The sequence below is a fragment of the Acinetobacter sp. AOR18_HL genome (assembly GCF_027855145.1).
Taxonomy (GTDB): domain Bacteria; phylum Pseudomonadota; class Gammaproteobacteria; order Pseudomonadales; family Moraxellaceae; genus Acinetobacter; species Acinetobacter pittii.
In genome coordinates this window covers 1-46,032 of record NZ_JAKTIG010000078.1, presented here as the reverse complement: position 1 = coordinate 46,032, position 46,032 = coordinate 1, and the positions used below count along the sequence as shown (strand labels likewise).

Annotated in this window: 37 protein-coding genes, 2 tRNA genes, 3 rRNA genes and 1 pseudogene; 20 read left to right on the top strand and 23 right to left on the bottom strand. The window is 41.4% G+C overall.

Going from position 1 to position 46,032, the window contains the following annotated elements:
- Positions 1-34 precede the first annotated feature (34 nt).
- Positions 35-1,243, bottom strand: coding sequence for an IS256-like element ISAba26 family transposase (locus MKL51_RS18315; RefSeq protein ID WP_000343018.1), 1,209 nt, complete (start codon positions 1,241-1,243; stop codon positions 35-37).
- Between the two features lie 69 nt (positions 1,244-1,312).
- Between MKL51_RS18315 and MKL51_RS18310 the strand changes: the two are divergent.
- Positions 1,313-1,987 (top strand): annotated as a pseudogene (locus MKL51_RS18310) (formate/nitrite transporter family protein); the annotation flags it as partial.
- A 13-nt stretch (positions 1,988-2,000) separates the two neighbouring features.
- Here the strand turns inward: MKL51_RS18310 and MKL51_RS18305 are convergent.
- The 3 genes from MKL51_RS18305 to MKL51_RS18295 all read right to left on the bottom strand — a co-directional run bounded on the left by MKL51_RS18305 (position 2,001) and on the right by MKL51_RS18295 (position 5,112).
- The gene (locus MKL51_RS18305) at positions 2,001-3,266 is read right to left on the bottom strand and encodes a replication-associated recombination protein A (RefSeq protein WP_017481876.1); all 1,266 of its coding nucleotides are present in this window, start codon (positions 3,264-3,266) and stop codon (positions 2,001-2,003) included.
- 105 nt (positions 3,267-3,371) lie between these two features.
- Complete coding sequence (locus tag MKL51_RS18300; protein WP_032007441.1) at positions 3,372-4,544, bottom strand: PQQ-dependent sugar dehydrogenase; 1,173 nt, start codon at positions 4,542-4,544, stop codon at positions 3,372-3,374.
- Between the two features lie 109 nt (positions 4,545-4,653).
- Entirely contained in the window at positions 4,654-5,112 is a 459-nt protein-coding gene (locus MKL51_RS18295; RefSeq protein WP_032007442.1) for a YcgN family cysteine cluster protein, read from the bottom strand.
- A gap of 193 nt (positions 5,113-5,305) precedes the next feature.
- Between MKL51_RS18295 and MKL51_RS18290 the strand changes: the two genes are divergently transcribed.
- From MKL51_RS18290 to ahr, 8 genes are all read left to right on the top strand, one after another.
- Positions 5,306-5,464, top strand: a complete 159-nt coding sequence (locus MKL51_RS18290) for a DUF1328 domain-containing protein (protein ID WP_002053759.1) — start codon at positions 5,306-5,308, stop codon at positions 5,462-5,464.
- Between the two features lie 171 nt (positions 5,465-5,635).
- Positions 5,636-6,373 (top strand): dienelactone hydrolase family protein, encoded by a 738-nt coding sequence (locus MKL51_RS18285; protein WP_017481879.1) that lies wholly within the window; start codon positions 5,636-5,638, stop codon positions 6,371-6,373.
- A 184-nt stretch (positions 6,374-6,557) separates the two neighbouring features.
- A complete protein-coding gene (locus MKL51_RS18280; RefSeq protein ID WP_014207996.1) occupies positions 6,558-6,920 on the top strand; it encodes an HIT family protein in 363 nt (120 codons plus the stop codon).
- Between the two features lie 140 nt (positions 6,921-7,060).
- Positions 7,061-8,095, top strand: a complete 1,035-nt coding sequence (gene mutY, locus MKL51_RS18275; protein ID WP_032007443.1) for an A/G-specific adenine glycosylase — start codon at positions 7,061-7,063, stop codon at positions 8,093-8,095.
- 47 nt (positions 8,096-8,142) lie between these two features.
- Positions 8,143-8,679 (top strand): M23 family metallopeptidase, encoded by a 537-nt coding sequence (locus MKL51_RS18270; protein WP_002119177.1) that lies wholly within the window; start codon positions 8,143-8,145, stop codon positions 8,677-8,679.
- Positions 8,680-8,688: 9 nt separating this feature from the next.
- On the top strand, positions 8,689-8,934 hold the full coding sequence (locus MKL51_RS18265; protein ID WP_001287364.1) for a hypothetical protein: 246 nt from the start codon (positions 8,689-8,691) through the stop codon (positions 8,932-8,934).
- Positions 8,935-8,964: 30 nt separating this feature from the next.
- Positions 8,965-9,525: a DNA-3-methyladenine glycosylase I gene (locus MKL51_RS18260; protein WP_032007444.1), complete on the top strand. Its 561-nt coding sequence runs from the start codon at positions 8,965-8,967 to the stop codon at positions 9,523-9,525.
- A gap of 38 nt (positions 9,526-9,563) precedes the next feature.
- Positions 9,564-10,592: an NADPH-dependent aldehyde reductase Ahr gene (gene ahr, locus MKL51_RS18255; RefSeq protein WP_032007445.1), complete on the top strand. Its 1,029-nt coding sequence runs from the start codon at positions 9,564-9,566 to the stop codon at positions 10,590-10,592.
- A 2-nt stretch (positions 10,593-10,594) separates the two neighbouring features.
- Here ahr and MKL51_RS18250 read toward each other — a convergent pair whose 3' ends face one another.
- Entirely contained in the window at positions 10,595-12,019 is a 1,425-nt protein-coding gene (locus MKL51_RS18250) for an aminotransferase-like domain-containing protein (RefSeq protein WP_032007446.1), read from the bottom strand.
- 90 nt (positions 12,020-12,109) lie between these two features.
- Between MKL51_RS18250 and MKL51_RS18240 the strand changes: the two genes are divergently transcribed.
- Positions 12,110-12,484 (top strand): hypothetical protein, encoded by a 375-nt coding sequence (locus MKL51_RS18240; RefSeq protein WP_032007447.1) that lies wholly within the window; start codon positions 12,110-12,112, stop codon positions 12,482-12,484.
- Here the strand turns inward: MKL51_RS18240 and MKL51_RS18235 are convergent.
- Positions 12,468-13,370 carry a LysR family transcriptional regulator gene (locus MKL51_RS18235; RefSeq protein WP_032007448.1) on the bottom strand — a complete coding sequence of 301 codons (903 nt, stop codon included), beginning with the start codon at positions 13,368-13,370 and terminating at the stop codon, positions 12,468-12,470. The two genes, MKL51_RS18240 and MKL51_RS18235, sit on opposite strands and share 17 nt — an antisense overlap.
- A 120-nt stretch (positions 13,371-13,490) precedes the next feature.
- On the opposite strand from MKL51_RS18235, the gene dkgB reads away from it, so the two are divergent.
- Positions 13,491-14,294 (top strand): 2,5-didehydrogluconate reductase DkgB, encoded by an 804-nt coding sequence (gene dkgB, locus MKL51_RS18230; RefSeq protein WP_002119273.1) that lies wholly within the window; start codon positions 13,491-13,493, stop codon positions 14,292-14,294.
- A 4-nt stretch (positions 14,295-14,298) separates the two neighbouring features.
- On the top strand, positions 14,299-15,489 hold the full coding sequence (locus MKL51_RS18225) for an MFS transporter (protein ID WP_005066574.1): 1,191 nt from the start codon (positions 14,299-14,301) through the stop codon (positions 15,487-15,489).
- Between the two features lie 40 nt (positions 15,490-15,529).
- Here the strand turns inward: MKL51_RS18225 and MKL51_RS18220 are convergent, their stop codons facing one another.
- Both MKL51_RS18220 and dapB read right to left on the bottom strand, forming a co-directional pair.
- A complete protein-coding gene (locus tag MKL51_RS18220) occupies positions 15,530-16,183 on the bottom strand; it encodes an START domain-containing protein (RefSeq protein WP_005066572.1) in 654 nt (217 codons plus the stop codon).
- A gap of 50 nt (positions 16,184-16,233) precedes the next feature.
- A complete protein-coding gene (dapB, locus tag MKL51_RS18215; protein ID WP_032007450.1) occupies positions 16,234-17,055 on the bottom strand; it encodes a 4-hydroxy-tetrahydrodipicolinate reductase in 822 nt (273 codons plus the stop codon).
- A gap of 183 nt (positions 17,056-17,238) precedes the next feature.
- On the opposite strand from dapB, the gene MKL51_RS18210 reads away from it, so the two are divergent.
- Positions 17,239-17,601 (top strand): hypothetical protein, encoded by a 363-nt coding sequence (locus tag MKL51_RS18210; protein ID WP_057090029.1) that lies wholly within the window; start codon positions 17,239-17,241, stop codon positions 17,599-17,601.
- Between the two features lie 114 nt (positions 17,602-17,715).
- Here MKL51_RS18210 and dnaJ read toward each other — a convergent pair whose 3' ends face one another.
- The 4 genes from dnaJ to MKL51_RS18190 all read right to left on the bottom strand — a co-directional run bounded on the left by dnaJ (position 17,716) and on the right by MKL51_RS18190 (position 23,677).
- Positions 17,716-18,828 carry a molecular chaperone DnaJ gene (gene dnaJ / locus MKL51_RS18205; RefSeq protein ID WP_002119101.1) on the bottom strand — a complete coding sequence of 371 codons (1,113 nt, stop codon included), beginning with the start codon at positions 18,826-18,828 and terminating at the stop codon, positions 17,716-17,718.
- 103 nt (positions 18,829-18,931) lie between these two features.
- Positions 18,932-19,309, bottom strand: a complete 378-nt coding sequence (locus MKL51_RS18200) for a membrane protein (protein WP_002119294.1) — start codon at positions 19,307-19,309, stop codon at positions 18,932-18,934.
- A gap of 139 nt (positions 19,310-19,448) precedes the next feature.
- Positions 19,449-22,574, bottom strand: coding sequence for an efflux RND transporter permease subunit (locus MKL51_RS18195; RefSeq protein WP_005078784.1), 3,126 nt, complete (start codon positions 22,572-22,574; stop codon positions 19,449-19,451).
- Positions 22,571-23,677, bottom strand: coding sequence for an efflux RND transporter periplasmic adaptor subunit (locus MKL51_RS18190; protein WP_017481890.1), 1,107 nt, complete (start codon positions 23,675-23,677; stop codon positions 22,571-22,573). The genes MKL51_RS18195 and MKL51_RS18190 overlap by 4 nt, the downstream gene beginning before the upstream one ends.
- Before the next feature lie 148 nt (positions 23,678-23,825).
- Here MKL51_RS18190 and MKL51_RS18185 point away from each other — a divergent pair, with 148 nt between their 5' ends.
- The 4 genes from MKL51_RS18185 to MKL51_RS18170 all read left to right on the top strand — a co-directional run bounded on the left by MKL51_RS18185 (position 23,826) and on the right by MKL51_RS18170 (position 29,868).
- A complete protein-coding gene (locus MKL51_RS18185) occupies positions 23,826-24,449 on the top strand; it encodes a TetR/AcrR family transcriptional regulator (protein WP_057090027.1) in 624 nt (207 codons plus the stop codon).
- Positions 24,450-24,619: 170 nt separating this feature from the next.
- The gene (gene ppc / locus MKL51_RS18180) at positions 24,620-27,304 is read left to right on the top strand and encodes a phosphoenolpyruvate carboxylase (RefSeq protein WP_270904382.1); all 2,685 of its coding nucleotides are present in this window, start codon (positions 24,620-24,622) and stop codon (positions 27,302-27,304) included.
- Positions 27,305-27,601: 297 nt separating this feature from the next.
- Positions 27,602-28,897: a solute carrier family 23 protein gene (locus MKL51_RS18175; RefSeq protein WP_002119102.1), complete on the top strand. Its 1,296-nt coding sequence runs from the start codon at positions 27,602-27,604 to the stop codon at positions 28,895-28,897.
- 80 nt (positions 28,898-28,977) lie between these two features.
- Positions 28,978-29,868, top strand: coding sequence for a LysR family transcriptional regulator (locus tag MKL51_RS18170; RefSeq protein ID WP_017386205.1), 891 nt, complete (start codon positions 28,978-28,980; stop codon positions 29,866-29,868).
- An 8-nt stretch (positions 29,869-29,876) separates the two neighbouring features.
- Here MKL51_RS18170 and MKL51_RS18165 read toward each other — a convergent pair whose 3' ends face one another.
- The 3 genes from MKL51_RS18165 to ilvD form a co-directional block, all read right to left on the bottom strand.
- Positions 29,877-30,608 carry a sulfite exporter TauE/SafE family protein gene (locus tag MKL51_RS18165; protein ID WP_032007454.1) on the bottom strand — a complete coding sequence of 244 codons (732 nt, stop codon included), beginning with the start codon at positions 30,606-30,608 and terminating at the stop codon, positions 29,877-29,879.
- 77 nt (positions 30,609-30,685) lie between these two features.
- Complete coding sequence (locus MKL51_RS18160; RefSeq protein WP_057090026.1) at positions 30,686-31,975, bottom strand: hypothetical protein; 1,290 nt, start codon at positions 31,973-31,975, stop codon at positions 30,686-30,688.
- A 313-nt stretch (positions 31,976-32,288) separates the two neighbouring features.
- Positions 32,289-34,118, bottom strand: a complete 1,830-nt coding sequence (ilvD, locus tag MKL51_RS18155; protein ID WP_032007456.1) for a dihydroxy-acid dehydratase — start codon at positions 34,116-34,118, stop codon at positions 32,289-32,291.
- Between the two features lie 347 nt (positions 34,119-34,465).
- Here ilvD and fmt point away from each other — a divergent pair, with 347 nt between their 5' ends.
- Positions 34,466-35,428, top strand: a complete 963-nt coding sequence (gene fmt, locus MKL51_RS18150) for a methionyl-tRNA formyltransferase (RefSeq protein WP_032007457.1) — start codon at positions 34,466-34,468, stop codon at positions 35,426-35,428.
- On the top strand, positions 35,425-36,729 hold the full coding sequence (gene rsmB / locus MKL51_RS18145; RefSeq protein ID WP_270904381.1) for a 16S rRNA (cytosine(967)-C(5))-methyltransferase RsmB: 1,305 nt from the start codon (positions 35,425-35,427) through the stop codon (positions 36,727-36,729). The genes fmt and rsmB overlap by 4 nt, the downstream gene beginning before the upstream one ends.
- Positions 36,730-36,769: 40 nt before the next feature.
- Here the strand turns inward: rsmB and MKL51_RS18140 are convergent, their stop codons facing one another.
- On the bottom strand, positions 36,770-36,913 hold the full coding sequence (locus MKL51_RS18140; RefSeq protein WP_002119126.1) for a methionine/alanine import family NSS transporter small subunit: 144 nt from the start codon (positions 36,911-36,913) through the stop codon (positions 36,770-36,772).
- 12 nt (positions 36,914-36,925) lie between these two features.
- A complete protein-coding gene (locus tag MKL51_RS18135) occupies positions 36,926-38,404 on the bottom strand; it encodes a sodium-dependent transporter (RefSeq protein ID WP_017481897.1) in 1,479 nt (492 codons plus the stop codon).
- Between the two features lie 639 nt (positions 38,405-39,043).
- Between MKL51_RS18135 and MKL51_RS18130 the strand changes: the two genes are divergently transcribed.
- A complete protein-coding gene (locus MKL51_RS18130; protein ID WP_079381041.1) occupies positions 39,044-39,748 on the top strand; it encodes a TIGR04219 family outer membrane beta-barrel protein in 705 nt (234 codons plus the stop codon).
- A 48-nt stretch (positions 39,749-39,796) separates the two neighbouring features.
- On the opposite strand, the gene MKL51_RS18125 is transcribed toward MKL51_RS18130, so the two are convergent.
- From MKL51_RS18125 to MKL51_RS18100, 6 genes are all read right to left on the bottom strand, one after another.
- Complete coding sequence (locus MKL51_RS18125; protein WP_032007460.1) at positions 39,797-40,393, bottom strand: glutathione S-transferase family protein; 597 nt, start codon at positions 40,391-40,393, stop codon at positions 39,797-39,799.
- Between the two features lie 160 nt (positions 40,394-40,553).
- A 5S ribosomal RNA gene (gene rrf / locus MKL51_RS18120) occupies positions 40,554-40,668 on the bottom strand.
- 186 nt (positions 40,669-40,854) lie between these two features.
- Positions 40,855-43,745: ribosomal RNA gene (locus tag MKL51_RS18115) — 23S ribosomal RNA — on the bottom strand.
- 352 nt (positions 43,746-44,097) lie between these two features.
- Positions 44,098-44,173, bottom strand: a tRNA-Ala gene (locus tag MKL51_RS18110).
- A gap of 55 nt (positions 44,174-44,228) precedes the next feature.
- Positions 44,229-44,305, bottom strand: a tRNA-Ile gene (locus MKL51_RS18105).
- A 59-nt stretch (positions 44,306-44,364) separates the two neighbouring features.
- Positions 44,365-45,902, bottom strand: a 16S ribosomal RNA gene (locus MKL51_RS18100).
- The 16S, 23S and 5S rRNA genes sit together here with 2 tRNA genes alongside, the layout of an rRNA operon.
- Positions 45,903-46,032: the final 130 nt, after the last annotated feature.

Below are 46,032 nucleotides of genomic sequence, written 5' to 3'. Positions count from 1 at the left end.
GAGCCTGTAAATTATTTTGTGTAAGTTCCATTTTTTATAAATGATCTTTTAATCGATCATCGAACTGAATCGTAAACCAATTCATTGCTAAACGCCAATTTTGAATTGGCATCGTCCATTTCTTCGCAGCATTTGATGTTGCTAAGTAAATGACCTTCTTTACTGAGTCATCAGATGAAAAGATTTTCCTTTTCTTCGTTGAATGGCGTATTACGCTATTCAACGACTCAATCGCATTTGTTGTATAAATTGCATGACGTATTTCGGCTGGATAGCTAAAGATCGTTCGGATATTTTCCCAATTGGCCCGCCAGGATTCTCCAATTTTGGGATACTGGTGATTCCATTGATCACAGAAGATGTCTAGGGATTTTAAAGCATTTTCCTCTGTACTTGCCTGATAAATCGCTTTCAGACCCGACGTAACAGCTTTGTAGTCTTTCCAGCTTACAAATCTCAGGCTATTGCGTACAACATGCACGATACACAGTTGAATATCAGTATGAGGGTAAACAGAGGCTATCGCGTCAGGGAAGCCTTTTAATCCATCTACACAGGCAACAAGAATGTCCTGTACTCCTCGATTTTTTAGCTCTGTCATGACTGACAGCCAGAATTTGGCACCTTCTGTCTGAGCAATCCACATACCCAGTAATTCTTTTTGCCCATCCATATTGATGCCTAAAGCAAGGTATACGGACTTGTTAATCACATTGGAGTGCTGACGGACTTTGACAACAATACAGTCAAGATAGACAACAGGATAAAGGCTATCTAAGGCTCTATTTTGCCACTCAGTCACTTGCTCAATCACAGCATCGGTAACTTTGCTGATGAGAGATGCTGACACATCGGCATCGTACATTTCTTTGAAGAAGGCTACAATTTCCCTATTAGTCATTCCTTTTGCATACAGTGAGAGGATTTGGTCATCCATACTGGTGATGCGTGTTTGGTGCTTTTTGATAATTTGTGGCTCAAATGAACCTTCTCGATCACGGGGAATATCTAAAGCCAGTTGTCCATCTTGAGTTGTAATGGTTTTAGAACTAAACCCATTACGGCTATTTGAGCCTTTCTTGGGCTGATGCTTTTCATAACCGAGATGGTCTGAAAGTTCAGTATTGAGTGCAGTTTCAATCATGAATTTTTTAAAGACTGCTGTCATTTGGTTTAAGTCTTCTGGTGTTTTTAGACCTTTAGCCAATTCGGCAGCCATACTTTTGATTGTTGCTTCATCCATGTGAAGTACCTTTTGTAATTATCCTCTGAAGGATAAATGAAAATTAAGTACTTACACAAAATTTAGAACAGTCCCATTGCCGCGGGTTTAGTCATCAGTTTTTCATTTGTATTTAAAGCGATTATTGCTGCTTATCTCCCAGCTGATGCAGTCTGGACCGATTTAATCACTAATGTTGGTTATACCATTGGGTTCTTGATCGCTATTTTGAGTCACATGCAACTCTTTACCGAGAATACTATCACCACAGTTGTGCCTTTATTTAATCCCTTTACTTTCGATAAATTACGAGCAGTGGGCCGCTTATGGGGCATTGTGATTCTATGCAACATCATTGGAACAGCTTTGGCGAGTTTATTTTTCCTAACTACTCACCTGTTTACGCCAGATATTGATAAAGCACTGGATGAACTCGCACATCATGTGGGCTCCTTTTCTGCCACTCAGAATCTGCTCAAAGGCATTATGTCAGGGCTGTTAATTGCTGCATTGGTCTGGATGTTGCCTTCAGTCAGTAATAAGTTTCTGCTCATCTTTTTCATGACGTATCTGATAGGACTGGGTGACTTTACCCATGTAGTGGTTGGTTCTACAGAAATGTCCTATCTGGTCTGGCAAGGAGAAGCTTCTATTAGCAAGTATCTGTTTACTTTCCTCATCCCTACCACTATCGGCAATATTATTGGCGGTACAGGCGTGTTTACTCTACTGATTTATGGTCAGGTCACTGAAGAGCTGGAATAGCATAAAGCAGGAACTATTGTTCCTGCTGCCATCTGCGTTGCTGTAAACGCTCACCTTCAACCTCACGCTTATTTCTTGCAGACTCATAGAGTTTGGTTCCCTTCAACTCAGGCGGCAAATAGTCTTGCAGCACAAAGTGCTCAGGGTAATCATGAGGATAGAGATAATTAATACCATAGCCTTGCTGTTTCATAAGCTTGGTTGGCGCATTTCTCAAATGCAAAGGCACAGGTAAATTTGCCGTTTTTTCAGCAAGTTCCAGAGCCTTATTAATCGCTAAATAAGTACTATTACTTTTTGCACTCGTTGCTAAGTAAACTGCTGTTTGACCTAGAATAATTCGAGCCTCAGGCATACCCACTGCTTGTACAGAGCGGAAACACTCACCTGCAAGCAATAGCGCATTTGGGTTGGAGTTTCCGATGTCTTCTGAGGCCGCAATCAGCATACGTCGTGCAATAAAAACCGGATCTTCTCCGCCTTTAAGCATACGAGCCATCCAATATAGAGTTGCATCTGGATCACTGCCACGAATTGATTTAATAAAGGCAGAAACAAGGTCGTAATGCTGCTCGCCCGATTTGTCATAACGCGCAATATTTTGCTGAGCGACTTTCACTACTACCGCATTGGTAATTGTGTTTTCAATTTCTGGTTCAAAGGTGCTTGCAATCAAGTCCAGTAAATTAAGCGCTTTTCGAGCATCACCTGCTGCAAACTGAATCAGCGCATCATATTCTTCAATATGGATATAACGTTCTTTTAAGAATTTATCGCTTTGAAGTGCATTGTTGAGTAGTGTTTGAATTGCCTCACTGTCTAAACTATTTAAGGTATAGACCTGACAACGTGATAAAAGCGCACTATTGACTTCAAAAGATGGGTTTTCAGTGGTCGCACCAATTAAAGTAATTTTGCCTTTTTCAACTGCACCCAATAAAGCATCTTGCTGTGATTTATTAAAACGATGGATTTCGTCAATAAAAACTACAGGTGTCAGTAAATCACCACTTTCTGCAATCACTTCACGTAATTCTTTTACGCCCGTATTCAGCGCAGATAAGCTCACAAATGGACGGTCTATTGCCTGAGCCAAAAGCAAAGCAATTGTTGTTTTACCAACGCCTGGTGGTCCCCAAAAAATAATAGAAGGCAAATGACCCTGATCAATCATTTGACGTAAGGGCGCATGTTCACCTAATAAATGGTCTTGCCCAATAATTTCAGACAAGTCTCTTGGGCGCAGGCGTTCGGGAAGTGGAATATGGGTGTCTGACATCTCAAATGGCTTTATCGTCTATTCACTATAGTCTATTGTGTCTCACAGAAATCTACAATTTGAATCTATGAGACACGTTCTTTATTTACAGGCTCTTGCTTAGCATTAAGAGGGTTTCTTACTCAGCTTGAGTAAACGCGCATTTGGGCCGTCTTCAATGACCCAAATCGAACCATCTTGTGCTTCATGCAACCCACGAATACGTTTTTTCATATCCAATCTTTGCACTTCTTTCACGGGCTTATGCTCTAAATCCACCACAATAATCGCTTCGGAAGATAAACCGCCAATTAAGGCTTTATTTTGCCATGCAGGAAATTGCTGACCACGATAAATGATCATACTCGATGGAGAGATAACAGGAGTCCAGTCAATTTCTGGTGCTTTAAATTCTGGGCGAGTGTGATGGTCTGGAATAGCTTGGCCCGAATAATGGTCTCCATTTGAAACGATTGGATAACCATAATTTTCACCTTTAGTAATAATATTAAGCTCATCACCACCTTTAGGCCCCATCTCAACCACCCACAGCTGTCCTTGGCGGTCAAAAGCCATACCTAAAGGGTTACGGTGTCCAAGTGACCATATTTCAGCAGTGACCCCGCCTTGCTTATAAAAAGGGTTACCTACAGCCGCGGTGCCATCCTCATTTAAACGCAAGATTTTACCCAAATTACTTTTCATGTTTTGGGCAGGATCAAACTTTTGTCGCTCACCTGAACTGACCCACAGCTTACCATCTGTACCAAAAAGCATGCGATGTCCATAATGGCCTTGTCCCGAGACTTTAGGTACTTGCTGCCAAATCTGCTTTATATCTTTAAGTTTTGGCTGATGAGGATGAGATAAATCTAGTTTCGCACGTGAAATCACTGCGCCAGATCCACCTTGCCCTTTTGTAGCATAGCTGAGATAAACCCAATGATTCTTGGCAAAGTCAGGGTGTAAAATGACATCTCCTAAACCACCTTGTCCTCCATAGTTCACCGCTGGAACACCTTGCACATCCAACATTTGCTTATTTTTAGGGTTAAAAATTTTTAATTTACCTTGCCGTTCAGTCACTAATAAACGCTGATCAGGCAGACTGGTCACAGCCCAAGGCTCATTAAAATGTGAGACTGCTTCAACCTGATAAGTTTGTTTGATGGCAACAGACTGATCTGCTTTTGCAGTCGTATTTTGTTCAGGATTTTTTGAATTGGTATTATTAGACCCACAGGCCATTAACAAAAAAAAGCTACTACATAATAAGGGGGCTGCTAATCGTCTCATCATTTTTATCTCCTTTGTTTTTATTGTTATATTACGGAGATGAGCAAAAAAATTACGATAAAAGTGTTACTTTATTATACGCTGTAATCAAACATTCTCTTTTAAGACTAAATTAGCGCACCCATCGCACAATATAATCTTCAAGATCATCTTCATGGACATCAACTTCAGAAAGGCAACGTCCTGCAACTGACTTTTTCGCCTTAACCACGCTTTGTCTCGAACCCGTATTTAAATAATGCCAAGAAGGTAAATTCTTGCCTTCATTCAAGCGCTTATAAGCACAGCTTGAAGGCAACCAGTGGATTGTTTTTAAAGACTCTACCGTTAATTGCAGGCAGTCAGGTACTTGCTGCTGACGATTCAGATAGTCCGTGCAACGCCCTGTACCACAATCAAGTAACTTACAAGCCACTTTGGTATAAGCCACCTCATGCGTATCTTCATCTTCTAGTTTGACCAGACAGCATAAACCACAGCCATCACATAAAGCTTCCCACTCAAGTTGAGTCAGTTGCTCTAAAGGATAGTTTTTCCAAAAGAGTGGTCGAAGTGAGGTCTCGGTAGACATAATCTTTTAACAGCTGATGAGATAAAACGATGTATCAGTATAGCATTGAAGTGGTCTGTACTAAAAAAGAAGCTGTATTTATGACATCACAAAATGATTGTTTAATATACATTTCAACCACATAAACGACACATTCCGAGTAAAAAACACGCTATATAGTTAAATGACAATGAAAAATAAGGAGGACAGCATTATGTTCCGTTGGGCGATAATTTTTGCAGTAATTGCACTCATTGCCAGTCTATTAGGGTTTGGTGGTGTTGCAGGGCTATCTAAAGACTTTGCCGTGATTTTATTAGTTGTAGCTGTAATTCTAGCTGTAATTGGGTTCATTTCTCGAGGCCGAACTTAATTTAATCATGATCACATAAAAAGAAGGAACTGGTTTCCTTCTTTTTTATTGCTTATAGCTTTGTATCTTTTTCTTTTGATGTAGATTTTTACATAGTTATTTATTTTAGTTCTTAATTTTTATGCTTTAATCAAGCGTATTTAAATCGATTTAAATTTCAGGATTAATGTCATGAGTACTGCAATTAAAACCCGTGAAATTCAATATACTGCACCAGATGGTAGCCATTTAATTGGTTACTTTGCGGCTCCAGATAGCGAAACACCTGTTGCGGGTGTGATTGTTGCTCCTGAGTGGTGGGGACGTAACGAATATACAGAGCAACGCGCACGTGAACTTGCTGAACACGGCTATGCTGCGCTTGCAATTGATATGTATGGTGATAAAAAAGTTACAACGACCGCAGCTCAAGCCTATGAATGGATGATGCAGACATTTGAAGAGTTAGACACGGTGGCTGATCGTGCCAATGCTGGGCTTCAAACTTTAGCTGCTCAGCCGGAAGTAAACAGTGAAAAAATTGCCGCTGTCGGTTACTGCTATGGTGGTAAAGTCGTATTAGATCTTGCGCGTTCAGGTGCTCCACTAAAAGCGACTGCAACTTTCCATGGCACATTAACGCCTAAAGCTCCTGCTCAAAAAGGCGACATTCAAGGTGAAGTTTTAGTTCTACATGGTGAATTAGACAGTATGGTCACCTTAGAAGATGTTGCTAATTTTGAAAAAGAGATGCAAGCTGCTGAGGTTAAACATGAAGTAGTGGTTTTAGAAGGTGCTAAACATGGCTTTAGTAACCCGCTTGCCGATGAAAGAGCTAAAGCGAACGGTGTGGACCTTGGCTACAATAGCGAAGCGGAAAAACAAGGCCTTGCTAAAATGTACGCTTTACTAGATCGTACTCTAAAATAAAAGAAGCAAATTTGGAGCAAATGATTTTTTTGCATTTGCTCCCTTAAATGTTTATGACTTTGCAATATTTTTACTGTATTTTTTAAACCATACTTCAATAACTATACTCCCGTTGAGCTAGAGCAAAGCCTAGTCTTATTTCCCGCACTCGGGGTTTAATGGAATAACATGAGAGGATACAACAATGACTGACAAGAAATGTCCGTATTGCGAATTTGATGAATATGACATCATTGATAAGAATGAATTTGCCGTAATTTTGCCTGATTCTAATCCGTTATCTAAAGGCCACTGTGTAGTAACACCACTGCGCCATGTTAGTTCTTTTTTTGACATTACGTCTAAAGAACATCAAGGCTTACTGACACTTCTTGAAATTGCCCGTCATGAGACACAGCTTCGCCATCAGCCAGATGGCTTTCATATTGGTTTTAATGATGGTGAAGTTTTTGGAAAAACTTCAGATCATTTCCACATTCATGTCATTCCTTACTATAAAAACCAACCGTTGAAACTTGATCAACGTTGGGGTGTACAAAAGGATTAATCCTTTTTACCCATAGAACAGGGACTACATTTTTGATGTAGTCCCTGTTTTTATATGTCCATTTTCTTCGTTTGCTTTAAACAAAATTTCATCTAAATTTCAGCTATAATTTAGCCCTTACTTCTCTTCTATAGCTGTTCATGCCTGAATTTTCTTTTTCTGATGCCCTCTTAAACTGGTTCGATCAACATGGTCGTCACGATTTGCCTTGGCAAGTTGCCAATGATCCATACAAAGTTTGGGTTTCTGAAATTATGTTGCAGCAAACTCAGGTGAAAACGGTTCTGCAATATTTTGACCGCTTTATGGAGCGCTTTCCAACGGTAGAAGCTTTAGGTCATGCAACTTGGGATGAAGTAGCACCTTTTTGGGCAGGTCTTGGCTATTACGCTCGTGCACGCAATTTGCATAAAGCGGCTGGTCTTGTCACGCAGCAAGGTAAATTTCCTGAAACGCTAGAAGAATGGATTGCGTTACCTGGCATTGGTCGCTCTACCGCAGGCGCGCTCATGTCTTTAGGTTTACGTCAGTACGGCGTCATTATGGATGGCAACGTGAAACGCGTCTTAGCTCGTTTCTTTGCCATTGAAGATGACTTAAGCAAACCACAGCACGAGCGTGAAATGTGGAAACTGGCTGAAGAGCTTTGCCCTACACATCGCAATCATGACTACACTCAAGCGATTATGGATCTCGGCGCAACCATTTGTACGCCTAAAAAACCGCTATGTTTATATTGTCCAATGCAAGCTCATTGTCAGGCTTATCAGCAAGGGTTAGAACAAGAATTACCTTTTAAAAAACCGAAAAAAACACCGCCTGTTAAAACAGCAGATGTTCTTATTATTCAGTGCGAAGGTGAATGGTTCTGGCAACAACGTCAAGCTCATGGTCTATGGGGCGGTTTATTCTGTTTACCTATTTTAGAAAATGAACATGAACGACTGAGCATAAGCCAGCAATATAAATTACAGCCTCAAGCACAAACTTTTCAGATCAGCCATAGCTTCACTCATTTCACATGGTTACTTAATGCTCATGTGTTCCACGTGGAACCTGATCAAAAAGAACATCTGGCTATTGAACTTGAAGGTCAATGGTTGAGTCCGGAACAAGCCATTGCCAAAGGTGTTCCAACCGCTATGAAAAAATTGATCTCAACAAGCCGTTCATGACATAGTGAGTAAAATAATTTTGATATGGCTGTGACAGGGAGTATTTTGTGCGACGTTTTGTTTCTCATTTCTCACTTGGTTTTCTGATTATTCTATTGGCGGCCTGTGCCAGTGCACCTAAAAAACCTGCCCCACTTCCACCTGCTCAAGTCATCAAACTCAAAAGTATGCAGCTTCCAAGTCGACTACCTGTACCTGTAAAAGGTATTGACCGTGATGAATTAAAAGACACATGGGGAGCTGCTCGGAGTCAGGGCCGTAGTCACGAAGGAATTGATATTTTGGCTCCACGTGGAACCAAAGTGTACAGTGCAACCGAAGGTCTCGTTGCAGATCTTCGCAATAACAACTTAGGTGGCAAAGTCATCTGGATTTTAGGTCCAGCCGGGACATGGCATTATTATGCTCATCTTGATGGTCACAAACGTGGCTTAAATGTGGGTGACTATGTCAAAAAGGGCGACCTCATTGGTTATGTCGGCAATACGGGCAATGCACGTTATACTTCACCTCATCTTCATTATGGTCTTTATCTAGATGGTAAAGGTCGTGGTGCTGTTAATCCTTATTCATATTTACGCTAGGAACATTTTATGTCGGAAGCGCTGATCAATCGCTTAGTAGAGTTTGCCGAGTCTGGTAACCAGCAAAAGATCATTTTAAATGGCAATAGCTATCAAGGCTGGATCATGGAAATCAGCGATGATGCCCTACTAATCAGTACTGGTTTTTCAGACAAAGTCGGCAAAGACTTTTGGCTGAAGTTTGAAGACTTAACACAAGCAGAACTGTATTATTGGGATACTCGCCCAAATGAATGGGTCTTATTTAAACTTTAAAATTCTAAGATAAATATAAGGAGCATTATCATGAAAACTCAACGTTGCGGATGGTGTTCCGACGATCCACTCTATATTGCCTACCATGATGAGGAATGGGGTAAACCCGAACACGACGAGGCACGATTATTTGAAATGCTTTGTCTCGAAGGTCAGCAAGCCGGCCTCTCATGGATTACCGTACTAAAAAAAAGAGAAAGCTACCGTCAACACTTTTTTAATCATCCGATTGCAGACATTGCTTCATTTACAGATGATTTTCTAGAACTAAAATTATCTGATGCAGGCTTAATTCGTCACTTGGGGAAACTCAAAGCTATTCGTGATAATGCTATTGCTTGGCAAGCGCTCAAAGCACAAGTCGGTGATGTTCCTACATGGCTTTGGCAGTTTGTAGATGCAGCGCCACAAAACAATGATGTTGTAGATTATCGTAAGGCCCCTGCTCAAACCGAACTGAGCATAAAACTTTCCAAAACTCTTAAAAAGAATGGTTTCAAATTTGTTGGCCCAACCACCTGCTATGCTTTTATGCAGGCAGTAGGCATGGTCGATGATCATGAAAACGATTGTCAATTTAAAGCTTCATAACCCACCAGAACGGTTCAAAGCCGCTTAAGGAGTTTCCGATGAGCAATAATACGATTCAAGCTTATGCTGCAATGCAGGCAGGTGAAAAACTAGTTCCCTATCAATTTGACGCAGGTGAATTACAACCGCATCAGGTTGAGGTAAAAGTTGAATATTGTGGTTTATGTCATTCTGATATTTCTGTTTTAAACAATGAATGGCGTTCAACCGTGTATCCTGTGGTTGCAGGTCATGAAATTATTGGACGAATTGTTGCTTTGGGCTCAGAAGCCAAAGGTCTACAAATTGGACAGCGTGTCGGTATTGGTTGGACAGCTGAAAGTTGCCAAGCCTGTGATGAATGTATTGGTGGTCAGCAAGTACTGTGTACAGGTGGAAATGTTGCAACAATCGTAGGACATGCGGGTGGCTTTGCCGATAAGGTTCGCGCAGGTTGGCAGTGGGCTATTCCCCTCCCTGACGATTTAGACGCTGAAAGTGCAGGCCCTTTACTTTGCGGCGGAATTACCGTTTTTGATCCGCTACTCAAACACAAAATTCAGGCAACGCATCATGTCGGTGTAATTGGCATTGGTGGTTTAGGCCATATAGCCATTAAGCTACTTAAAGCATGGGGCTGTGAAATCACTGCTTTTAGTTCTAACCCAGATAAAACGGAAGAACTCAAAGCAATGGGAGCCGACCATGTGGTAAATAGTCGCGATACAGCAGCAGTAAAAGCTCAAAAAGATAAATTCGATTTATTGCTGAGTACCGTGAATGTGACTCTAAATTGGTCTGCTTTTATTGCAACACTGGCACCAAACGGAACCTTACATTTCTTAGGCCTTACACTTGAGCCTGTTCCTGTATCTGTTGGCTCTCTTATTGGTGGTGCTAAGTCAGTGACTGGTTCACCTACGGGCTCACCTGCTGCACTACGTCAGCTTTTAAAGTTTGCTGCACGTAAAAAAATTGCGCCTCAAATTGAGCTATTTCCGATGTCACAGCTCAATGAAGCAATTGAGCGTCTACACTCAGGGCAGGCACGCTACCGCATTGTGCTTAAAGCAGACTTTGCAGAATAAAACTAACTCGCTGTTTTAATCTGTTGCCGTGACCAGTCCGCTAAGTCTTTAATTGCTTGGCGGACATCTGCTGTTAGCTCATGACCTGCATTTAAACGAATAAAATGCCGATAGCGTTCATCCTCACCAAAAACATGACCGGGAACTACAGTAATTCCGTGAGATTTTGCAGTGTAATAGAGCGCCAAACTATCTACAGTTTTAGGTAACTGCATCCATAAAGCATAACCACCTTCTGGTTGACTCAGTGCAATTGGAATACCTTCAAATGCATTTAAAATACAACTACGATACTCCTCGACTTGCCGCATCAAATTCGGTCTTAACTGCTCTAAATGCTCCCTATAACCACGACTATAAATAAAATCAGCTAGACCTAATTGTAGCGGTGTATTGACCCCAATATTACTGGCTAACAGCTCAAGCCTTAAATGTTCTAACTTTGTTGTTAAACAGAACCATCCTACGCGATACGCACTCGATAACGACTTAGAAACCGATCCACACCAAATCACATAGCCTTCACGGTCCCAATAGCGTATAGGTAATGGTCGCTCACCACTGTAGCCACACTCTCCATAAATATCATCTTCGATAATAAAGCACTGATACTTTGCTGCTAATTCGGCAATCTTTTGTTTTTCTGTATTACTTAAACAGTATCCCAATGGGTTCTGATAGTTGGCTGTCATTAAGCAAACTTTAGCCAAACCTTGCTTCATAAATGATTCTAAGCGCTCAAGATCGATACCACGATGATGCGCTGGAATTTCAATAATCTGCCGTTTTAAACTGGCTATAAGCTGTAGTTGTCCATTAAAAGTAGGCGTCGGGATTAAAATACTATCGCCTACTTCTGTTAGATGTTGAATCACCAAAGATAAAGCAGGCATGCAGCCATTGGTAATAAAAATATCTTCTACCGCGATAAAAATCCCATCTTCACGCCAATGATCAGATAACGCTTTTCTTAATTGCTCATGCCCTTGTTTATTACAATAAAGAAAGTCTTGAGGCTGACAATTTTTTAAAGCCCGTTGAATAGAACGACGTAAACCTTCCACAGGAATAAAATGAGGCGTTAACTGAATAGAGCCTAATGGTACAAGATGGCTTTGTAAGGCAGCTTCCTGAATTTGATTATGCAATTCCAGATTTGAAACTTGTCGAGGTAAAGACAAGAAATCTGGACTTTCAGGAATGGGGCCCGATTGTGCACGAGCAACTACAAAATAACCTGACTTCGGCTTTACATAAATAAGCCCCCTCGCCTCAAGTAACTCATAACAACTTTTTGCTGTACTTAAACTAATGCTGTGCTGACGAGCAAAATCTCGTAAAGAAATAAGTTTCTGGTGAGGTTTAAGCTCATCTTGATAAATACGATGTGCTAATTGATTGGCAAGAACCTGATATTGGAAAGTCATTCTGTGCTGCTTTTTTAAAAATTTCTGTATCTGTACTGGTTTATAGAACACCTTTAGGCTATAGAAATCAACTCAGAAAGTAGCAAACTCATGAAATTAAAAGCTATATTATTATTTACTATTGTTTTAGCTGGTTGTCAACAACAACCAAAAGATGAGCAGTACAGACATACTGTTTGCCAAAACCTCATAGAAGGTTATTTAAAAATGACAAATCAACAAGACTATAAAATGGAGCAACGCACTGATGACGAGACCAATGCGATTTCTCATTATCAATATAAACGGAATAGCTCAAATGAAGTTGTAATGGTGAACTCGGTTTATTCGACTTTATATTTTAGCTGCCGAGAACATCAAAAAAGCTATTTTCTGTCTCAACATTCATCAGAAGGACAAACGACTCCACTTTTAGAAGTTCATTTCCCAACTGACAGTTACACTACTTTTAGAGAGCGTTTTTAAAACCGTCTTTTAACTGTTCTGCCAAAAACTCAATAAATAAACGAATTCTTTTTGGTAGATGCTCTTGTTGATAATACACAGCATGGATGCTTTGATATTGATGTTCAATTTGGTCTTCAAATAAGGCTATCAATCGCCCTTCTTCAATATCTTTCCAAATTTCAAATTCAGATAGTCGTGCAATACCATGTCCTCTAATCGTCAGCTGACGCACCGTTTCCCCACTCGATGCTTTAATTTTTGATTGCGCAAAAAAATATTCATCACCAACTTTAATCGGCCAACTATTGATATATGTAGGTCTGGTAAAACCAATCAAATTATGTTGTTCAAGCTGTTCAGGTTGTGTCGGTGTACCCTTAATTGCTAAATACTCAGGGCTTGCAACAATAAATAAGCGACTTTTACACACCAGTTTGGCATGAAGACTTGAATCATTGAGCTCCCCAAACCGAAATGCGACATCAGTTTTATGTTGCAGCAGGTCAATCACCTGATCATTACTATTTAACTCAATTTCAATATTTGGATAGCACTCACGAAACTTATGCATTAATGGCGCAATTACGTGTAAGACAAACGGCGTTGCTGAATCAATGCGAATGAGCCCCGCAGTGCCCTGATCAGACTTTTGCAGTTCTTCTTCGGCAGCGTTCAGCTCATTTAAGATTTTACGGGCCTTTACAAGAAACTGCTGCCCTTCTTGTGTGAGTTTTAATTTACGTGTGGTGCGCTCCAATAAGGTCACATCTAACTTCGCTTCCAAGCGTGTTAACGATCGACTGACCCCCGAAGGCGTTTGTTTTAAATGTTCTGCCGCTGCAACAAAAGAACCCGTATCAACGATTGCAATAAAGGCAACTAGCTCTTCAATTGTTGATTTCATGTCTTATTCCATTATTGACTAATGATCAAAGATATTTTGCTTATTCATCTATTTTTTCGCAACAATAAAAACAGCAAAATGCACATCAAGTTAAATGATTATTCAAATTTAGGTAAACACATGAATATTCCACGTTTTGGTCTAGGAACTTTCCGTCTTAAAGAACAAGCAGTTATTGATTCTGTTAAAACTGCTTTAGACGTAGGTTACCGTGTCATTGATACTGCTCAAATTTATGATAATGAAGCTGCGATTGGTCAAGCAATTGCCGAAAGCGGTGTATCACGTCAGGACTTATTTTTAACCACAAAAATCTGGGTAGATAATTTTGCTCAAGATAAGTTTATTCCGAGCTTAAAAGAGAGCTTAGAAAAGCTTCGTACTGACCATGTTGACCTCACTTTAATTCATTGGCCAGCACCGGACTTAGGCGTTTCTATTCCTGAAGTTATGCAGCTTCTACTTGAGGCGAAACAACAAGGTCTTACCAAACAAATTGGTATTTCAAACTTCAATATTGCGCTTACCCAACAAGCAATTGACACAATTGGTGTAGAGCATATTGCAACCAACCAGATTGAGCTAAGTCCTTATCTTCAAAACCATAAGCTTGTGAATTTCTTACAAGAGAAGAATATTGATGTGACTTCATATATGACGCTTGCGTACGGCAAAGTGCTTCAAGACCCAGTTCTCGCTGAAATTGCAGCAGCGCATAAAGCAACAACAGCACAAATTGCACTAGCGTGGGCATTGCAACGTGGTTTTGCAGTCATTCCATCTTCGACTAAACGTGAAAACCTGATTAGCAACTTAAAAGCACAGGATATCGAGTTAACTTCAGCTGAAATGCAAATGATTGCCGAACTTGATCGTAACAGTCGTGAAGTTAGCCCAGAGCCATGGGCACCAGTTTGGGACTAAACTCATGAACACTCAATCAAATACGGCGTTCTCGTTATTGGCATTGGCAATAGGTGCCTTTGCCATTGGCACCACTGAATTCTCACCAATGGGATTGTTGCCGAATATCGCTAATGATTTAGGGATTTCAATTCCAACGGCAGGTATGTTAATTACGGGTTATGCACTTGGCGTCATGCTAGGTGCCCCATTCATGACCCTATGGTTTGGTGGTTTTGCACGACGTAATGCGCTTATTTTGCTGATGGCGATCTTTACGGTCGGTAACCTAATCGCAGCCTTTTCACCAAGCTATATGAGCTTATTAGGTGCTCGTCTCATCACAAGCTTAAACCATGGTGCTTTCTTCGGGATTGGCTCTGTTGTAGCGGCAAGCATTGTGCCCGCACATAAACAGGCCAGTGCTGTAGCAACCATGTTTATGGGTTTAACCATTGCCAATATCGGTGGTGTACCGTTAGCAACATGGGTTGGACAAAACATTGGCTGGCGTATGTCGTTCCTTGCGATTTCTTTGCTTGGTGTGATTACCATGCTCGCTTTATGGAAAGCGCTCCCTCAAGGGATGGTTGCCCAAAAACCAAATGTGAAAGCTGAGTTGAAAGTGTTAACGCGTACTCCTGTGGTCCTTGCGCTACTCACCACCGTACTCGGTGCAGGTGCAATGTTTACGCTCTACACCTATATTGCGCCAAGTTTGACTGAGTTTACCCATGCTTCACCTACCTTCATTACGTTCATGTTGGTGCTGATTGGTGTCGGTTTCTCAATTGGTAACCATTTAGGCGGACGTTTTGCAGATTTGTCCATTAACAAAACTTTGATTGGCTTCTTGGTTCTGTTGATTGTGATGATGGTGACTTTCCCAATTCTTGCGCAAAGCCAGATTGGAGCAGCAATTGCTTTAGTGATCTGGGGTGCAGCAACCTTTGCTTTAGTACCACCTTTGCAAATGCGTGTAATGTCAGTCGCTCATGAAGCACCAGGACTTGCCTCTTCAGTAAATATTGGTGCGTTTAACTTAGGTAACGCAGTAGGAGCAGCAGCAGGTGCATTAGTACTCGATTTAGGTTGGGGTTATAGCGCAGTATCATTTGCTGGAGCATTACTAGCTGGCTTAGGTTTGTTATTGGTTTTATTTCAAATCAAACGCGAAAGTAGCCCTGCACAAGCTTTACAGCAGTGTTCAGATTAATAAAAAAAGCGCCTGATCTCAGGCGCTTTTTTTAAGGTATTTATTTTAAAATATCTGGTAATTTAGGGTGTTCATAAATTGGACTGGTCACTTCCCGCTTCATTTTAAGCAGCATCTGGTAAGGTTGCTGTTGAACAAACATATTTACAAAGCTCAACGGAATTGCACCAGCAGGATCAGCATAACCACTGGTGGTTACTTTCACCTTATTATTTGCAACTTTCTGGAATGTCCAATCCCCTTCATAGCGTGTTAAGCGCACTACATCAGGTTGTATCGGATAATTTCCACTAATTGCAGTATTTTTAATTGTCACAACGCCATTTGCAGCCTTGCTCATTTTTCCTTTTACAACCACATCGCGATCTTTCAAAGGAAACGGAAAATCCAACACCATATACAGTGTGAACTCACCTTTTTTCTCATCTTGAGACAACATTTCAACTTTGCCCATATAAGGCACCCACTGGTCAGCTCGATTTACATCTAAAATCACAGCAACAGCGCGTTCAAGTGGTACATCAAATGTGGTTTCTGCTTTATATTGAAAGACTGGATTATCAGTTTTTTGATAGGTCCAGACTTTAATATTATTACGGTCTAAGCTGAGTTTAGCTTTTTCTGTAGAAGCAGCCCCTGTCCAGAGGCTGCTTAAGCAAAGAAGAGTGGTCAAGGCAATTTGTTTTTTATTCATGTTCTGCTCTATCTTGTTTTTCTCGCTACACATGGAATACGGACAGGGTTTTAAACCTGTACGTCGTTCAATCCTAAAACATCTTTCATGTCATATTTACGCGCTTCACGGCCCACAACCCATGCAGCAGCTCGTACTGCACCAGCAGCAAAGTTCATACGGTTAGTCGCTTTATGAGTCACTTCAACGCGCTCACCTTCACCAATAAACATGACTGTGTGTTCGCCAACGATGTCACCACCGCGAATAGTTTCAAAACCAATCGTTTGACGGTCACGTGGGCCTGTATGCCCTTCACGGCCATACACAGCAACTTCTTTTAAGTTACGGCCTAAAGTATCTGCAATTGCTTCGCCCATCATTAATGCTGTACCTGACGGCGCATCTACTTTATGACGGTGATGCGCTTCAATCACTTCAATATCTACTGTATCGCCAAATACTTTTGCTGCAAGCTCAAGTAACTTGATTGATACATTTACGCCCACTGAATAGTTCGCAGCGTAAACCACAGGTGTATGCGTAGCAACTTCATCTAACTCAGCTTTTTGCTCATCTGACATACCTGTTGTACCAATAACCATAGCAACCCCAGCGTCACGGCAAAGCTTTAAATGCTGAGCAGTTGCAACTGGTGCAGTAAAATCAATGATTACATCGCAGTCTTTAAGAACTTCTGCCAAGTTTCCTGAAACCTTCACACCCACTGAACCAATACCAGCAAGCTCACCTGCATCAGTGCCTACCAAACTACTTTCCGGACGCTCTACCGCAGCAGCTAATTGATAGCCTGCCTGTTGAACTGCTTGAATAAGCGTACGGCCCATACGACCGCCTGCACCTAAAATACCAATGCGTGGAGCTGCTGACATAATCTTCCCAATCTTCGGTTTTACGTAATTTACCTACTATATCAAAACTCTTTGCTCATCTTAAAAAGTAAAAATTATTTTTTGAGTTGGGACGAAATTTAATCTGTTTTCACAAAAGTTAAAGAATTGATCGGCAGACTACGGAGCCACGAATGAGAAAAAGATGACTATAAGGAGTTCAGCATGCATTCGAGAATTATTAGTTTTACAGTAATGATGGGGATTATGAGTTCAGTGGCATTTGCAGAGCCTGCAATCCAGCCAGGAGACACATTAGAAAACTTATCTAAAGCACGTATTACAACTAACGTAAGCACTCAAACAGCAACGCCTACAGCTCAAACGAGCGTAGCAACCGATGCCAATATCGACGTCAAAGTTGAAGATATTGACCCTGTTATTGGTGAAACTACAGCAGAGGCACCAAAAGTAGCTGTACAGGCAAAAGCAGTAGCTGTACCAGTGATCGAAAATGCTCCTACTCTTGCTTCTAGCGAACCGACTGTAAGTATTAATGATATTGATGTTGCTCATCCTACAGAGTAAGCAGACGTAATTTTCTTTTAAGCAGAATAAAAATAATAAGATGAATCAGCGCAATAAAAAGGCGGATAGTTTATCAATATCCGCCTTCTTTTTAATTTCTTGTCTAATCAAGCATTAATCGAACAAACGATCAAAGAATGATTTTTTCTTTGGTGAAGAAGCACTGTCTTCGCCATCAAAAGAAGCTTGCAACTCTTTAAGTAATTCACGTTGGCGAGAATTTAAGTTGACTGGTGTTTCTACCACAATACGGCAGAGTAAATCACCGACCATGCTGCTACGTACTGGACGAACGCCTTTGCCACGTAAACGGAATAATTTACCTGTTTGAGTTCCCTCAGGAATTTTCAGACTAACACGGCCTTCCAAAGTTGGAATTTCAATTTCTTTACCAAGCGCAGCATCAGCAATGCTTACTGGTACGTCCATATAAAGATCGGCACCATCACGTTGGAAAATTTCGTGTTCACGAACTACAACTTCAACGTACAAGTCACCTGATTGGCCATCACGAATTGCTTCGCCTTTACCACTCAAACGAACGCGGTCACCATTATCTACACCCGCTGGAATAGTAACTTCCAACGTTTGTTGACGGTCAGCCACACCTGAACCATGACATGCCTGACAAGGGTTTTTAATAATTTTACCTTGGCCACGACAAGTACCACACGTTTGTTGTACAGAGAAGAAACCTTGCTGCATACGTACTTGTCCTGAACCATGACAAGTTTTACAGGTTTCAACATCTTTTGGATTTTTTGAACCTTTACCATCACACACATCACATGGTGCAGGAGCAGTAAAGGTAATGGTTTTTTTCACCCCTTTTACAGCTTCTTCAAGGGTAAGTTCCATTACATAGCGTAGATCTGATCCGCGACGTTGACGCTGTTGACGTCCACCACCACCGAATGCACCACCGAAGATATCACCGAACTGGCTAAAAATATCTTCTGCACTAAATCCGCCGAAGCCACCACCGCCTCCGCCAAAGCCACCTTCGAACGCATTATGTCCCATGCGATCGTACATGCTACGCTTTTCGCTGTCCGATAAAACTTCATAAGCTTCAGCAGCTTCTTTAAATTTCTCTTCAGCTTCGGCATTGTCAGGGTTTCTATCAGGATGATATTTCATCGCCAATTTACGGTAGGCTTTTTTGATCTCATCATCACTTGCGGTTTTTGAAACGCCTAAAACCTCATAATAATCACGTTTAGCCATTTTTGGCGGTGCTCCTCACGGAATTTTATCAATACTCTATTGCCGACTAAATGGGGGGCTTTAGCCGAATTTACAAGGGGGAAATGTTTAAAAAATAGATATATTAAAAAACTGCCTTATTTTTTAAATATTTAGACAAGCCTTTTAACCATGCATTTAATAGAAATAACCACGCAATAGCGCTAAAAACTACGCCAGCAACCGTAGAGGCTGTGACCCAAAGATTACTATCCCATGCAAAGAAGAAGAGCGGAATAAACCAGACAACAGCAAAAATTGCCATAAATAGAAATAGAATCGCATTGCGCATAATCCATAGCGCATGCGCATGAATCCAAACTTCTGCATTATCTACAACTGCCACTTTACGAGCGACCAAATAAGCAAAGGCCGCAAAAATAACCGTAAACAATGCAAGAAACATGAACGCATAAGAAATTACTATATAGCGGCGATGCTGTTCGATATGGTCTTGCCCCATCTGTATTTCACCTCAATTCACTGCATTTTGCCTATTTTTTATGCAGTGAAATAATCCTGTATTTTTTGTGTAAAGACAGGTGCTACTATATTGGAGTTTTCAATATTTCGCACCTTTATTCACAAAAAATTTATGTATTTTATGCGGTTTTTTTCACCTTAAACCACGCTGCGTAGAGTGCAGGTAGGAAAAATAATGTCAGTAAGGTGGCAACAATCAATCCGCCCATGATCGCAACAGCCATCGGACCAAAGAAAATACTTCGAGAAAGTGGAATCATGGCCAGAACAGCGGCTAAAGCAGTCAAAATAATTGGACGGAATCGTCGCACTGTCGCTTCAATAATTGCTTCCCAAGTTGGATGTCCGGCTTGTCGGTCCTGCTCAATTTGATCAATCAAAATAAGCGAGTTACGCATGATCATGCCAGAGAGCGCAATTGTGCCTAACATGGCCACAAAGCCAAATGGTTTGTTAAATAACAGTAAGAATAAAACAACACCAATTAAACCCAGTGGAGCTGTTAACAACACGATGGTCGAGCGAGACAAGCTTTTGAGCTGAATCATCAGTAATGTCATGACCACTGCCAAGAAGAGTGGCATACCCGCATTCACAGAATCTTGCCCACGTGCAGACTCTTCTACGGTTCCACCCACTTCAATGAGATAGCCACTTGGCAATTCAGCACGTAACTTATCCATTGATTCAGCTAACTCACCCACAACGGTAGCAGGCTGTAAATTGGTACGAATATCTGCGCGAACAGTAATCGTCGGTAAGCGGTTACGATGCCAGATCAAACCATCTTCAAACTTATACTCAATCTTCGCAATTTGAGCTAAAGGTACAGTAGTTCCATTGTTCGTTGGTACAGCTAAGCTTGCCAGTGAAGCCACTTCAACCCGCTCTGCTTGGTCCCCGCGTAAGCGGATTTCAATGAGTTCACGTTTTTCACGATATTGCTCAATTGCACTACCTGTAATTGATGCATTAATGAAGTTCGCTAAATCCAGACTAGAGACACCCATTTGTCGAGCACGGTCTTGATCAATTTGAATGGAAATGATCTTACTTGGCTCGCCCCAATCTAAATGCACATTGGTGGTATTCGGGTTTTCACTCATTACTTTAGCGACTTGCTGCGCTTCTTTACGTACCAGATTTAAATCTTCACCTGACACACGATATTGCAATGGATAACCCACAGGTGGGCCATTTTCAAGTAATGACACACGAGTACGGACTTGTGGGAGTAACTGCTTAATTTGTGTTTCTAACGAACGACGAATGTCATCACGATCATCAAGTGATGATGCGAGTACAACAAACTGAGCAAAGCTGGCTTGTGGTAATTGCTGGTCTAAAGGTAAATAAAAACGTGGTGAACCTGTCCCTACATAGGCCACATAGTTATCAATACCTTTTTGTTTAGACAAGAATTTTTCAACCTTTTTCACAGCTTGTTCTGTTGCAGTTAAAGAAGCACCTTCTTCAAGCTTTAAATCGACTAAAATCTCAGCACGGTTTGAAGGTGGGAAAAACTGCTGAGGTACCATCTTAAACATCAGCACAGAGAGCACAAAAATCCCCACCGTCGTTGCAATCACGGTTTTACGATAGGTCACACAAAACTCGACCATCTTTCTAAAACGTAAATAGAAACTAGATTGATAAGGATCGTAATGATGGTCCTGTGAAATTGCCACAGTTTGCGGTTGCGGTTTTTTCGTTAATCTTGCCCACAAACGGACATACCAAGGGGCCTGATGTCCTAACTTGGTAAAATCTGGTAATAGCTTTTCACCTAAATAAGGTACGAATAAAACTGCCGCGATCCAAGACACCAATAAAGCAATGGTCACGACCTGAAAAATAGAGCGTGTGTATTCGCCTGTACTAGACTGAGCCGTAGCAATCGGTAAAAAACCTGCCGCAGTGATAAGTGTTCCGGTTAACATTGGAAATGCTGTGGTTTTCCACGCAAATCCGGCGGCTTTAATTCGGCTATAGCCCTGCTCCATCTTAATGGCCATCATCTCGACGGCGATAATGGCGTCGTCAACTAACAGGCCTAACGCCAAGATCAAAGCACCAAGTGAAATCTTATGCAGCCCGACATCGAATAAACTCATACCGGCAAATGTCATTGCTAAAACTAAAGGAATAGAAAAAGCGACCACCAATCCCGTACGGAAGCCTAAAGAGAAAAAACTCACTAACAAGACAATAATGACTGCTTCAGCGAGAACCTTCACAAACTCATGAATACTGCGTTGTACTGCTACAGGTTGATCAGAAACTTTTTGCAATTTCATGCCGAGTGGCAAGGTCTTTTGCAGTTGGGCAAATTCTGTTTCTAGATTTTTACCAAGGGCAATAATGTCACCGCCTTTACGCATCGAAACAGCAATGCCAATACCATTTTCACCCATGAAACGCATACGTGGTTGAGCAGGCTGACTAAAACCACGATAAACATCAGCAACGTCACCAAGCTGGATGGTTTTATCACCGACCAATAAAGGTGTTTTTTTAATTTCATCAATGTTTTGTAGATGACCACTTACTCTAATTTGAATACGGTCTGTACCCGTTTCAAAAAAGCCAGCACTTGCCATACTATTTTGCTTTTGTAAGGCTTCTTGAATCGCGGTAACTGGAATTCCGAGCTGTACCGCTTTAGTGTTAGAAATCTCAACCCAGATTTTTTGATCTTGTAGACCAATCAATTCGACCTTACTGACATCTTTGACTCGTTGAAGCTGTAATTGCAAACGATCTGCATATTCTTTCAAAAGTGCATAGTCAAAGTCTTTGCCTGTCAGTACATAAATATTACCGAAAGTGTCCCCAAATTCATCGTTAAAAAATGGGCCTTGTACACCGTTTGGCAGTTCATGGCGAATATCATTTACCTTCTTACGGACGTTATACCAAACGTCAGGAATCTGTGCCGATGTCAGCGAGTCCTTGGCAACAAACGTAACCATCGACTCACCTGGGCGGGAGTAAGCCATAATCTTGTCATACTGCCCTGTTGTCATGAGTTCCTTTTCGATACGGTCAGTCACCAGCGTTGAAACTTCTTTCGCTGTTGCTCCCGGCCAATAGGTTTGTACGACCATGACTTTAAAGGTAAATGGTGGGTCTTCACTTTGTGAGAGTTTTGAATAAGAGATCGCGCCGATAATGCCAAGTAACAGCATAAAATAAAGGACGATACCTTTATTATTTAATGCCCATTCCGAGAGATTGAATTTCATGGCTGGATTGCTCCCTGAATTTTCACCGCACGGTTTTCACGGTCAATCGGGTGAATCTTCTGCTTATCACGTAGCAAATGCACACCACCAATCACCACCCAATCATTTGGTGTCAAACCAGATAGCACAGGTACACTGTCTCTGCCATATGCACCAACCGTTACAGGTACTTTGCGTAAAGTTTGATTCGCATTAACAACCCAGACATAAGGCTGATTATCTGTTGCTGAAACACTCGAAAGTGGCACACTCATCACGTTGGTTTGAGTTGAGGTAAAAAATACACGTGCACTTTGTCCAAGTTGAATAACAGACTGCCCTTCTTTGAGTGCCACCTTAACTGTAAAAGTACGAGACTGATCAGCCGCAGGAGAAACTTCGCGAACATATCCGGCAAATTTTTCATTCGGTTTAGACCACAAGGTAATCCAAGCGGCTTGGCCAACTTTAATCTCGGTAACTGCTTGTTCAGGAACACCAATAACAACTTCACGCTCTCCATCAATTGCAAGTTGATAAGCAGCTTGTCCTGCTGCAACCACTTGTCCAATTTCTATGTTTCGCGCAGTAATCACCCCGTTTTTATTAGAAACGAGTTGGTTATAACCAGTTTGGTTTGCAGAAACTTCATAGTTAGAACGCGCTTGTTGTAGAGCCGCTTGTGCCGCGTCGTATTGATTTTTTACCGTATCGAATTGCGAACGGCTTACAGCATTAATCGGGAGTAATTGCTGAAAACGTTTAAGTTCATCTGCTGCCGTTTTTGCTGAAGCCTCTGCATTGTCTAGCTGAGCTTTAGCAGCATTTAATTGTAGCTGAGCATCTGCCACATCGAGTTTTGCTAATACTTGTCCAACTTTAACTCGGTCGCCTACATCCACATAGCGCGCCGTAACTTGTCCACCAACCCGAAATGCCAAAGCCGTTTGTTGTCTAGCCTGCACATCCCCTGCATAGCTTTTTTGTTCATTGAGTGTGGTTAATGGCTGCGCCACCATCACATAGGGTATTTCTTCTGTTTTGGGTGCTTCTTTACTGCATCCCATTAATGTGACCGTACAAACAATCACCATACTCATGATGAGAGGTTTTAACAGATTCATATCTTATCGCTCTTATTCAAACTGATTTTTTAAGGCACAATATGCTTGCATCATAGTTTGTTTGTTTTTTAATTAATATACCTACGAGTACATTAATTAAAAAAAACTTATAAATATTTATTTTTCTAAACTTTTATTAGAGGGTTTTGTGCAAACAGTTAATCAAAGTGGTCGCCCCAAAGATCTGGAAAAGCGTGCTCGTATCCTACAAGCTGCGAAAGCTATTTTTTTAAAATCCGGTTATCACGGTACTAGCATGAACCAGATTGCACAGGAAGCAGGCGTTACTAAACTCACGGTTTATAACCACTTTCAAGATAAAGTGAACCTATTTATCTGCGCGATTACGGAAACTTGTGAAGAGACACTGTGCACTAAACAATTTGACTTAGATACATCGGCAGACTTCTATCAAACACTCTTTATTGTATGTTCACGTGCCTTACAAATTATTTATTCACCTGAAGCATTAAAGCTTGATCATGTATTGTTGGAGCTTGCAGCCGAACAGAACCCACTCGCCTTACAGTTTTTTGAAGCTTCACACACACGAATGGAGAATCAATTAGCTGAGTTTTTTCAAAAAGCTGCTCAATTAGGTTTCATTCAAGCCGATGATCCGATCTATCAAACAGAACTGCTTTTGAACTTATTGCTTGGTGTACGCCATCACAAGGTTTTACTGGGCATTACTGCTGCCCCAAATGCACAGGAGCTAGAGCAAATTATTCGCGACGCAATTAATTTATTCTTGCTCAAATATCGGAATTAAACCAAAGTCCGATTGTCAAAAGTTGCGCTGAGTGCATGCCAGCTTTTAAGACACTACAAGCGAATTAAATGTTATTTTTTAAGCAAAAATTCACATTTTCTTACGCTCAAAGCTTGGAATGTTTGTTAATCGCGCTATATTCGATAAGAATAAGAACAGGAGAAAATAGCATGGTTCAGCAAATCGATGCGCCACTGCGTGAGGATGTCCGCTTACTTGGTAATTTATTAGGTGAAACCCTAAAACAACATGCAGGACAAGAACTGTTTAATCAGATCGAGCAAATCCGTGCTCTTGCCAAAGGTGCACGTGATGGTCAAGCTGAAGCCGAAAAGCAACTAGAACAATTATTTTTAGAACTGCCCGATGAAGAGTTACTTCCTCTCACCCGCGCTTTTTCTCACTTCCTCAATTTTGCCAATATTGCCGAGCAATATCATGTGGTCCGTAGCCGCAGACAGGCAGAATTTGATTCAGATGCAAACTCTCCGAATCCGCTGGTTCACTTATTTCAAAAATTTAAAGATAAAAGTATTTCGACAGAAAAACTATTCCAGCAAATTTGCGATCTTAAAATTGAGTTAGTACTTACGGCGCATCCGACAGAAGTGAGCCGTCGTACCCTCATTCAAAAATATGATGATATTAATGCTTGCCTCTCACAGCTTGATCAGCAAAAACTCACCCCACGCGAACGCCAAAATGCACTTGCGAATTTAAAGCAACAAATTAGTTCGGCTTGGCAAACAGATGAAATCAGACAGCACCGTCCGACTCCAGTCGATGAAGCAAAATGGGGATTTGCCACAATTGAGCAAACACTTTGGAATGCTGTACCTAAATTCATTCGCGAGTTAAATGAATTAGTTCAAGAAAACTGCCAACTTAATTTACCACTGAATATTGCACCAGTACGTTTCGCATCTTGGATGGGCGGAGACCGTGATGGTAACCCGAATGTTACTCATCAAATTACCCAAGAAGTACTCTGGTTATCACGCTGGCAAGTTGCCGATCTGTATTTAAGAGATATCGAAAACTTACGTTGGGAACTTTCAATCCAGACGTGTTCTGAAGAAATGATTCAGGCAATTGGTAGCCAACATGCAGAACCTTATCGTGAATATTTACGTGCTACACGAGAGCGTTTAAAAGCGACTCGACACTGGTTAGCTCAGCGTTTACAAGGCTTAGAAGCAGACGACAGCAATGTTATTAAAAGTAAAGATGAGCTTTTACAACCATTATTGCTGTGCTATCGCTCTTTAATCGACAGTAACCTGCCTGAAATTGCGAATGGTCAACTGCTCGACTTTATCTACCGTGTGAACTGTTTTGGTATTGAATTACTTAAACTCGACATTCGCCAAGAATCAGGCCGTCATCGCCAAGCGATTTCAGCCATTACCGAATATTTAGGTTTAGGTAATTTTGAATCGTGGACTGAGCAAGCACGCCAAAACTTCCTCATTCAGGAATTACAAAGTAAACGCCCGCTTTTACCGAAATATATTAATGAACCTGAGGGCAGTTTAATTGGTCATCCAGATGTCCAAGAAGTATTTGCAACCATGCGTACTTTGGCAGACCAACCGCCTGAATCTTTAGGGGCATATATTATTTCGATGGCTGAATATCCAAGTGATGTTTTAGCTGTATTGTTATTGCAAAAAGAAGCAGGTATTCAACACCCTTTACGTGTAGTTCCTCTATTTGAAACTTTAAAAGACTTAGATGGCGCTGCAAGCACTATGAATACGTTGTTCAATATGCATTGGTATAAACAGCACATTCAGGGTAAACACGAAGTCATGATCGGTTACTCCGACTCTGCAAAAGATGCAGGTTTCATGTCTGCCAACTGGGCACAATACCGTGCTCAAGAAGAGTTGACTGCAATTGCTCAAACACATGGCGTACAGTTGACACTATTCCATGGTCGCGGCGGTTCAATTAGCCGTGGTGGCGCACCAACCCAACAAGCTCTATTCTCACAACCCCCTGGTTCAATTTCTGGGGCAATCCGTGTCACAGAACAAGGGGAAATGATCCGTTTCAAATTCGGTCTAGAAGGTATTGCGATGCAAAACCTTGAAATCTATACCGCAGCAACACTTGAAGCGACCTTATTACCGCCACCAGAACCTAAAACTGAATGGCGTGAACTCATGAACCGCATGACTGATCATTCTGTTAAGGTCTACCGTCAAACAGTTCGTGAAAACCCACATTTTGTGAAGTATTTACGTACGGTTACCCCTGAGCTTGAATTACAAATGTTGCCGTTAGGCTCGCGTCCTGCAAAACGAAAAGTGAGTGGCGGCATCGAGTCTTTACGTGCGATTCCATGGGTATTTGCTTGGACACAAATTCGTTTGATGTTGCCTGCATGGCTAGGTACAGGTGCTGCCATTAATGAAGTGATTGCCGATCAGCAAAAAGCAACGCTTGATGAAATGCTCCAGCAATGGCCTTATTTCCAGACACTTATTGATATGCTGGAAATGGTATTATCTAAAGCCGATGCCAACATTGCACTCTATTACGAGTCTCATTTGACTGAAGATGAAGATTTAAAAGTGCTCGGTAATCAATTACGTCAACGACTAAAAGATGCTGTTGAAACGCTACTTAAATTGAAAGATGAATCAAAGCTTCTGAGTAATAATGAAGTTCTTGATCAATCCATGCAGGTTCGTAAACCGTACTTACTTCCTTTGCATCTTTTACAGGCTGAACTCATGAAGCGCCGTCGTGATTATCTTGCTGAGCGTCAGGCAGAACACACCCCTGTTGACCATGCACTTATGGTGAGTATTGCGGGTATCGCTGCTGGCTTACGTAATACAGGCTAAGCTAATTTTACCAATTGTTTTATAAAGCAGTGCATCTTGATGTGCTGCTTTTTACTTGCAAAGTTCTTTATTTTTCTTAAATTTTCCCCGATATTCTATTTTTTTGAATATTTTTTAAAAATCATAAAATTAATATTTATGAGAAAAAAATAACTAAATACGCACATTTAGTTTTTTTAAAATTATACCAATCGTTAAAAAATAATTACTTTTCACTCATATACTTCTCTCTAGAGATTAAATGCACTCACAAGAAAGAGTATCATGGCAGCAATTAAAGAATAATGAGCTTATTTTATGTCCAATTGGTTTCCAAAATGGCAGCCTTACCAAGGTGATATTGACCATCGGCCAGTCTCTACCAATGAATATCTCCCACCCGTTCAAAGTGCTGTTTTGGGTATTCAACATGCATTTGCCATGTTTGGAGCGACTGTTTTAGCACCCTTACTCATGGGTTTTAATCCTAACCTTGCTATTTTAATGTCTGGAATCTGTACCATTCTGTTTTTCTTAATTACAGGTGGTCGTGTTCCAAGTTATTTAGGATCAAGTTTTGCCTTTATTGGGGTGGTTGCAGCTGCAACTGGGCATATTACAGGTTCAGGTGCCAATCCAAATCTATCTATGGCTTTAGGTGGAATCGTAGCATGTGGTGTTTTTTATGCCATCATCGGTTTTATCGTGATGCTTACTGGTACACGCTGGATTGAAAAACTCATGCCGCCTGTGGTGACTGGTGCCATTGTGATGATTATTGGTCTGAACCTTGCACCTGTTACGATTAAAGGTGTTGCAGGCCAACCATTTGAAATGTGGATGGCCTTAATTACCGTACTTTGTATGGGTAGTATTGCAGTCTTTACTCGTGGCCTGTTGCAACGCTTGCTTCTGTTGATTGGTTTGATCTTGGCTTATGTGATTTATGCCATCACCACCAATGGGCTAGGTTTAGGTAAACCAATCGATTTTAGCCAGATCTCACAAGCCGCATGGTTTGGGATTCCAAGCTTTTCGCATCCTACTTTTGACACGAATGCTATGCTAATTATTGCGCCAGTTGCGCTTATCTTAGTAGCAGAAAATCTAGGACATATTAAAGCTGTTGGCGCGATGACTGGTGAAAACCTGACTCCACAATTAGGTAAAGCATTTGTTGCAGATGGTTTGGCAACAACATTATCTGGTAGTGTCGGCGCTCCAGGGATGACTACTTACGGTGAAAACATTGGTGTGATGGCAGTCACTCGTGTGTACTCAACCATTGTTTTCGTCATCGCAGGTGTCTTTGCAATTTTCTTAGGTCTATCTCCAAAATTTGGCGCGGTAATTAGTACGATCCCAAGCGCAGTTTTAACAGGTGCATCTATTGTCGTGTTTGGTTTAATTACCATTGCCGGTGCAAAAATCTGGATTGAAAACAAAGTTGATTTTTCTAACAATAAAAATCTAATTGTAGCTTCGGTCACGATTATTTTAGGTGCTGGTAACTTTGAATTATTGTTTGGTAATTTCAATTTAGGTGGTATTGGTACCGCAACTTTTGCAGCCATTATTTTAAACTGGCTGTTTAGTTTAAAAGATAAAACCTAAATTCAAAAAGGCAGCGCAAGCTGCCTTTTTTTATTACGATTTAGTATGATGACTTTTTAGCCTTCAACACGTTCCCTGTCATGCGTTTTGATTTTTTTGATTTACAGCTGGTTCTTCATATTGTCTCTACGGGTAGCCTAACCAAAGGTGCAGACCGCTCTGCAATTTCACTTCAAGCTGCCAGCGAACGCATTAAAAAACTCGAACAATATTTTGAAACGCCCTTATTTATTCGCCACACGACGGGAGTGGAGCTCACCACAGCAGGACACGCTTTTGTAGAGCATGCTCGTCAGCTTATGACACAAAAAGAGCAGCTTGAACAAGAAATGCAGCGTTTTAGGCCGCCTACAACAGAGTCATTAACGCTTTGGTGTAACTCTTCTGCTCAAAGCGAATATTTGCCTCCGTTATTACCGCAATATTTGGTGCTTCATCCCGAAATGAATATTGATTTACATGAGGCAGAAAGTTCAGAAATTGTAGAGGCATTAACGCAAGGAGTTGCAAATCTTGGGCTGGTCTCAAGTTTTTTTGATACTAGACATTTGCAAACGAAAGAATTTGCTAGTGATCCATTAGTTCTGATTTGTCCTCCTACTCACAATTTAGCTCAACACCAACAGCTGAATTTGGTAGAGGCTTTAAGTTATGGTTTTATTGGCCTTAAACCCCACCATTCGTTACAACAGTCCATCGAAACTCAAGCTAAGCTATTGGGCTTTAACATACAGTACCGTTTGCGCTTACCTAATTTTGGGGCGATTGCTGAGGTAGTCGCCAAAGGCGTCGGAATTGCGATTATGCCGGCTCGTGCTGCCCAGCGTTTGCAATCGGACTATGATTTTCATTCCATTCAACTACTAGGTGCGTGGGCAAATCGTAAACTGCTTTTGGCCACACAAAATTTCAATCAGCTACCTAATAGTTATAAACAATTTTCAGATTTTTTATTGCAACATCGCCCTTAAAAATTGGCTTAATGCAAAATCATATAAAGCCCTAATGACACCAAACCTATAAAAAAGATACGGCGAAATAATTGCTCATTTAACCGATAACGGATTTTTTTACCTAACCACATTCCAACGAGCGCCGCCAATAATGCAGCAAAAGATAAACGATAATCCAATGTCATTCCCGACATAGGGTTGTGGTGTAAAAAGACTGCAAGACAAATGGTAGAAACAGTAAACGTTAGTCCTAAAGCCTGAACCAACTCATCACGCTTTAAATGTAAAGACTGCAAATAAGGAACGATTGGAATAATAATGACACCAGTTGCTACAGTCACTGCCCCGCCGATATATCCAATAATCGGTGATAGCCAACGTTCATACTTCCCTAAGTGTGGAAGTTTCTTCACGCACAGACCATAGAGTCCATATAAGGCCAACATACAGCCTAATAAAATTTTACTACTATGCCCATGACTTTGACTTAAAGTAGGTAAAAAGCTCCATATTGAGCCCACAACAATGCCCACAAGCAAAGTCCAGAAACGACGAATAAAAGCCCATACATGTCCTTCAGCAAAAAGTTGCCAGACATTGGTGACCATTGAAGGAACTATCAGAAGAGAAGCTGCCTGAAAAGGGCTCATTGCGATGGTGAGTAAGCCCATCGATACCGCGGGCAATCCTAAACCGATCATGCCTTTAATCATGCCAGCGAAGGCAAAGACCACTATAATAATTGCTAAAAAAGTCACTGTTTATCTCCGATTCCTTAAAGGATATGCTACGGAAAAAACAGGTATGGCCCTATTCTTGTTTTTAGAAGTAGGCCTCAATTAAAAGTTGAGGCTGTTTTATATTTCTCTTCTAATACATTGCTAAAAATACTTTCGATCATCCATACACGATACAAGCTATTAAATACGTAGCTCTGACCATCAATACGCAGCTCTAAAACTGGCAAATCAGGCTGATGCTTGTCTTTGCAAAGTGCATCATTCTGCGCCAAAACAGATTGCACATCTTGGTCGGTTAGCTGCTCAATCCCAAGCTGTTGCTGTAACTGTTGAAAATGTTTTAAGAAAGATAAATCTTTTCCTTTTGTCCAAACTGCCTGCAATATCGTAAAAATTGTATCGATTTGCTGATTCTCTTGCACACTATAGAAAAGCTTTGCCATCTCTAATGTGCTTTCCTCAGTAGGGCGACAAAATGGCGTAAAGGCCACACCTGTTCGTTTAGAAACACGTGTCGCCAAACTCCAGTCAAACCAGTCTCGACCTTGATAACTTAAAGGGTAAACTTTTAGTTGAATATCATAATAATCAGCCAGCTCTTCCTTAATATAGGCAAGTAACAGCCAACTCATTGGGTCTTCTAAAGCAATATAAATATCAAGCTCAGGATGAAGTGTTTGAATCTCGGTGAGTGCCTCAGCATCATTAATCAAATGTTCACGCCATTCGATATGATTAATTAAAAAAATTGGATTACCCGTCAGTAATTTTTGCTGCTTCAGACGACGAGTTAAACGTAGTAAATCATCTACTGCGTGATATTTACGTCCACCAAATTCAAAGTATGCCGCGGGTACAGGCTCATCCGTAAAAATGCGTTCTGAAAAATGTTGAGGAAGCTGATGTTTAACTGCCATGGCATGTAAAGTACGCAACTTTCCATATTGTTGTTGCCAAAGCATGTGGAAAATATCTTCTAATAAATGGAAGAAATTCTGACCTTGTAATGGGGTTCTTTTTAATATGACTGCCGCTTGTTTTAAAGATTCTGGGCTTGGGATTTCTGGAAATTCATCAAAACCGAAACGATGTTGTTTGGCTAATATCTTGGCATCATTCAGACAATAATTTTGCCACTCTTCATGCGACATGCTGTTTGGAGGTTCAGAAGCTGTATGCGAATTAATAATTTTTAAAGGCTTAAGTTCATCACTTAAAATTTCATCTAGCTGAGACAATTGCTGAACAGCCAAATAGCTATACACATCATCAAGTCGTAAATAAATACTTAAACCATTTTCCGTGGGTAACACCGCTTGACGAGAAGGCTTTTGGTAAAACCAGCTCGATCGAATAGGGTCAAACCAACGGCGTAGCAGTGACATGAGTTGTGCCTCTAAAAAATAAATCCTAAGCGAGATCAAAGATTGTTTTGATCATAGTGCAAGGTAAAACAGTAGTCGAGATTGAAATATAACTACCTTAGTTTACGCAGAAAATAAGTCATGTTTTTAGCAAGTTTCTACGTAGGTGAAGATTTTATCACCATTTTATGGCAAACCCATAGAATGATCTAAAAACACCTTTTTCTACAAGCTGATTTTATTTACCAGACATGAAAAATGCACCCTTAACATGATAGCAATTCATCTTGTCAAAGGGTGCATGATTCATAATCAATTATTAAAATTGAATATTTTATAGAACGCGTACAGCTCCTTTCGCTGCACTTGTTGTATGCATTGCATAAACTTTTAACGCTTTTGATACTTTACGTTTACGTTCTTCTTTCGGATGCCAGCCTTTCGCTTCCTGCACTGTACGACGATGTGCCATAGTCGCATCATCAACGTTTAAGTGAATCGTACGGTTTGGAATATCGATTTCAATGGTATCGCCATCTTCAACCAAACCAATTGCACCGCCTTCAGCCGCTTCTGGTGAAACGTGTCCAATTGAAAGACCTGATGAACCACCAGAGAAACGACCATCTGTTACCAATGCACAGTCTTTTCCTAAACCTTTCGATTTAAGGTAGCTGGTTGGGTAAAGCATTTCTTGCATGCCCGGACCACCACGTGGACCTTCGTAACGAATCACAACCACATCGCCAGCTTTAATATCATGACCCAAAATTGCATCTACAGCTGCATCTTGGCTCTCAAATACACGTGCTGTGCCCGTAAATTTCAAGATTGATTCATCAACACCTGCAGTTTTCACGATACAACCATCAAGCGCGATGTTGCCGTATAGAACCGCTAAACCACCATCTTTAGAGAATGCATTTTCTGCATTACGGATAACGCCTTTTTCACGGTCGCCATCTAATGTTGAATAATAGCGATTTTGCGAGAATGCAACTTGAGTTGGAACACCACCTGGTGATGAACGATAGAATTCATAAACGTCTGCATCTTCAGTACGAATAATATCCCACTTATCCAACGCATCTTTTAAAGTTTTCTCGTGCACTGTCGGTACAGATACATCAAGTAAATTCGCACGATTAAGCTCACCTAAGATCGCCATAATGCCACCCGCACGGTGTACATCTTCCATATGAACGTCTTGTTTTGCAGGCGCTACTTTAGACAGTACAGGAACTCGACGTGATAATTCGTCAATATCATCCATTGTAAAATCAACTTCTGCTTCACTTGCCGCAGCCAATAAATGCAGAACGGTATTGGTTGAACCACCCATTGCAATATCAAGGGTCATCGCATTTTTAAATGCAGCCTTTGTTGCAATTGAACGAGGTAAAATGCTTGCATCTTCTTGTTCATAATAGCGCTTAGCTAATTCAACAATAAGTTGGCCTGCTTTTAAGAATAATTTTTTACGGTTTGCATGCGTCGCAACAATCGAACCATTACCTGGTAAAGATAAACCTAAAGCTTCTGTTAAACAGTTCATTGAGTTTGCAGTGAACATACCTGAACATGAACCACAGGTTGGACATGCCGAACGTTCAAATTCTTCAACTTCTTCGTCTGTATAACTTTCATCAGCCGCAACAACCATTGCATCAACAAGGTCAATCGCTTTTTCATTACCGCGGAACTTAACCTTACCAGCTTCCATTGGTCCGCCAGAAACGAAAACAACAGGAATATTCAGACGCATCGCAGCCATGAGCATTCCCGGAGTAATCTTGTCACAGTTTGAAATACACACCATGGCATCTGCACAGTGTGCATTCACCATATATTCAACTGAGTCAGCAATCAAATCACGTGATGGTAAAGAATAAAGCATGCCGTCATGCCCCATTGCGATCCCGTCATCTACTGCGATCGTATTGAACTCTTTAGCAACACCACCTGCTGCCTGAATTTCTGCTGCGACAAGCTGCCCTAGATCTTTAAGATGTACATGGCCCGGCACAAATTGAGTAAATGAGTTGACCACCGCAATAATCGGTTTGCCGAAATCCTCATCTTTCATTCCTGTTGCACGCCATAAGCCACGTGCGCCAGCCATATTTCTTCCGTGTGTCGATGTTTTTGAACGATAGTCAGGCATTAGTGTTTCCAACAAGTTGTGCTTGAGCGGAATTTTTCCCGCTCTGGCGAATGATACTGATATAGCGTTAGATCAGTCGGAATATTGACTCATCATCATAATTTGATCATTCTCCATTCTATAGAAGCAAATAATATTCGGAAAGCCAAGAACAGTAATAGACAGTCAATATTTAGCAAAACTTACATGAATAATTTTTTATTTTTTCATAACCTTTTTTTATCAATAAAAGTTTTTCAATAATTTTTTGTTCACTATTTAAAAACTAAAATGCTCAATCGCCATGATTTTAGGGCTTCAATCGTTTTTCACGTATACTACGCCTAAACTCTTTTTGGATTGCATTTGTGAAAATTATTTTTGCTGGCACCCCCGAATTTGCTGCAACAGCATTGGCGGCTTTATTAAAAACTTCCCATGAAATTATCGCGGTTTATACTCAGCCAGATCGTAAATCGGGTCGTGGACAAAAACTAACGCCATCTCCCGTAAAACAACTTGCACTTGAGCATAATATCCCTGTTTATCAACCTCTTCACTTCAAAGCATCTACAGAAGAAGGGCTCGCAGCTCAACAAGAACTGGCAGCTTTAGGTGCTGATGTGATGGTGGTTGCAGCCTATGGTTTAATTCTTCCACAAACTGTGCTCGATACACCGAAATATGGCTGTTTAAATATTCACGGCTCACTATTACCTCGTTGGCGCGGTGCAGCACCAATTCAGCGTGCGATTGCAACAGGTGATGAAAAAACTGGAATCACAATCATGCAGATGGCTGCCGGTTTAGATACAGGCGATATGATGTATAAAACATACTGCCCAATTACTGCCGAAGATACCTCAGCGACATTACATGACAAACTCGCAGCTCAAGGTGCAACAGCAATTTGTGCGGTACTTGAGTCAGAAGAAACACTACAAAAATATTTGGCAGAACGCGAAGTTCAAGACGAAAGCTTAACAGTCTATGCTCATAAACTCGTAAAGTCAGAAGCTCGTATTGATTGGTTAATTGATGCTGTTCAAGTTGACCGAAATATCCGTGCTTTTAACCCTTGGCCAGTCGCTTTTGTTCAACTTGATGAAAATAATGCTCTGCGTGTCTGGAACTCTCTAGTTTCTAGCCAAACCAAAGCAAATGCTCAAGCTGGTGAAATTATTGCAATCGATAAACAAGGTGTGCATGTTGCTTGCGGTGAAAATACATTTATTTGTCTGACTAGCGTGCAGTGGCCGGGTGGTAAAGCATTAAACGCTCAACAAATTGCGCAAACTCAAAAACTTCATGTAGGACAAATTTTGCCATGAGTCAGGTTACCTCAAATTCCTCACGTTTTAACCTGCGTGCTCAAGTCGTCCAGACGTTACTAAAAGTTCAGCAAGGCCAATCACTCGCTAGTATTTTAAATACACAGCTCAATCAGGTAGCAGAGCGCGATCGCGCTTTGTTTCACGAACTTGTTTTAGGTACATTGCGCCAATGGTTTGCTCTTAAATCAATTAGCCTGCCTCTACTCAGCAAGCCTTTAAATAATGAGACAGTAGAAACCTGTCTTTATGTTGGTCTTTATCAAGTTTTATGCACACGTATTGCAGCACATGCTGCTATTTCAGAAACAGTAGATGCAACCAAACAACTTGGTTTCCCTGCACTCAGCGGTATTGTTAATGCAATTTTACGCCGAGCTACTCGTGAAACTGATGACTTTCAGCAAGGCTTACAGCAGGCGCATGGCTTACCAAGCTGGCTTTTCAAACGCTTAAAAAAGGATTGGGGTGAACAAACGGAATCTCTCTGCCAATCTTTGAAGCAAGTCGCGCCTTTAACCTTAAGGGTGAACCAGCGTCATATTGGCCGCGATGCTTATTTAGCAAAACTACAAAATTTAGAAATTCAGGCACGTGCATGTACTTTGTCTGAAGCAGGTATTGTTCTTGAACAATCTGTACAAATTACTCAACTACCTGGTTTTGAACAAGGTTGGTTTTCTGTACAAGATGAACACGCTCAGCTTTGCGCAACATTATTGCCAGATTTGAACGATAAAATAGTAGTTGATGCGTGTGCTGCCCCAGGCGGTAAAACTGCTCATTTACTTGAAAAATTTAAACCTGCTCAGCTCATTGCGATTGATCAGGACCCAAGCCGTTTGGTGCGTGTAACTGAGAACTTAAATCGCTTAGCACTTGATCAAAGTCATACAGAGGTTTTGGCAGCCGATGCAACTCAATGGACTCCTGCACAGCCAGTAGATTGTATTGTGCTCGATGCACCTTGCTCTGCTACAGGTGTAATTCGTCGTCATCCTGACATACGCCTATTGCGCCAATCTACCGATATAGCTCAAACCATTGAACTACAAAAGCAGATCTTGAACCACATGTGGCAACAGCTCAAAGTTGGCGGCACATTGCTTTACATCACCTGTTCAATTTTAAAAGCTGAAAATGAACAGCAGATGATGAAATTTTTTGCTGAAAATCCAAATGCAAAAGAGATCAAGATTAATGCTGATTGGGGAATCGAGCAAACCCATGGTCGCCAATTACTGCCGCAAGCGCAGTCTGGTGACGGATTTTATTATTGTAAAATCCAAAAAATTGCATAAAAAAAGCAGGCTTTAAGCCTGCTTTTTTACTCGATCAGCATTAAAGTGTGTGCTGATCTTTTACTTCTTCTAAAACATCATCTAACTCTTCAGGATGTTTCGATAAATGGATAATGGACAAAGCCAAGCCACCCCATAAAAACACCATCGAAATTACCATCATTACGATTGCTGAAGTATTCATTATTCTATCCTCCTAGCGATCTTTCATTTTGCTTAAAACAATTGCAACGACTGCACAGAAAATCACACTGCCCCAGCCGAATACACCTTGTAAGCTCATACTATAAGTATCATAGCCATTTTTGATCAAATTAAATACAGTCATACTGAGTGTAGTTAATAAGATTAATGATGTAATCACTGTTAAAGTGAAATCCCATCCTTTACCTAATTGAATAGTTGAGATGCGATTGACGTGATCACGAAGTTCCATTAGAGCAGAACGTTTAAACCAAGCTACAGTAATAATAGAAAGTAAAGCACCGCCAATAATACCGATGTTATTGATAAAGTGGTCAACAATATCAACCAGCTTAATTGCGTTAACACTTGAGAATAAAATAATTGATACAAGCGCACTACCACCACCAATAATGGTTACAGCTTTTTTACGGCCCCATTTCAATTTATCTTGCATTGCTGCAATAGGTACTTCCAAAATACTCACCATCGAAGAAATACCTGCGACGAAAAGTGAAGAGAAGAATAAGAAACCAAATAAATCGGCACCTGTACCTAAACTTGAAATAATTTTAGGGAATGCAATAAATGCTAACCCAATCCCGCCACTCACAACATCTTTAACTTCAGTACCTGCCGCATGAGCCATAAAACCAAGCGCTGCGAAGATACCAATACCAGCCAAAATCTCTGTTGATGCATTTGCAAAACCAACGATTAAACCAGAACCTGTTAAATTCGTTTTTGGTTTCAAATAAGATGCATAAGTCACCATGATCCCGAAGCCGACAGAGAGGGAGAAGAAGGTATGGCCATAAGCCGCTAACCAAACTTTATAATCCATCATTGCTGACCAGTTCGGCGTAAAGAAAGCATTTAATCCTTGAACTGCGCCCGGTAAACGTAATGATTGAATCACTAAAATAGTGAAGAGAATGAATAATAAAGGCATGAAAATCTTATTCGATAATTCAACCCCTTTTTTCACACCACCATAAAGAATAATTAGAGTAAGTGCCCAAATCCCAACAATTGGCCAGAATAAATGACCTACAAACTGTAAATCAAAACCGGTTGCTTTTGTGGTCTGCAAATAGGTATTAAAGAAGAAACCTTCCGGATCACTTCCCCACATTTGACCAATAGAGAAGTAAACATAACTACCAGCCCAAGTGAGTACACTTGCATAATACAAACCAATGATGATACAGACACAAACTTGCCACCAACCTAATGTTTCCCCGCCTTTAAATAGGGCACGATACGCTTTAGGAGGTGAACCAGTACTACGATGTCCTACCGCATAATCTAAAAATAGTAACGGTAAACCAGCAGTAATGAGTGCCAATAGATAGGGAATAAGAAACGCACCACCACCATTTTCATAAGCAACGTATGGAAAGCGCCAGATATTACCTAAGCCTACAGCCGAACCAACGGCTGCAATAATAAAACCAGATCGTGACGTCCAGTTTTCACGAGAATCTGTCATAGAACACCTAATGTTAAAAGATTACTTATTTTTACTGCTATTGTTGATTGTTATTCCGCATGCAAAAAAAGAACCAAAAAATACTTTTGTGTTTGTAGAAAATAAAATGCACCTTTTGAGTATTTTTATTCTCTTAACAAACAAGCAAAAATAGAAAATTCTTCCTTAAAGATTTTTGTCCATTTTTTGCCCCTATATAGCTGAACAATACCTGTTTTTATTTCTTTTTACTGTAATTTCCGTCAGAAATTTTACGAATTTTCTGAGTTTTTTTCACAATTGGTTATTTTTCAGCTAATATTTACGTACTACTACTTGTAGATCAAAATTATTATTCAATGCAATTTTATTGCAATCCCTGAAAATACTTATTTAATTACTCAACTTATCCACTAATTTATTTTTAACTTTCCAGTTATCAATTAAAATTTAATAAGTCCGATACGATTGACAAAATTTATACTAAATTTTCTAAAAGATTAAATTCATTTAAATGAGGAAGAAAATATTAATTATTTGAATTAAATTAATTTTTTTAAGGTTTAAAAATTTACTCATATCACATACCTCAAATCCTTATTTTTTATCAATGCATCTGTAGCAAGATGCCTATATCATGCGCTCAAAGATTTCTTTTATGTGGATGTAAAAATGAAAATATTAAAAATATCTTTATTAACGCTCGGGATGGGCTTAAGTGGCTTTGCTCAAGCAGACTTCGTAGGAGTAAAAGGCGACGTAGGTTACTGGTTCTATGACGGTAAAGCGAATATGTCTTCTCAATCACCTGAAGATCAGGATTTAGATCAAAAAGGTAGTGCTCAAATCTCATTAGCAGTAGAACACCCAATTCCATTTATTCCAAATGCAAAAATTCGTTATGTAAATTTAGATACCGAAACTAAATCAGAAACTTTAGGTCAAGCCAACTATAAAGTTGATTTAGATCATAGCGATTTTATCCTCTACTACGAGTTGCTAGATAATATCGTAAGTGTAGATGCTGGTCTTGGTGCAACTGTATTAAATGGTGATATTACTGCGTATACAGGTAAGCGCGTGGATATTGATAAAACATATCCTATTGCTTATTTGTCAGGTGAAGTAAAACTTCCGTTTACTGGCTTAAGTGCTAAAGGTGAAGCAACTTATACAAACTTTGACGATGCACGAATTACAGATGCACTGGCAGAAGTAAAATATAAATTTGCAGATAACCTACTCATTGACCTTGGCTTAACAGCAGGTTATCGCGTACTTAATATCGATTTAGATGACTACGATAACAATGACCTTAAATTTGAGTTTAAAGGCCCATATGTAGGCTTGGAAGCACACTTCTAAATTAGAATTTCAGAAATAAAAAAGAACTCTATATGAGTTCTTTTTTATTTAAATCATATCTACATAACCTAAATATTCTCGAATTCTTTGACACCATACTTGAATATTTGGATATAACTTTAAATTAAAGCCACCTTCTTCAGCGACATGTGTGTATGCATATAAGGCAATATCAGCAATGGTCAGTTCATTTCCAACAAGATAGTCATGCTCAACTAAAGCGTTATCCATAATAGATAGTGCTTTATGGCCTTTTGGCTGTAAATTATGGTATTCCTCTATTCTTTCTGGTGGTAACCCTAAATATTTATTAATAAAACGAGCAACTGCAATAAATGGTTCATGACTATACTGCTCAAAGAACATCCATTGGTACATTTTTGCTTTAATAAAAGGATCTATAGGAATAAATTTTGTTCCTTCAGCCAAGTAACCTAAGATAGCATTCGACTCACTCAAAACACGACCATCTTCTAGGACTAATACAGGTATTTTTCCATTAGGATTTAACGACAAAAAATCAGCTGATTGAGTTTCTTTGTTTAAAATATCAACGTGGATCCATCTATGATTAATATTTAATAAGGAAAGTAATAGTTTTATCTTATAGCAGTTACCCGAACCGACATCACCATAAATTATCATAGATGCTCTTCCCTTATTATGCATACTTAAAAGATTAATTTTCTTATTATTTATAGCACAACTCTTCCTTAGTATTTTTATATTTATTCCCCCACACATATATTTTTTATCACATAAAAAAACACCCCCATTCGTTAGAACGGGGGTGTTTAGAATAATGAGCTGGCGATGACTTACTCTCACATGGGTAACCCCACACTACCATCAGCGCTAAGAGGTTTCACTTCTGAGTTCGGGAAGGGATCAGGTGGTTCACTCTTGCTATGGTCGCCAGCACAACTGGTATGGATACTTGCTTCGTTTTATTCACTGTGTGATACGTTGCGTTTTCCAAATCTTTACAGATGGGCTGATTGGTCTGATTTTTCGTTGTTCATTTTAGCTAGTAGTATAACTAAATCAAGTTGCTTTGCATGTTTATGAATCGATTGATGCTTCATATACAACTGCTTGGGTGTTGTATAGTCAAGCCTCACGAGCAATTAGTATTGGTCAGCTTCACATATCACTATGCTTCCACATCCAACCTATCAACGTCCTAGTCTCGAACGGCTCTTTAGAGGAATAAATTCCTAGGGAAATCTTATCTTGAGGTAGGCTTCCCGCTTAGATGCTTTCAGCGGTTATCCCTTCCGAACATAGCTACCCGGCGATGCGACTGGCGTCACAACCGGTACACCAGAGGTTCGTCCACTCTGGTCCTCTCGTACTAGGAGCAGATCCTCTCAAATTTCCAGCGCCCACGGTAGATAGGGACCGAACTGTCTCACGACGTTCTAAACCCAGCTCGCGTACCTCTTTAAATGGCGAACAGCCATACCCTTGGGACCTGCTTCAGCCCCAGGATGAGATGAGCCGACATCGAGGTGCCAAACACCGCCGTCGATATGAACTCTTGGGCGGTATCAGCCTGTTATCCCCAGAGTACCTTTTATCCGTTGAGCGATGGCCCTTCCATACAGAACCACCGGATCACTAAGACCTACTTTCGTACCTGCTCGACTTGTGGGTCTCGCAGTTAAGCGCGCTTTTGCCTTTATACTCTACGCGTGATTTCCGACCACGCTGAGCGCACCTTCGTACTCCTCCGTTACTCTTTAGGAGGAGACCGCCCCAGTCAAACTACCCACCAGACACGGTCCTCGTCCCGGATAACGGGACAGAGTTAGAACCTCAACATTACCAGGGTGGTATTTCAAGGACGGCTCCATTGGAACTAGCGTTCCAACTTCAAAGCCTCCCACCTATCCTACACAAGTAAGGTCAAAGTTCAGTGTCAAGCTGCAGTAAAGGTTCACGGGGTCTTTCCGTCTAGCCGCGGGTACACTGCATCTTCACAGCGATTTCGATTTCACTGAGCCTCTGCTGGAGACAGCGCCGCCATCATTATGCCATTCGTGCAGGTCGGAACTTACCCGACAAGGAATTTCGCTACCTTAGGACCGTTATAGTTACGGCCGCCGTTTACTGGGGCTTCGATCAAGAGCTTCGCTTACGCTAACCCCATCAATTAACCTTCCAGCACCGGGCAGGCATCACACCCTATACGTCCACTTTCGTGTTTGCAGAGTGCTATGTTTTTAATAAACAGTTGCAGCGGCCTGGTTTCTGCGGCTGTCGTCAGCTCAGGAAGCAAGTTCCATCACCAACAACAGCGTACCTTCTCCCGAAGTTACGGTACCATTTTGCCTAGTTCCTTCAGCAGAGTTCTCTCAAGCGCCTTGGTCTACTCGACCTGACCACCTGTGTCGGTTTCGGGTACGATTCCTGTGTAACTGAAGCTTAGAGACTTTTCCTGGAAGCATGGTATCAGCCACTTCACTGTACAAGTACAGCTTGCTATCGGATCTCAGTATAGAGTACCCCGGATTTGCCTAAGATACATACCTACATCCTTCCACCTGGACAACCAACGCCAGGCTGACTTAACCTTCTCCGTCCTCTCATCGCATTACACAGAAGTATTGGAATATTAACCAATTTCCCATCGACTACGCCTTTCGGCCTCGCCTTAGGGGTCGACTCACCCAGCCCCGATTAACGTTGGACTGGAACCCTTGGTCTTTCGGCGAACGGGTTTTTCACCCGTTTTGTCGTTACTCACGTCAGCATTCGCACTTCTGATACCTCCAGCATACTTCTCAATACACCTTCATCGGCTTACAGAACGCTCCCCTACCACTTGACTAATGTCAAATCCGCAGCTTCGGCACATAGTTTTAGCCCCGTTACATCTTCCGCGCAGGCCGACTCGACTAGTGAGCTATTACGCTTTCTTTAAAGGGTGGCTGCTTCTAAGCCAACCTCCTAGCTGTCTATGCCTTCCCACATCGTTTCCCACTTAACTATGATTTTGGGGCCTTAGCTGGCGGTCTGGATTGTTTTCCTCTTGACTACGGACGTTAGCACCCGCAGTCTGTCTCCCGGATAGTACTCATAGGTATTCGGAGTTTGCATCGGTTTGGTAAGTCGGGATGACCCCCTAGCCGAAACAGTGCTCTACCCCCTATGGTATTCGTCCGAGGCGCTACCTAAATAGCTTTCGGGGAGAACCAGCTATCACCAGGCTTGATTAGCCTTTCACCCCTATCCACAAGTCATCCCCTGGCTTTTCAACGACAGTGGGTTCGGTCCTCCAGTTAGTGTTACCCAACCTTCAACCTGCTCATGGATAGATCGCCTGGTTTCGGGTCTATACCCAGCAACTAAACGCCCTATTAAGACTCGATTTCTCTACGGCTCCCCTATACGGTTAACCTCGCTACTGAATATAAGTCGCTGACCCATTATACAAAAGGTACGCAGTCACACCACGAAGGTGCTCCCACTGCTTGTATGCATGCGGTTTCAGGATCTATTTCACTCCCCTCACAGGGGTTCTTTTCGCCTTTCCCTCACGGTACTGGTTCACTATCGGTCAGTCAGGAGTATTTAGCCTTGGAGGATGGTCCCCCCATATTCAGACAAGGTTTCACGTGCCTCGCCCTACTCGTCATCATTATGTGTGCCCTTTCGTGTACGGGAATATCACCCTCTACGTTCGCACTTCCCAGAGCGTTCCACTAAAACACACATAACTTAATGGGCTGATCCCCGTTCGCTCGCCGCTACTGAGGGAATCTCAATTGATTTCTTTTCCTAAGGGTACTGAGATGTTTCACTTCCCCTCGTTCGCCTTGCAACACTATGTATTCATGTTGCAATACCTACCTTAAAGTAGGTGGGTTCCCCCATTCAGAAATCTCCGGATCAAAGGATATTTGCCGCCTCCCCGGAGCTTTTCGCAGGCTATCACGTCTTTCATCGCCTCTGACTGCCAAGGCATCCACCACATGCACTTAATTACTTGACTATACAACCCCAAACAGTCGTCAACACCTACAAGTGAGTGTTGTCCGTGCGATTCTTCATCGCTACTATCTGTTGTCTGTGTACTTAAACACTGTACAGCTTCAATCTAAATTCATATACCAAAACGCTTGATTCAGTTAATTTGCTAGTTCTCAATTCATCTAGATTAATTGCTTAATCTAAACTCTTGAGTGAACAATTTATTTCAGACTCAATTTTGCCAATCTGTTAATGAATAAACACGCCTTCGTCAGGTCATGCTTAATACCGTGATACTTAAATCACAGAAGTTAATAAACCAAGACCGAAATCTCTATTTACTAATTTCTGTAATCCGAACTTCTCTTAAGTTCTGGTGGAGACTAGGAGAGTCGAACTCCTGACCTCCTGCGTGCAAAGCAGGCGCTCTACCAACTAAGCTAAGTCCCCAGCTTACATCATCAGTCATGTATCTTTTATCTATAACTTCAACCAGTCAAAGTCATGGTGGGTCTGACAAGACTTGAACTTGTGACCCCACGCTTATCAAGCGTGTGCTCTAACCAACTGAGCTACAGACCCTCAGATACATCTATGAAGAACAACTTGTTGTGGATTCTTACCAATCGTCAATCTTTCGTTAAGGAGGTGATCCAGCCGCAGGTTCCCCTACGGCTACCTTGTTACGACTTCACCCCAGTCATCGGCCACACCGTGGTAACCGCCCTCTTTGCAGTTAGGCTAGCTACTTCTGGTGCAACAAACTCCCATGGTGTGACGGGCGGTGTGTACAAGGCCCGGGAACGTATTCACCGCGGCATTCTGATCCGCGATTACTAGCGATTCCGACTTCATGGAGTCGAGTTGCAGACTCCAATCCGGACTACGATCGGCTTTTTGAGATTAGCATCCTATCGCTAGGTAGCAACCCTTTGTACCGACCATTGTAGCACGTGTGTAGCCCTGGCCGTAAGGGCCATGATGACTTGACGTCGTCCCCGCCTTCCTCCAGTTTGTCACTGGCAGTATCCTTAAAGTTCCCGACATTACTCGCTGGCAAATAAGGAAAAGGGTTGCGCTCGTTGCGGGACTTAACCCAACATCTCACGACACGAGCTGACGACAGCCATGCAGCACCTGTATGTAAGTTCCCGAAGGCACCAATCCATCTCTGGAAAGTTCTTACTATGTCAAGGCCAGGTAAGGTTCTTCGCGTTGCATCGAATTAAACCACATGCTCCACCGCTTGTGCGGGCCCCCGTCAATTCATTTGAGTTTTAGTCTTGCGACCGTACTCCCCAGGCGGTCTACTTATCGCGTTAGCTGCGCCACTAAAGCCTCAAAGGCCCCAACGGCTAGTAGACATCGTTTACGGCATGGACTACCAGGGTATCTAATCCTGTTTGCTCCCCATGCTTTCGCACCTCAGCGTCAGTGTTAGGCCAGATGGCTGCCTTCGCCATCGGTATTCCTCCAGATCTCTACGCATTTCACCGCTACACCTGGAATTCTACCATCCTCTCCCACACTCTAGCTAACCAGTATCGAATGCAATTCCCAAGTTAAGCTCGGGGATTTCACATTTGACTTAATTAGCCGCCTACGCGCGCTTTACGCCCAGTAAATCCGATTAACGCTTGCACCCTCTGTATTACCGCGGCTGCTGGCACAGAGTTAGCCGGTGCTTATTCTGCGAGTAACGTCCACTATCTCTAGGTATTAACTAAAGTAGCCTCCTCCTCGCTTAAAGTGCTTTACAACCATAAGGCCTTCTTCACACACGCGGCATGGCTGGATCAGGCTTGCGCCCATTGTCCAATATTCCCCACTGCTGCCTCCCGTAGGAGTCTGGGCCGTGTCTCAGTCCCAGTGTGGCGGATCATCCTCTCAGACCCGCTACAGATCGTCGCCTTGGTAGGCCTTTACCCCACCAACTAGCTAATCCGACTTAGGCTCATCTATTAGCGCAAGGTCCGAAGATCCCCTGCTTTCTCCCGTAGGACGTATGCGGTATTAGCATTCCTTTCGAAATGTTGTCCCCCACTAATAGGCAGATTCCTAAGCATTACTCACCCGTCCGCCGCTAAGATCAGTAGCAAGCTACCTCTCTCCGCTCGACTTGCATGTGTTAAGCCTGCCGCCAGCGTTCAATCTGAGCCATGATCAAACTCTTCAGTTAAAATCATTTTGTACCTTATTTAAAGACAAGGTACCAATTCTGGCTCATCAATTACTGACTTAAATTTCGCTCAAATAAACTTCGAGTAATTTAAACCAATCAATCAATGAAAATTATTTCGATTAATCAA

Bases quoted from the DNA above. Each gene is read 5' to 3' on its own strand.
- MKL51_RS18265 (WP_001287364.1), top strand. From the start codon at position 8,689: ATGTCGGAAGCGCTGATCAATCGCTTAGTAGAGTTTGCCGAGTCTGGT.
- MKL51_RS18175 (WP_002119102.1), top strand. From the start codon at position 27,602: ATGTCCAATTGGTTTCCAAAATGGCAGCCTTACCAAGGTGATATTGAC.
- ilvD (WP_032007456.1), bottom strand. From the start codon at position 34,118: ATGCCTGACTATCGTTCAAAAACATCGACACACGGAAGAAATATGGCT.
- MKL51_RS18135 (WP_017481897.1), bottom strand. From the start codon at position 38,404: ATGACAGATTCTCGTGAAAACTGGACGTCACGATCTGGTTTTATTATT.
- MKL51_RS18190 (WP_017481890.1), bottom strand. From the start codon at position 23,677: ATGAATCTGTTAAAACCTCTCATCATGAGTATGGTGATTGTTTGTACG.
- MKL51_RS18260 (WP_032007444.1), top strand. From the start codon at position 8,965: ATGAAAACTCAACGTTGCGGATGGTGTTCCGACGATCCACTCTATATT.
- dnaJ (WP_002119101.1), bottom strand. From the start codon at position 18,828: ATGGCTAAACGTGATTATTATGAGGTTTTAGGCGTTTCAAAAACCGCA.
- rsmB (WP_270904381.1), top strand. From the start codon at position 35,425: ATGAGTCAGGTTACCTCAAATTCCTCACGTTTTAACCTGCGTGCTCAA.
- ahr (WP_032007445.1), top strand. From the start codon at position 9,564: ATGAGCAATAATACGATTCAAGCTTATGCTGCAATGCAGGCAGGTGAA.
- MKL51_RS18315 (WP_000343018.1), bottom strand. From the start codon at position 1,243: ATGGATGAAGCAACAATCAAAAGTATGGCTGCCGAATTGGCTAAAGGT.
- MKL51_RS18240 (WP_032007447.1), top strand. From the start codon at position 12,110: ATGAAATTAAAAGCTATATTATTATTTACTATTGTTTTAGCTGGTTGT.
- MKL51_RS18210 (WP_057090029.1), top strand. From the start codon at position 17,239: ATGCATTCGAGAATTATTAGTTTTACAGTAATGATGGGGATTATGAGT.
- MKL51_RS18285 (WP_017481879.1), top strand. From the start codon at position 5,636: ATGAGTACTGCAATTAAAACCCGTGAAATTCAATATACTGCACCAGAT.
- MKL51_RS18125 (WP_032007460.1), bottom strand. From the start codon at position 40,393: ATGATAATTTATGGTGATGTCGGTTCGGGTAACTGCTATAAGATAAAA.
- dapB (WP_032007450.1), bottom strand. From the start codon at position 17,055: ATGTCAGCAGCTCCACGCATTGGTATTTTAGGTGCAGGCGGTCGTATG.
- MKL51_RS18280 (WP_014207996.1), top strand. From the start codon at position 6,558: ATGACTGACAAGAAATGTCCGTATTGCGAATTTGATGAATATGACATC.
- mutY (WP_032007443.1), top strand. From the start codon at position 7,061: ATGCCTGAATTTTCTTTTTCTGATGCCCTCTTAAACTGGTTCGATCAA.
- MKL51_RS18305 (WP_017481876.1), bottom strand. From the start codon at position 3,266: ATGTCAGACACCCATATTCCACTTCCCGAACGCCTGCGCCCAAGAGAC.
- MKL51_RS18170 (WP_017386205.1), top strand. From the start codon at position 28,978: ATGCGTTTTGATTTTTTTGATTTACAGCTGGTTCTTCATATTGTCTCT.
- MKL51_RS18195 (WP_005078784.1), bottom strand. From the start codon at position 22,574: ATGAAATTCAATCTCTCGGAATGGGCATTAAATAATAAAGGTATCGTC.
- MKL51_RS18140 (WP_002119126.1), bottom strand. From the start codon at position 36,913: ATGAATACTTCAGCAATCGTAATGATGGTAATTTCGATGGTGTTTTTA.
- MKL51_RS18160 (WP_057090026.1), bottom strand. From the start codon at position 31,975: ATGTCACTGCTACGCCGTTGGTTTGACCCTATTCGATCGAGCTGGTTT.
- dkgB (WP_002119273.1), top strand. From the start codon at position 13,491: ATGAATATTCCACGTTTTGGTCTAGGAACTTTCCGTCTTAAAGAACAA.
- MKL51_RS18300 (WP_032007441.1), bottom strand. From the start codon at position 4,544: ATGATGAGACGATTAGCAGCCCCCTTATTATGTAGTAGCTTTTTTTTG.
- ppc (WP_270904382.1), top strand. From the start codon at position 24,620: ATGGTTCAGCAAATCGATGCGCCACTGCGTGAGGATGTCCGCTTACTT.
- MKL51_RS18290 (WP_002053759.1), top strand. From the start codon at position 5,306: ATGTTCCGTTGGGCGATAATTTTTGCAGTAATTGCACTCATTGCCAGT.
- MKL51_RS18200 (WP_002119294.1), bottom strand. From the start codon at position 19,309: ATGGGGCAAGACCATATCGAACAGCATCGCCGCTATATAGTAATTTCT.
- MKL51_RS18250 (WP_032007446.1), bottom strand. From the start codon at position 12,019: ATGACTTTCCAATATCAGGTTCTTGCCAATCAATTAGCACATCGTATT.
- MKL51_RS18295 (WP_032007442.1), bottom strand. From the start codon at position 5,112: ATGTCTACCGAGACCTCACTTCGACCACTCTTTTGGAAAAACTATCCT.
- MKL51_RS18220 (WP_005066572.1), bottom strand. From the start codon at position 16,183: ATGAATAAAAAACAAATTGCCTTGACCACTCTTCTTTGCTTAAGCAGC.
- MKL51_RS18225 (WP_005066574.1), top strand. From the start codon at position 14,299: ATGAACACTCAATCAAATACGGCGTTCTCGTTATTGGCATTGGCAATA.
- MKL51_RS18235 (WP_032007448.1), bottom strand. From the start codon at position 13,370: ATGAAATCAACAATTGAAGAGCTAGTTGCCTTTATTGCAATCGTTGAT.